The organism is Actinoallomurus sp. NPDC050550 (assembly GCF_040655075.1).
Taxonomy (GTDB): domain Bacteria; phylum Actinomycetota; class Actinomycetes; order Streptosporangiales; family Streptosporangiaceae; genus Actinoallomurus.
Window position 1 is genome coordinate 56,158 of the sequence record NZ_JBFAJC010000013.1, and the last position, 56,928, is coordinate 113,085.

Annotated in this window: 52 protein-coding genes (2 of these 52 cut by a window edge); 17 read left to right on the plus strand and 35 right to left on the minus strand. The window is 71.5% G+C overall.

The window, feature by feature from the left end:
• The 12 genes from ruvC to pgsA form a co-directional block, all read right to left on the minus strand.
• A protein-coding gene (gene ruvC, locus AB0I04_RS19720) for a crossover junction endodeoxyribonuclease RuvC (protein ID WP_360886271.1) crosses the window boundary here: on the minus strand, positions 1-271 show its 5' portion. It extends 254 nt beyond the left edge of the window; the window shows 271 of its 525 coding nt (coding positions 1-271); the start codon lies at positions 269-271; its stop codon lies beyond the left edge, outside the window.
• Between the two features lie 94 nt (positions 272-365).
• Positions 366-1,508 carry a GNAT family N-acetyltransferase gene (locus AB0I04_RS19725; protein WP_360886273.1) on the minus strand — a complete coding sequence of 381 codons (1,143 nt, stop codon included), beginning with the start codon at positions 1,506-1,508 and terminating at the stop codon, positions 366-368.
• A 56-nt stretch (positions 1,509-1,564) separates the two neighbouring features.
• Positions 1,565-2,317, minus strand: coding sequence for a YebC/PmpR family DNA-binding transcriptional regulator (locus AB0I04_RS19730; protein WP_360886275.1), 753 nt, complete (start codon positions 2,315-2,317; stop codon positions 1,565-1,567).
• Positions 2,314-2,919 carry a pyridoxal 5'-phosphate synthase glutaminase subunit PdxT gene (gene pdxT / locus AB0I04_RS19735; RefSeq protein WP_360886277.1) on the minus strand — a complete coding sequence of 202 codons (606 nt, stop codon included), beginning with the start codon at positions 2,917-2,919 and terminating at the stop codon, positions 2,314-2,316. The genes AB0I04_RS19730 and pdxT overlap by 4 nt, the downstream gene beginning before the upstream one ends.
• Positions 2,920-3,058: 139 nt before the next feature.
• Entirely contained in the window at positions 3,059-4,237 is a 1,179-nt protein-coding gene (locus tag AB0I04_RS19740; RefSeq protein WP_360886279.1) for a helix-turn-helix domain-containing protein, read from the minus strand.
• A 129-nt stretch (positions 4,238-4,366) separates the two neighbouring features.
• Positions 4,367-5,011, minus strand: coding sequence for a hypothetical protein (locus AB0I04_RS19745; protein ID WP_360886281.1), 645 nt, complete (start codon positions 5,009-5,011; stop codon positions 4,367-4,369).
• A 167-nt stretch (positions 5,012-5,178) separates the two neighbouring features.
• The gene (gene pdxS / locus AB0I04_RS19750; protein ID WP_360886283.1) at positions 5,179-6,096 is read right to left on the minus strand and encodes a pyridoxal 5'-phosphate synthase lyase subunit PdxS; all 918 of its coding nucleotides are present in this window, start codon (positions 6,094-6,096) and stop codon (positions 5,179-5,181) included.
• Positions 6,097-6,196: 100 nt separating this feature from the next.
• Entirely contained in the window at positions 6,197-7,234 is a 1,038-nt protein-coding gene (locus tag AB0I04_RS19755) for a DUF3048 domain-containing protein (RefSeq protein ID WP_360886285.1), read from the minus strand.
• A gap of 55 nt (positions 7,235-7,289) precedes the next feature.
• Positions 7,290-7,847, minus strand: coding sequence for a hypothetical protein (locus AB0I04_RS19760; protein ID WP_360886287.1), 558 nt, complete (start codon positions 7,845-7,847; stop codon positions 7,290-7,292).
• A 2-nt stretch (positions 7,848-7,849) separates the two neighbouring features.
• Positions 7,850-8,980: a glycosyltransferase family 4 protein gene (locus AB0I04_RS19765; protein ID WP_360886289.1), complete on the minus strand. Its 1,131-nt coding sequence runs from the start codon at positions 8,978-8,980 to the stop codon at positions 7,850-7,852.
• 47 nt (positions 8,981-9,027) lie between these two features.
• Positions 9,028-9,915 (minus strand): phosphatidylinositol mannoside acyltransferase, encoded by an 888-nt coding sequence (locus AB0I04_RS19770; RefSeq protein ID WP_360886291.1) that lies wholly within the window; start codon positions 9,913-9,915, stop codon positions 9,028-9,030.
• The gene (gene pgsA / locus AB0I04_RS19775; protein ID WP_360886556.1) at positions 9,912-10,526 is read right to left on the minus strand and encodes a phosphatidylinositol phosphate synthase; all 615 of its coding nucleotides are present in this window, start codon (positions 10,524-10,526) and stop codon (positions 9,912-9,914) included. Before pgsA ends, AB0I04_RS19770 begins: the two co-directional genes overlap by 4 nt.
• A gap of 241 nt (positions 10,527-10,767) precedes the next feature.
• Here pgsA and AB0I04_RS19780 point away from each other — a divergent pair, with 241 nt between their 5' ends.
• From AB0I04_RS19780 to AB0I04_RS19805, 6 genes are all read left to right on the plus strand, one after another.
• Complete coding sequence (locus AB0I04_RS19780; RefSeq protein WP_360886294.1) at positions 10,768-12,912, plus strand: elongation factor G-like protein EF-G2; 2,145 nt, start codon at positions 10,768-10,770, stop codon at positions 12,910-12,912.
• Between the two features lie 125 nt (positions 12,913-13,037).
• Positions 13,038-13,862 carry a polysaccharide deacetylase family protein gene (locus AB0I04_RS19785; RefSeq protein ID WP_360886296.1) on the plus strand — a complete coding sequence of 275 codons (825 nt, stop codon included), beginning with the start codon at positions 13,038-13,040 and terminating at the stop codon, positions 13,860-13,862.
• Between the two features lie 106 nt (positions 13,863-13,968).
• Positions 13,969-14,421: a hypothetical protein gene (locus tag AB0I04_RS19790; RefSeq protein ID WP_360886298.1), complete on the plus strand. Its 453-nt coding sequence runs from the start codon at positions 13,969-13,971 to the stop codon at positions 14,419-14,421.
• A complete protein-coding gene (locus AB0I04_RS19795; protein WP_360886300.1) occupies positions 14,406-15,317 on the plus strand; it encodes an HTTM domain-containing protein in 912 nt (303 codons plus the stop codon). Before AB0I04_RS19790 ends, AB0I04_RS19795 begins: the two co-directional genes overlap by 16 nt.
• 3 nt (positions 15,318-15,320) lie before the next feature.
• Positions 15,321-15,794, plus strand: a complete 474-nt coding sequence (locus tag AB0I04_RS19800) for a hypothetical protein (RefSeq protein WP_360886302.1) — start codon at positions 15,321-15,323, stop codon at positions 15,792-15,794.
• On the plus strand, positions 15,779-16,696 hold the full coding sequence (locus AB0I04_RS19805; RefSeq protein ID WP_360886304.1) for a hypothetical protein: 918 nt from the start codon (positions 15,779-15,781) through the stop codon (positions 16,694-16,696). The genes AB0I04_RS19800 and AB0I04_RS19805 overlap by 16 nt, the downstream gene beginning before the upstream one ends.
• Positions 16,697-16,728: 32 nt before the next feature.
• Here AB0I04_RS19805 and AB0I04_RS19810 read toward each other — a convergent pair whose 3' ends face one another.
• The 3 genes from AB0I04_RS19810 to AB0I04_RS19820 form a co-directional block, all read right to left on the minus strand.
• The gene (locus tag AB0I04_RS19810) at positions 16,729-17,145 is read right to left on the minus strand and encodes a DUF393 domain-containing protein (protein ID WP_360886306.1); all 417 of its coding nucleotides are present in this window, start codon (positions 17,143-17,145) and stop codon (positions 16,729-16,731) included.
• A 78-nt stretch (positions 17,146-17,223) separates the two neighbouring features.
• On the minus strand, positions 17,224-18,438 hold the full coding sequence (locus AB0I04_RS19815) for a hypothetical protein (protein ID WP_360886308.1): 1,215 nt from the start codon (positions 18,436-18,438) through the stop codon (positions 17,224-17,226).
• Positions 18,435-19,055: a SigE family RNA polymerase sigma factor gene (locus tag AB0I04_RS19820; RefSeq protein WP_360886310.1), complete on the minus strand. Its 621-nt coding sequence runs from the start codon at positions 19,053-19,055 to the stop codon at positions 18,435-18,437. The genes AB0I04_RS19815 and AB0I04_RS19820 overlap by 4 nt, the downstream gene beginning before the upstream one ends.
• 128 nt (positions 19,056-19,183) lie before the next feature.
• Here AB0I04_RS19820 and AB0I04_RS19825 point away from each other — a divergent pair, with 128 nt between their 5' ends.
• Entirely contained in the window at positions 19,184-19,732 is a 549-nt protein-coding gene (locus tag AB0I04_RS19825) for a SigE family RNA polymerase sigma factor (protein ID WP_360886311.1), read from the plus strand.
• Positions 19,729-20,838: a hypothetical protein gene (locus AB0I04_RS19830; protein ID WP_360886313.1), complete on the plus strand. Its 1,110-nt coding sequence runs from the start codon at positions 19,729-19,731 to the stop codon at positions 20,836-20,838. Before AB0I04_RS19825 ends, AB0I04_RS19830 begins: the two co-directional genes overlap by 4 nt.
• A 58-nt stretch (positions 20,839-20,896) precedes the next feature.
• Here the strand turns inward: AB0I04_RS19830 and AB0I04_RS19835 are convergent, their stop codons facing one another.
• Entirely contained in the window at positions 20,897-21,448 is a 552-nt protein-coding gene (locus tag AB0I04_RS19835; RefSeq protein WP_360886315.1) for an HIT domain-containing protein, read from the minus strand.
• A gap of 91 nt (positions 21,449-21,539) precedes the next feature.
• Here AB0I04_RS19835 and AB0I04_RS19840 point away from each other — a divergent pair, with 91 nt between their 5' ends.
• Positions 21,540-22,559 carry an aminotransferase class V-fold PLP-dependent enzyme gene (locus AB0I04_RS19840; protein ID WP_360886317.1) on the plus strand — a complete coding sequence of 340 codons (1,020 nt, stop codon included), beginning with the start codon at positions 21,540-21,542 and terminating at the stop codon, positions 22,557-22,559.
• Positions 22,560-22,631: 72 nt separating this feature from the next.
• Complete coding sequence (locus tag AB0I04_RS19845) at positions 22,632-23,450, plus strand: hypothetical protein (protein ID WP_360886319.1); 819 nt, start codon at positions 22,632-22,634, stop codon at positions 23,448-23,450.
• A gap of 55 nt (positions 23,451-23,505) precedes the next feature.
• Here AB0I04_RS19845 and thrS read toward each other — a convergent pair whose 3' ends face one another.
• Both thrS and AB0I04_RS19855 read right to left on the minus strand, forming a co-directional pair.
• Positions 23,506-25,467 carry a threonine--tRNA ligase gene (thrS, locus tag AB0I04_RS19850; protein WP_360886321.1) on the minus strand — a complete coding sequence of 654 codons (1,962 nt, stop codon included), beginning with the start codon at positions 25,465-25,467 and terminating at the stop codon, positions 23,506-23,508.
• A gap of 232 nt (positions 25,468-25,699) precedes the next feature.
• Positions 25,700-27,598: a PIG-L family deacetylase gene (locus AB0I04_RS19855; RefSeq protein WP_360886323.1), complete on the minus strand. Its 1,899-nt coding sequence runs from the start codon at positions 27,596-27,598 to the stop codon at positions 25,700-25,702.
• Positions 27,599-28,090: 492 nt separating this feature from the next.
• Between AB0I04_RS19855 and AB0I04_RS19860 the strand changes: the two genes are divergently transcribed.
• The gene (locus AB0I04_RS19860) at positions 28,091-29,155 is read left to right on the plus strand and encodes a sodium:calcium antiporter (RefSeq protein ID WP_360886325.1); all 1,065 of its coding nucleotides are present in this window, start codon (positions 28,091-28,093) and stop codon (positions 29,153-29,155) included.
• 68 nt (positions 29,156-29,223) lie between these two features.
• Here the strand turns inward: AB0I04_RS19860 and trxA are convergent, their stop codons facing one another.
• Positions 29,224-29,583, minus strand: coding sequence for a thioredoxin (gene trxA / locus AB0I04_RS19865; RefSeq protein WP_360886327.1), 360 nt, complete (start codon positions 29,581-29,583; stop codon positions 29,224-29,226).
• Between the two features lie 444 nt (positions 29,584-30,027).
• On the opposite strand from trxA, the gene AB0I04_RS19870 reads away from it, so the two are divergent.
• The 3 genes from AB0I04_RS19870 (at position 30,028) to AB0I04_RS19880 (ending at position 33,022) form a co-directional block, all read left to right on the plus strand.
• Positions 30,028-31,326, plus strand: coding sequence for a helix-turn-helix transcriptional regulator (locus AB0I04_RS19870; protein WP_360886329.1), 1,299 nt, complete (start codon positions 30,028-30,030; stop codon positions 31,324-31,326).
• A gap of 116 nt (positions 31,327-31,442) precedes the next feature.
• Entirely contained in the window at positions 31,443-31,589 is a 147-nt protein-coding gene (locus AB0I04_RS19875; protein WP_360886332.1) for a hypothetical protein, read from the plus strand.
• Positions 31,590-31,768: 179 nt separating this feature from the next.
• Entirely contained in the window at positions 31,769-33,022 is a 1,254-nt protein-coding gene (locus AB0I04_RS19880) for a glycosyl hydrolase family 8 (protein ID WP_360886334.1), read from the plus strand.
• A gap of 10 nt (positions 33,023-33,032) precedes the next feature.
• On the opposite strand, the gene AB0I04_RS19885 is transcribed toward AB0I04_RS19880, so the two are convergent.
• The 3 genes from AB0I04_RS19885 to AB0I04_RS19895 all read right to left on the minus strand — a co-directional run bounded on the left by AB0I04_RS19885 (position 33,033) and on the right by AB0I04_RS19895 (position 40,039).
• Positions 33,033-37,274, minus strand: coding sequence for a serine protease (locus tag AB0I04_RS19885; RefSeq protein WP_360886336.1), 4,242 nt, complete (start codon positions 37,272-37,274; stop codon positions 33,033-33,035).
• Entirely contained in the window at positions 37,271-37,636 is a 366-nt protein-coding gene (locus tag AB0I04_RS19890) for a CU044_2847 family protein (protein WP_360886338.1), read from the minus strand. Before AB0I04_RS19890 ends, AB0I04_RS19885 begins: the two co-directional genes overlap by 4 nt.
• 315 nt (positions 37,637-37,951) lie before the next feature.
• Positions 37,952-40,039: a glycoside hydrolase family 31 protein gene (locus tag AB0I04_RS19895; protein WP_360886340.1), complete on the minus strand. Its 2,088-nt coding sequence runs from the start codon at positions 40,037-40,039 to the stop codon at positions 37,952-37,954.
• 333 nt (positions 40,040-40,372) lie between these two features.
• Between AB0I04_RS19895 and AB0I04_RS19900 the strand changes: the two genes are divergently transcribed.
• The gene (locus tag AB0I04_RS19900; protein ID WP_360886342.1) at positions 40,373-42,619 is read left to right on the plus strand and encodes an alpha-N-acetylglucosaminidase; all 2,247 of its coding nucleotides are present in this window, start codon (positions 40,373-40,375) and stop codon (positions 42,617-42,619) included.
• A 42-nt stretch (positions 42,620-42,661) separates the two neighbouring features.
• Here AB0I04_RS19900 and AB0I04_RS19905 read toward each other — a convergent pair whose 3' ends face one another.
• Positions 42,662-42,799 (minus strand): hypothetical protein, encoded by a 138-nt coding sequence (locus tag AB0I04_RS19905; protein WP_360886344.1) that lies wholly within the window; start codon positions 42,797-42,799, stop codon positions 42,662-42,664.
• 19 nt (positions 42,800-42,818) lie between these two features.
• Here AB0I04_RS19905 and AB0I04_RS19910 point away from each other — a divergent pair, with 19 nt between their 5' ends.
• Positions 42,819-43,046, plus strand: coding sequence for a hypothetical protein (locus AB0I04_RS19910; protein WP_360886346.1), 228 nt, complete (start codon positions 42,819-42,821; stop codon positions 43,044-43,046).
• 117 nt (positions 43,047-43,163) lie between these two features.
• On the opposite strand, the gene AB0I04_RS19915 is transcribed toward AB0I04_RS19910, so the two are convergent.
• Positions 43,164-43,895 carry a hypothetical protein gene (locus AB0I04_RS19915; RefSeq protein WP_360886348.1) on the minus strand — a complete coding sequence of 244 codons (732 nt, stop codon included), beginning with the start codon at positions 43,893-43,895 and terminating at the stop codon, positions 43,164-43,166.
• A 112-nt stretch (positions 43,896-44,007) separates the two neighbouring features.
• On the opposite strand from AB0I04_RS19915, the gene AB0I04_RS19920 reads away from it, so the two are divergent.
• Complete coding sequence (locus AB0I04_RS19920) at positions 44,008-45,669, plus strand: ABC-F family ATP-binding cassette domain-containing protein (protein WP_360886350.1); 1,662 nt, start codon at positions 44,008-44,010, stop codon at positions 45,667-45,669.
• Between the two features lie 18 nt (positions 45,670-45,687).
• Here AB0I04_RS19920 and AB0I04_RS19925 read toward each other — a convergent pair whose 3' ends face one another.
• The 11 genes from AB0I04_RS19925 to AB0I04_RS19975 all read right to left on the minus strand — a co-directional run.
• Complete coding sequence (locus tag AB0I04_RS19925; RefSeq protein ID WP_360886352.1) at positions 45,688-46,623, minus strand: Ppx/GppA phosphatase family protein; 936 nt, start codon at positions 46,621-46,623, stop codon at positions 45,688-45,690.
• Between the two features lie 10 nt (positions 46,624-46,633).
• Positions 46,634-47,485, minus strand: a complete 852-nt coding sequence (locus AB0I04_RS19930; RefSeq protein WP_360886354.1) for a CoA ester lyase — start codon at positions 47,483-47,485, stop codon at positions 46,634-46,636.
• Positions 47,486-47,585: 100 nt separating this feature from the next.
• Positions 47,586-48,773: a CoA transferase gene (locus AB0I04_RS19935; RefSeq protein WP_360886356.1), complete on the minus strand. Its 1,188-nt coding sequence runs from the start codon at positions 48,771-48,773 to the stop codon at positions 47,586-47,588.
• Positions 48,770-50,161, minus strand: a complete 1,392-nt coding sequence (locus AB0I04_RS19940) for an ADP-ribosylglycohydrolase family protein (RefSeq protein ID WP_360886358.1) — start codon at positions 50,159-50,161, stop codon at positions 48,770-48,772. Before AB0I04_RS19940 ends, AB0I04_RS19935 begins: the two co-directional genes overlap by 4 nt.
• A 174-nt stretch (positions 50,162-50,335) precedes the next feature.
• Positions 50,336-51,472, minus strand: a complete 1,137-nt coding sequence (locus AB0I04_RS19945; RefSeq protein ID WP_360886360.1) for an ADP-ribosylglycohydrolase family protein — start codon at positions 51,470-51,472, stop codon at positions 50,336-50,338.
• On the minus strand, positions 51,469-52,494 hold the full coding sequence (locus AB0I04_RS19950; protein WP_360886362.1) for an ADP-ribosylglycohydrolase family protein: 1,026 nt from the start codon (positions 52,492-52,494) through the stop codon (positions 51,469-51,471). The genes AB0I04_RS19945 and AB0I04_RS19950 overlap by 4 nt, the downstream gene beginning before the upstream one ends.
• 15 nt (positions 52,495-52,509) lie before the next feature.
• Complete coding sequence (locus AB0I04_RS19955) at positions 52,510-53,619, minus strand: ADP-ribosylglycohydrolase family protein (RefSeq protein WP_360886364.1); 1,110 nt, start codon at positions 53,617-53,619, stop codon at positions 52,510-52,512.
• The gene (locus AB0I04_RS19960; RefSeq protein WP_360886366.1) at positions 53,616-54,914 is read right to left on the minus strand and encodes a sugar ABC transporter substrate-binding protein; all 1,299 of its coding nucleotides are present in this window, start codon (positions 54,912-54,914) and stop codon (positions 53,616-53,618) included. Before AB0I04_RS19960 ends, AB0I04_RS19955 begins: the two co-directional genes overlap by 4 nt.
• Before the next feature lie 13 nt (positions 54,915-54,927).
• On the minus strand, positions 54,928-55,746 hold the full coding sequence (locus AB0I04_RS19965; RefSeq protein ID WP_360886368.1) for a carbohydrate ABC transporter permease: 819 nt from the start codon (positions 55,744-55,746) through the stop codon (positions 54,928-54,930).
• Positions 55,743-56,684, minus strand: a complete 942-nt coding sequence (locus tag AB0I04_RS19970; protein WP_360886370.1) for a sugar ABC transporter permease — start codon at positions 56,682-56,684, stop codon at positions 55,743-55,745. The genes AB0I04_RS19965 and AB0I04_RS19970 overlap by 4 nt, the downstream gene beginning before the upstream one ends.
• Positions 56,681-56,928: the end of a LacI family DNA-binding transcriptional regulator gene (locus tag AB0I04_RS19975; protein WP_360886372.1), read on the minus strand. The gene runs 802 nt beyond the window's last position; only the last 248 of its 1,050 coding nucleotides appear in the window; its start codon lies beyond the right edge, outside the window — the gene reads right to left on this strand; it ends in the stop codon at positions 56,681-56,683. Before AB0I04_RS19975 ends, AB0I04_RS19970 begins: the two co-directional genes overlap by 4 nt.

Below are 56,928 nucleotides of genomic sequence, written 5' to 3' on the forward strand. Positions count from 1 at the left end.
CGATGGCGATGGCCCCGGCCTGCGCCGTCCCCATGACGGTGGAGACGTTGTGCTGGCTGAACACGCGCTCGACGGCCACCGCGTCAGGCCGGTAGGCGTCCAGTAGCTTCTCCAGGCCGCGCTCGAGGCCGATCAGCCGGGTCCCGATGTCGTCGTCGGGGCTGGTGCGGATGACGTCGACGGTCACGAGCCGCAGCTGCGTGCCCGGCGCGCCGTCCACCACGCCCACCCCGCACCGGGTCAGGCCGGGGTCGACGCCGAGTACCCGCACGGCGACTCCTCTCCGTTCCGAACATCAGTTCGCAGCGAGGCTACTCGCCGCGTACGACTTCGGGCCGCTCAGGCCCCGGCGTGTCGCACGGTAATCAGAAGTAGTCGAGCATGTACGGCGCCCCGCCGAAAGCCGCGTCGAGGATCGCGTCGGTGGACGCGTCGCCCTCGGCCAGGCCGGAGCGGCGCAGCCGGGTCAGTGGAACGCCCGCGTAGAGGGCCGCCAGCGACCGGGCGGACAGCCTGAGGGCGTCCGGTGCGCCGTCCGTACGCGTGAGGGTCCCGCGACCGCCGTCGACGCTCAGCCGCCAGGCCCCGGTATTGCCCGGCCGCGCCTCGTCTGTGATCGTCAAGGGAACCTCCGCCGACAGGCCGGCGGGGAAGCCGCGGGCGGCGACGGCCGCCGGCGCGTCGAGCACCCGCAGCATCCACGAGACGCGGTGGACGTCCTCCGTCGAGCGGTCGCGCAGGAGCCAGAACATGGGGTCGTCCGGGGCGACGCAGGCGCGGACCGACCGGGCGATCGACGAGCCGGATCCGACCAGCGCCCACAGGGCCCGGGCGGTCTCGGGGGACCCGGCCGCGCAGCGCTGCACGCTGAGCTCCTGGCCGTCCGCGCTCCAGCCGTAGATGAGGAGGCCGTCCTCGGCCAGGTAGCCGAAGATGTCGTCCCGGTCGAGGAGATCATGGAAGAAGTCCTCGCCCCGGTCGATGGGCCCGCGGTCGCGCGCATCGGCGTGCAGCCGGCGCAGCATCGCGGCGACGTCGGCGGCATCGTCGGGTCCGACACGCCGTACCTTCACCGGACCGGCGTCGAGCGTGCGCAGCGCCTCGGCCGGGACGGTGACGAAGTGCTGCGCGCCCGCGTGCTCGTACCCGACGGAGCGGTACACCGGCGCGGTGGCCGGGTACAGCGCCGAGATCGGCAGGCCGTCCATGAAGTCCAGGAGGGCATACGCGAGGCGGCGCCCGACGCCGCGGCCGCGTTCCTCAGGCGCCACGGCCACGCCCGCGACGCCGCCCATCGGAACCGCGCGGCCGTGCCACCACTGGTCGAACAGGTGGTAGCGGGCCGAGGCGACGAGCCGGTCGCCGTCGTAGATCCCGAGGACACGGCCCTGCCGCACGGCGGGGCGCGAGCGACGGAGGAACTCGGCCTGGTCACGCGGCCCGAAGGCACGCACCATCAGGTCGTAGTCGGCACCCAGGTCCTCGGGTGCGAGTGCGCGGATGTCCACGTGGGTACGCTACGGCACCCGCGCTGTCGCCGGTCGCTTCCCCCCGTCGCGCGGGATCAGGCCTCGATCTTCTCCATGATCTCGTCGGAGACGTCGAAGTTGGCGAAGACGTTCTGGACGTCGTCGCTGTCCTCCAGCGCCTCGAGGAGGCGGAAGACCTTCTTGGCGGCGTCCTCGTCGACGGGGACGCTGACGCTGGGCAGGAAGTTGGCCTCCGCGGACTCGTAGTCGACGCCGGCGTCCTGCAGGGCCTTGCGGACCCCGACGAGGTCACCGGCCTCGCTGATCACCTCGAACGACTCGCCGAGATCGTTGACCTCCTCGGCGCCCGCGTCGAGGACGGCCAGCATGACGTCGTCCTCGGAGGTGCCCTCCTTGGGGACGATGATGACGCCCTTGCGGTTGAAGAGGTAGGACACCGAGCCCGGGTCGGCGAGCGAGCCGCCGTTGCGGGTCAGGGCGGTCCGCACGTCCGAGGCGGCGCGGTTGCGGTTGTCGGTGAGGCACTCGATCAGGACGGCCACGCCGCCGGGGGCATAGCCCTCGTACATGATCGTCTGCCAGTCGGCGCCGCCGGCCTCCTCCCCCGCGCCACGCTTGCGGGCCCGCTCGATGTTGTCGATCGGCACGGAGTTCTTCCGGGCCTTCTGGATCGCGTCGTAGAGCGTCGGGTTGCCGTCCGGGTCGCCTCCGCCGGTCCGGGCGGCCACCTCGATGTTCTTGATGAGCTTGGCGAAGAGCTTGCCCCGCTTGGCGTCGAGGGCAGCCTTCTTATGCTTCGTCGTCGCCCACTTGGAGTGGCCGCTCATTGCGTTCCCTTCACCATGTCGAGGAAGAGCCGGTGGATCCGCGCGTCGCCGGTGAGCTCCGGATGGAATGACGTCGCGAGCAAGTGACCCTGCCGGACCGCCACGATCCTACCGGCGGCGTCGCCGGACTCGGCACGCCCGAGGACCTCGGCGTCGCCGCCGACCGATTCGACCCACGGCGCCCGGATGAACACGGCGTGGAACGGCGTGTCGAGACCGGCGACGTGGACGTCGCCCTCAAAGGAGTCGACCTGACGGCCGAACGCGTTGCGGCGGACGAGCATGTCGATGCCGCCGATCGTCTCCTGCCCCTTGGCACCGTCGGCGATCCGGTCGGCCAGCATGATCATGCCGGCGCACGAGCCGTAGGCCGGCATGCCCTGTTCGATCCGCTTGCGCAGCGGCTCCAGCAGCTCGAACGAGCGCGCGAGCCGCCACATCGTGGTGGACTCCCCGCCGGGGATCACGAGCGCGTCGACCCGCTCGAGCTCCTCCGGGCGCCGCACGGCCTCCGTCGACGCTCCGCAGGACTCCAGCGCGCGCCGGTGCTCACGGACGTCTCCCTGCAGTGCGAGCACGCCGATCGTCGGGACAGCAGCCACGAATCAGCCCTTCAGAAATGAGATGTACGGACAATGAGCCTAGTGCCTGTCATAACACCGGCAGCAGGCAGTGATCTTCCCCCGCACGTACATCCCGCTCCCGGCCCCGGCCGGAGCGCGGCTCCTGAGCCCGCCGTTTCTACGCCTCGACCGCGACGGCACGCGCCATGTGCCGTAGCTCTGGTGTCAGGTTCCCGACGTCGATCACCACGTCGGTGACGACGGAACACGCGGGCCCACCGGGCCGGAACGACCGCGCGCACAGGCTCTCGGCCGCGCGGAGGGTCTCCTCCGCGGCCCGCAGGTCCCGGATCTCCGCCTGCGCCCGTGCCACGTCGATCAGGTGGCGGCCGTACGCCGTCCGCGACAGCTCGTCGGCATGCACCTCACCGGCCGACCGCAGCGCCAGATCCGGCTCGTGCAGCGCCGCGTACGCGCGCGTCGCCTCGGTCGCGACCCGGGACGGGCCGAACCCCACGTGGTGATCGACCTGGTCGTGCTCGAACCGGCGCGCGGCCGATCCGGCGAGTCCGAGGTACTCGGTCGCGGGAGCGCAGCGGTCCGCCGCGCAGGCCGCCGCCATGGCGGCCATCATCAGGTCGCCCCACACCGTCAGGTCGCGCAGGGTGGCCTCGCCCATCGACGGTTCGGTCCGCTCGGCGATCCACACCGCGTGGTCCTCCGACGCGCGGACGTGACCCTCGCGGAGCAGGGTCCACGAGTAGGTGGCGTGCAGCATCTCCCACTCCAGCTCGTCGCCGCCGCCCTCCGCCGCTTGGATCGCGCGTTCGGCGGCGATCTCCGCGAGGTTGTACCTGCCGTAGTGCACGAACAGGCGGGCGGCGAGCTGATGGGCTTCGGCGAGGGGCCCGGCGGCCATGACCCCGATCTCGCCGGCCGCGAGGCGGGCCTCGCCGATCAGACCTGGGAGGTTCCCGGCGAGATGCGACATATCGCCGGACCGGTAGTCGCGCCAGGCGGCGTCGACGGCAGCGTCCAGCTCGGCGAGATCGGGTGTCTCGCCGGCGTCATCGGCGTCCACGCCGGGCATCGAGCCGGCCGACATGACAGCGTCGCGGACATCGTCGCGAGCAGTCTGGTCGTCGGGCCGGCCGCCGATCAACCGCGAGACGCGGACGCCCAGCGCGCCGGCCAACCTCGTGAGCGAGGTGAGGCGCGCGGTCTGGCGCCGGCCGTGCTCGAGCTTCTCGATCAGGTCGACGTCCACTCCAGAGTCATCGGCCAGCTCATGGCGGGTCATGGAACGCTCATCGCGAAGCGACCTGAGCCGGTCGCCAATGTTGTCAGGCTCGGTCACTGTTCCGCACCCCCTGGTGCCGCGGCGCCTACGAAGCCGATTTCAGCCTAAGACCGAATTTCCGCGCCGAACATCCTTAAACCCGGTATGGCGTGCTCGATGGACACGGTCCGGGGGGCTGCGCGCCGGTCAGTGCGGATTTCCGCCCATCCGGGTCAGTGAACGGATCTTGAACCGCCGGAGCGACAGCTCGAGAGGCAGGAACCCGTCCCGGCCGCGCTCGCTGAGGCCCCGGCCGAACAGCTGCTCACGGGCCAGCGCCAGGCCGTACTCCTCGTAGTCGAACGGCAGCGGCACGTCGGACGCGCCCTCGTCGATCGCCTTCCAGAAGGGCTGCTCCGCCGGAAGCCGCTCGCCGAGGTCGACGACGACGCCGTCCTCGGCGGTGACGAAGACGTCCCGCTTGGGCTGGTTGCGTTCGTACCACCGGAACCAGCATCCGGACACCACGCTGTGCAGGACCAGCACGCCGCAGTGGGCGCCGGGCAGCGCCGCCGCGATCTGGTCGGCGAGGGTGCGGGCGGCGTCGTCGACGTCGTACAGCCGGCGGTCGCAGACGATCAGCGCGTCGCCGTACGCTCCGACGAACAGCTCGTCCTCGTAGGGCCAGAGCGCGAAGTCCAGGACCGTGTCGCCGCTCTCGACGACGGCCGAGTCCGGGTAGAGACGCCGCGCCAGGTCGGCGGCGGCGTCCGGATCCGGGATCAAGCCCTGCCGAAAGGCGTTGACCGGATCGTCAACGCTGGCGCACGCCAGCGCGATAGACCACGCCATGGGCTTCGTCCCCTCCTGCGGCCACTGCACCGGTCCGCCCGCGGTAGCGCCACGCCGCCGGGCCCCCGACAGGGTAGCCCGCCCACGCCGGGCTGGGGAGGCCCGAGGCGACCCGGATCCTCCGCCGGCCGCCCGGCGGACGGGCGGCGCGGCGTGCTCCTGGATCCCTACCAGCCGCGCCCGGCAAGACGGTCCGACTCCGACAGCGTCGAGACGTTGATGCCCACCATCGCCTCACCGAGTCCCCGGGAGACCTTGGCGATGACATCGGGGTCGTCGTAGAAGGTGGTGGCCTTGACGATCGCCTCAGCGCGCTTGGCCGGGTCACCGGACTTGAAGATGCCCGAGCCGACGAACACGCCCTCGGCGCCGAGCTGCATCATCATCGCGGCGTCCGCCGGGGTGGCGATGCCGCCCGCGGTGAACAGCACGACGGGCAGCTTGCCGGCCGTGGCGACCTCCTTGACCAGTTCGTACGGCGCCTGCAGCTCCTTGGCCGCGACGAAGAGCTCGTCCTCGGGCAGAGAGCCGAGCCGCCGGATGTCCTGACGCAGCCGGCGCATGTGCGTCGTGGCGTTGGAGACGTCACCGGTGCCCGCCTCGCCCTTGGAGCGGATCATGGCCGCGCCCTCGGTGATGCGGCGGAGCGCCTCGCCGAGGTTGGTGGCGCCGCAGACGAACGGGACGGTGAACGCCCACTTGTCGATGTGGTTCTCATAGTCGGCCGGGGTCAGGACCTCGGACTCGTCGATGTAGTCGACGCCGAGCGCCTGCAGGACCTGGGCCTCGACGAAGTGCCCGATGCGCGCCTTGGCCATGACGGGGATCGACACCGCGCCGATGATGCCCTCGATCATGTCCGGGTCGCTCATCCGCGAGACGCCGCCCTCGGCCCGGATGTCGGCGGGCACGCGCTCCAGGGCCATGACCGCGACCGCGCCGGCGTCTTCGGCGATCTTGGCCTGTTCCGGAGTGACGACATCCATGATCACGCCGCCCTTGAGCATCTCCGCCATTCCTCGCTTGACGCGGGCGGTGCCGGTCTCCGGGGTGACGGTCGGCTGGGCGGGAGTGGCAGTGGACACGGGCTACCTCTTCGGAGAATCGATCACGCTTGTCGCTCTCCATGGTAGTTCGAGGTAGGACGGGTTTGGCCCCTCCTGTCCGCTCCTTCAGCGGGTCCGCTCACGGGACCATGGGACGGCCCGCGTTGACGATGACGATCCACACCTGGCCGGGCGCGAACGTCATCGGCTGCCCCGACGGGGTGGTGAAGGTGGTGCCCTTGGTCTCGGAGGGGCGGGACCAGCGGGCGTCGTACGCCTTCCCGTCGCGCAGCACCGTCGCGGTACCGGTGCCGACCGTCTGGATCAGCGGGGTGTAGTTGCCGAGGAAGTCGTGGAACGGCGACCTCGTGGTGCGGGCCCGCTGGACGACGATCGTCTGACCGCCCAACTGCCCGCCCTCGGCCGCGCGGTCCGGGCGGCCGTCCTGAGACGCGAGCCAGCGCCGTTCCTTCGCCGACCAGCGGAAGACGAACGACGTCGAGGGAAAGCGCGCGGTGAAGGACGTCGTCGGGGTGCCGCCGGACGGGGCGGGGCCGAAGCGGAAGCCGATGTCGCGGGCCCTGGTGGCCGACGTCGCCTTGGCGAGCAGCTGCTTCGGCGCCGCGTACAGGTTGTACGGCGCCGGGTTGGGCCCGCGCCGGGTGTAGGCGCCGCCCGTGGTGTCCGGGGAGACGTCGATCAGAGGCGCCCGGGCGAGGTAGGGCTTCATCTTGCCCTGGACGCCGGAGTACGCGAAGGCGGGACGGCCGAACTGCGGCAGGATGTGCAGGTCGGAGATCCGGGCGCTGCGGACCGGCCCGACCAGCGGCGGGAGGGTCGAGGAGAAGACCGCCATGACGCGGGACAGGCCGCCTTCGACCTGCTCGACGTAGACGATGTCGGCCGACCGCAGGCCGCGCTGCGGCTTCGCCGACCGCGTGTTGTCGATCTTCACGGCCAGGACCGGCCCGTTCTGGGCCCCGGGGCGCCCGGTGAAGGGGTGGCCCGTCGTCGGGCTCGGGGAGGACGTCGCCGACGCCACCGGAGTGTCCGCGGTCCTCGGCGGGGCCGCGGCGTCGTTCTTCTCACCCGAGCACGCCGAAAGCGCGAGGGCGCCGAGCGCGGCGGCGCTCAGAACGGCGGCGTACGGCCTGCTATGCAACTGGAGATCGGACATAAGGCGTCCTCTCCCACCAAATCGGAAGGTGTTCCTAACTGGCGAGCGTAGCGGGTCAGCCGGACCGGACGGTGTCGGCGGACGTCTCGGGCGGGGCGTCGTCGATCTCGAAGAACTCCGGGAGCGGTGCCCGGCCCGCCAGGTGCAACGCGCGGGGCAGGAGCTTGCGCCGAGCGGCGCGGGTCGCGGTCACCGCGTTGTTGTAGAAGCTGCGCGCGTACGCCACCTTCCGTACGGCGGCGTCGAGCTCCTCCAGCAGCGCCGCGCCGTCCCCGCGGCCGACGAGGGTGTCGCGGAAGCCCGGCTGCCCGACGACGGCCCGCAGGGCGCGGGACAGGTCGCTCTCGGCGAACTCCCGGTTGTCGGCGTCGGCGATGCGGGCCTCGTGGGCGGCGGCGGCCAGCAGCAGGCTGGTCGCCGGGTCGAGCAGGCGGGACGCGGCGAGCTCGAGGGCGACCGCGGCGCGCCGGACCAGCGCGACGTCGAGCCCGGCCCGTGCGGTCTCCAGGCGAACGTGCAGCCGGTCGATGCGGGTGGCACGCCACGAGACGTACACGCCGAGCAGGACGACGAGCGCGGAGACGAGCGCGATGTTCAGCAGCGTCTGGTACATCGTCAGATCACGGACGTCTCGACGACGGTGGCGTCCCCGGCCACGGTCTCGTACACGCGCACGACGTCGCGGGCGACCGTCGACCAGTCGTAGGCGCGCACGGCGGCCTTGGCCTCCGCGGAGAGCTGCTTGCGGCGGGGCGCGTCGTCCAGCAGCTCGCCCGCCGCGGCGGCCAGCGCCTCGGCGTCGCCGACGGGGAACAGCGCCCCGGCCCGGCCGTCGAGCAGCACGCGCCGGAAGGCCTCGATGTCGCTGGCGAGGATCGGCGCGCCGGCCGACATCGCCTCGGCGAGCACGATCCCGAAGCTCTCCCCGCCGGTGTTCGGCGCGACGAACACGTCCACGGAGTGCAACGCCCGTACCTTCTCGGCCTCGCTGACCATGCCGAGGAGGACGACCCGGTCGCGCAGCTCCGGCGACACCCGGGCCAGGATCTCCTCGGTGTCGCCGGGACCGGCGAGCAGCAGCCGCAGGCGAGGACGCCGCCGCCCCAGGATCTCGAAGGCGGACAGCAGGATCGGCAGACCCTTGCGCTGCTCGTCCATGCGGCCGAGGAAGCCGAGCGCGCCGTCGTCTCCGGGCCAGCCGGGCAGCGGCTCGGCCATGGCGTAGCGCTCGGTGGTCACGCCGTTCGGGATGAGCACGGCGTCGCCGCCGAGGTACTCGACGAGTGTCTTGCGCGCCTTCTCCGACACCGCGATCCGCGCGGTGATCTTCTCCATGGCGCTCTGCAGGATCGGGCCGGCCGCCGACAGCGCCCGGGACCGCTCGAACGACGCGTGGAAGGTGCCGACGATGGGCCCGTCAGCGGCCCAGCAGGCCAGCAGCCCGAGCGACGGCGCGGCCGGCTCGTGGACGTGGAGCACGTCGAACCCGCCCTCCCGGATCCAGCGGCGTACGCGGCTCGCGGACAGGAACCCGAAGGCCAGCCGCGCCACCGAGCCGTTGAAGGGCACCGGGACGGCGCGCCCGGCGGGGACGACGTACCAGGGCAGCGGGGTGTCGTCGTCGGCGGGCGCGATCACCGACACCTCATGGCCGAGGGCGAACAGCGCCTCGGCGAGGTCACGGACGTGCTGCTGCACGCCGCCGGGAACGTCCCAGGTGTACGGGCAGACGATGCCGACCTTCACCGATCGCCCGTCCTTTCCGCCGCCTCGGCCGTCGTGCTCACCTCAGGTCACCCGAGGTCCTCGACCCAGACGCGCTGGAGCATGTGCCAGTCCTCGGGGTGGGCGGCGATACCGTCGGCGAACACGTGCGCGAGGGACTGCGTCATCGCCTGGACCTTGTCCAGCCGCTCCCCCTCGTCGGGCACGCGGATCTCCTCGTGGACGCGAACACCCCACTCGCGTCCTTCGTACCACAGGGTGACCGGCCGGAGCGCGGCGCCCGTCTCGATCGCCAGCGCGGCGGGCCCGGCGGGCATCTTCGCGGTACGGCCGAAGAACTCGACCTCGACGCCGCTCGCGGTGAGGTCGCGGTCGGCGACCAGGCAGACCAGCCGGGCGTCGCGGAGCCGAGCGGCGAGGGTGCGGAAGACGTCACCGTCGCCGCCGGTGGCGGGCAGCACCTCCATCCCGAGGCCCGCCCGGTAGGCGACGAACCGGTCGTACAGCGACTCGGGCCGCAGTCGCTCCATCACCGTCGTGAACGGCACCCCGGACAGCGCGATCCAGGCGCCCGCGTGGTCGTAGTTGCCCATGTGCGGGAGCGCCACGACGACGCCGCGCCCCTCGTCGAGATCGGCCCGCAGGTCCTCGATCCCGGTGATGCGCATGCCCGAGTCGATGCGCTCGCGACTCATCGCGGGCAGCCGGAACGCCTCCAGCCAGTAGCGCATGTACGAGCGCATGCCCTGGCGGCTCAGGTCGCGCAGGGCCTGCTCGGAGACCTCCGGGCCGACGACGCGGCGGAGGTTCTTCTCCAACTGCCGTACGCCGCGGCCGTGCTTGCGCCACGTGCGCTCGGCGATCAGCATGAAGATCTCGTGCGCGACCGCCTCGGGCATGCGCCGGACGGCCGCCCAGCCCAGCGCGTACGCGGCGTCCGCCGCCTCGTCCCTCACGGCTGCTCGCTGACCTCGAGTTGCTTGCGCACCGCGACGAAGCGCTGGACGACCGTGATCGCGCTGGCCAGCGCCAGCAGCCACAGTCCGATCACCAGGACGTACGGGACGCCGAGCCCGTCGAGGCCGATCGCGACCAGGCTGACGATCAGCCGCTCGCCGCGCTCGGCGATGCCGACGGTGGCGCCGACGCCGATCCCCTCGGCGCGCGCCCGCGCGTACGACACGAGCGCGCCGGACACCAGGCAGAACAGGGCGAGGCCGACGATCAGCAGGTCCTGGTGGTCCTGCCGCGCGAACCGGAGGATCAGCCCCGAGAAGATCGCCGCGTCGGACAGCCGGTCCATGTTGGAGTCGAGGAAGGCCCCGAACCGGCTCGTCTTCCCAGTGACCCGGGCCACGGCGCCGTCGAACATGTCGAAGAACACGAAGATCGTGATCACGACCGTTCCCCAGAAGAACTCGCCGCGCGGGTAGAAACCGAGCGCCCCGCCGACGACCCCGAGCGTGCCGATGATGGTGATCGTGTTCGGGGTGAGACCCGTACGGGCCAGCGCCCGGCCCACCGGCGTGATCACACGCGAGAGCGCCGGCCGCAACTGGTTGAGCATTGCCATCCTCTGATCATGTTTGGCCGCGATTTCATCGCCCCGTGGCCCTAAGCGTGCGAAGCCGCGCCATCCCCCAGGCGGGCCAATCGTAGTGCGTGACGTCGGCGCAGGTGGGAACGGCTGATATCAGACAGGCCTCAACCCGTTGCCGGTCACCCCTTGTGATATGAGGCCGTGTTGGTAATGGTGGTGACCACGGGTGTGGCACCCGTCACACCCATTGTCCTTTGGAGGTGGGCACGTGGCGGACAAGTCAGCTCCCCAAGCCGCCGGCAGGGCACCGGCGGTCGACCAGCCCCAGAGCGTTCGCAACATCGCGCTGGTCGGCCACTCCGGAGCGGGCAAGACGACGCTCGTCGAGGCGCTGCTCGCTGCGACCGGTACGATTCAGCGCCCCGGTCGCGTCGAGGACGGCTCGACGGTCAGTGACCACGACGAGGTGGAGATTCGCCAGCAGCGCTCGGTGAACCTCTCGCTCGCCTCGTTCCTCCACGCCGGGATCAAGGTCAACCTGCTCGACACCCCGGGTTACGCCGACTTCGTCGGCGACCTGCGGGCGGGCCTGCGGGCCGCCGACGCGGCCCTGTTCGTCGTCTCGGCCGTGGACGGCGTCGACGGCCTCACCCGGATGCTCTGGGAGGAGTGCGCGCTGGTCGGCATGCCGCGCGCCGTCGTCATCACCAAGATCGACCAGCAGCGCGGCGACTTCGACGAGGTGCTCACCGCCTGCCAGGACGCCTTCGGCGAGGCCGTCCTGCCCTGCTACTTCCCATGCGAGTCCGGCCTGATCGGCCTGCTCACGCGCAAGTGCTTCGACTACTCCTCCGGCGAGCGGGTCGAGCGCGACCCGGACCGGGAGTTCCTGGACCGCCTCGCGGAACAGCGCGGCGCCCTCATCGAGGGGATCATCCAGGAGAGCGAGGACGAGACGCTCATGGAGCGCTACCTCTCCGGCGAGCAGATCGACGTGAAGGTCCTGATCGAGGACCTGGAGAAGGCGGTGGCGCGCGGCAGCTTCTACCCGGTCCTGGCCACGTCGGTCCCGCACGGGGACCATCCCGGGCCGGTGATCGGCATGCGGGAGCTGCTGGAGGTGATGACCCAGGCGTTCCCGTCGCCGCTCGAGCACGGCATCCCGGCGGTCACGAAGGTCGACGGCTCCCCGGCGGGCGACCTGGCCTGCGACCCGGGCGGGCCGCTGGTGGCCGAGGTCGTCAAGACCACGTCCGATCCGTACGTCGGCCGGATCTCACTCGTCCGGGTGTTCAGCGGCACGCTCCAGCCGGACGACACCGTGCACGTCTCCGGGCACGGCCTGGAGGATCGCGGCCACGAGGACCACGACGTCGACGAGCGGGTCGGCGCGATCACCGCTCCGCTGGGCAAGGCCCAGCGCACGATGTCGTCCTGCATCGCCGGGGACATCTGCGCGGTCGCCAAGCTGACCCACGCCGAGACCGGTGACACGATCTCCGCGAAGGAGGCCCCGCTGCTGATGGCGCCCTGGTCGATGCCGGATCCGCTGCTGCCGGCGGCGATCCGCGCCAAGTCGAAGGCCGACGAGGACAAGCTGTCCCAGGCGCTGGCCCGGCTCGTGGCCGAGGACCCGACGCTGCGGCTGGAGAACAACTCCGAGACCCGCCAGCTGGTGCTGTGGAACATGGGCGAGGCCCACGCCGACGTGCTGCTGGACCGGCTGCACAGCCGGTACGGCGTCGAGGTGGAGACCGTGCCGCTGCGGGTCCCGCTGCGCGAGACGTTCGGCGGTCCCGCGCCGGGCCTCGGCCGGCACGTCAAGCAGAGCGGCGGGCACGGGCAGTACGGCATCTGCCACGTCGACGTCGAGCCGCTGCCGTCGGGCGGGGGCTTCGAGTTCGTCGACAAGATCGTCGGTGGCGTGGTCCCCCGGCAGTTCATCCCGTCGGTGGAGAAGGGCCTGCGGCAGCAGATGGAGCGGGGGGTCCTGGCCGGCTACCCGCTCGTCGACATCCGGGTCACCCTCCGTGACGGCAAGGCGCACTCGGTGGACTCCTCCGACATGGCCTTCCAGACGGCCGGGCAGCTGGCGCTCAAGGACGCCGCGGCCAAGACGCAGGTCCTGCTGCTCGAACCCGTCGACGAGGTGTCGGTGCTCGTGGCCGACGACTACGTCGGCGCCGTGATGTCGGACCTGTCGTCGCGGCGCGGGCGGGTCCTGGGCACCGAGACCGTCGCGGGCGGCCGCTCGCTGATCAAGGCGGAGGTCCCGCAGCTGGAGATCACGCGGTACGCGATCGACCTGCGGTCGATGTCGCACGGCACCGGGACGTTCAGCCGCTCGTTCCTGCGCTACGAGCCGCTGCCGTCGCACCTGGCCGAGAAGGTCGTAGCCGAGACGAAGGAGTAGCGGTCCGCGCCGTGTCATCCGGACGCCGGGCGTCCGGGTGACACGGCCTGCTCGGACCGCAGGCGGAGAGGCGATCATCCCGCGGGATGACGCTTCGTTAACCCGCTGTTTGGGATGATCTCCTTATGGATGAACCGGGGGCGGATGGTAAGGGAAGACGGGCGCTTCTACGCGCGCTGACGGTCGGCGGGGCGAGTGCCGTGGCCGGCGTCGCCATGGGCGCGGCCATCGACGACGCGGACGCGTCCACGCGCATTCCGGCGTCGGCGCCGGGCACTCCGCCCGGGGCCCACTGGCGGCCTCCGGCGGGCCACGTGGACGTCTTCTGGGCGGTCAACACGCAGCAGAAGGTCGTCGCGCTGACGTTCGACGACGGGCCGCTGCCGAACTACACCCCGCTCGTGCACGACGCCCTCGACGAGGCGAAGATCCCCGCGACGTTCTTCCTGGTGGGCAAGCGCGTCGAGCAGCACGCCCGTCTCCTGCACGGGCGGATGGACCGGCACGAGGTCGGCAACCACACGTGGGCGCACACCAACCTGTCCCCGCTGAGCCTCAACACGGCCTATCGGTCGGTCAAACGCGCCCATGAAATGATCGTGCGCGTGACCGGCAAGGAACCCCGCCTTCTGCGACCGCCGTGGGGCCAGTTGGGGGGCACCACCCTCCAGGTGGCCGGGCGGCTGGGGTACGACGTGGCGCTGTGGTCCCTGCTGATCACCGACCGCTCCCATCCGCACGACCCGAAAGGCCTCATCGACTTCGTCGTGGATTCCGCGCTGCCCGGCTCGATCGTCCTCGGCCATGACGCCGGAGGCGGCCGATCGCGGTTGACCCTCGCCCGTGCGCTCCCGGAGATGATCAAGCGCCTGAAGACCAAGGGCTTCGAGTTCGTCACGGTCTCGGATCTCATCGCCGCCAAGGCCGCGCCGGCATCGCGAGGGACCTGACGAACGGGTAGGGCGGCCCGCGGCGGCCCCGCCGGCGAACCCATAACACAACAGGAAAATGGCGACGATCAGAACGAACACGTCACCTGGGCCAGGAGGGCGCACCATGTCCGCCCAGGCGACCCGGCTTTCCCGGCCCGGCCGGTTCTGGCGGTCCCTCAGCGCGGCGGGTGTCATCGCGCTGCTGCTGATCGCCAGCGCGTACGGGAACGACGACGACTTCCCGGTCGGGCCCATGGTGCAGTTCGCCTTCTCCGTCCCGCCTGCGGGTGAGATCCGCTCGCACTGGCTGGAGGCCGACACGACGACCGGTGCGCACATCAAGCTGTCGATGTCCGCACTCGGCGCCGGTCTCAAGCGCGCGGAGGTCGAAGGGCAGATGGGCCGGTTCGTCCGCGACCCGTCGCTGCTTCAGGGCATCGCGGACGCCCAGCGGCGGCTGCATCCGGGGCAACCGGCGTTCTCGAGGCTCTACGTGATCATGAAGGTGACCAAATTGGACCACGGCCGGCCGGCGGGCGACACCGTACAGACGGTCGTCACGTGGAACGTCCGGTGAGCGAGATCGCCGGGACGGCGGCCACCCCGTGGGGACGCTGGTGGTACGCCCCCATGCCGACGGCTCGCATCGCCGTGATGCGGGCGATCGTCTACCTGTTCGTGCCGATCGACGTGCTGTTCCTCACCAACAGCGCCGTCGTCCACGCGTACCTGCCCGCGGACCTCTACCGGCCGGTCCTCATGGCCAGGCTGCTGCACATTCCGGCGCCGGTGCCGTGGGCCATGGAGACGCTGCGTGTCGTCCTCATCGTCGGCAGCCTGATCGCGGCCACCGGCCGCCTTCGGCGGCTCGCCGGGGGCGTCGTCGCCGTGGGCTACCTGCCCTGGGTGCTGATCAGCATGTCCTACGGCAAGGTCGACCACGATCATCTCGCTCTGGTGGTGGCACTCATCGTCCTGCCCACGGCCGGCCGGGCGCGGTTCCGCGACCCCGACGGGTCCGAGGCCGCCGGATGGACGATCCAGTCGATCCGGATCGCGGTCGTCTCGGCGTACTTCCTGTCCGCGTGGGCCAAGATGCGATGGGGCGGCTGGGGCTGGGCCAACGGCGAGACCCTCGAATGGGCGCTGGTCCGGCGCGGCACGCTGATCGGCCGGGACATCGCCGACCAGCGGTGGCTGCTGCACGCGAGCCAGTGGGTGACGCTGGTCGCCGAGACCGCCTCGCCGCTGCTGCTGTTCACGCGAGGCCGGCTGCAACTGGCCGGGATCGTGTTCTTCCTGGGGTTCCACCTGACGACCGAGATCCTGATGTCGATCCACTTCATGCCCCAGGTGATCTGCCTCGTGGCGGCGTTCACGCCGTGGGAACGACTGATCGAATCGGCGCGGAGCCGTAAGGTGTCCGCTGAGCCGGCCGCACCGGCCGCCCCCTCAACCGATTCGGCGACCTGACCCATGAACACACCCCCGGACCCGCCGGTCGCATGGCACGAACGCCTGCGCCCCGGCTCACGCGCCGCCCGCCTCCTGGTCACCGCGGCCGCCGTGACGCTGCTGCTGACCGGCACCGCGTTCGGCGACGATGACGCCTTCCCCTTCGGGCCGTTCCGGATGTACTCGACGAGCACCCCCATCAACGGCGACGTCCACGTCCTCGCACTCGCCGCCCGGCTGCCGGACGGCACGTGGAAACCGGCGACGCTGGACGCCCCGGTCGTCGGCATCACCCGCGCCGAGGCCGAGGGGCAGGCGCCGAGGTTCCAGGCCCATCCGGAGCTGCTGAAGCAGTTGCTCGATGCGCACGACCGCCTGCGGCCCCGCGAACCGCGCTGGACCGGCGTCCGGCTGATCCAGCAGTACTACATGCTCCGGCACCGCCTGTACGTCGGCAAGCGGGAGGTCACGATCGCCGAATGGACCCGCTCATGACCGTCCGGCAGGGCGCCGGCAAGGTGGCGGCGAACGCCTTCCTGCGCTGGTGGTTCAGTCCCGTCCCGAAGGCCCGTATCGCGGTCTTCCGCACGGCGGCCTACCTGTTCATCCCGCTCGACGTGCTCGTTCTGCGCCCGGTCAGCAGCGCGCACGCCTCGGCCACGTCGCTGTACCAGCCGCTGATCGTGGGCAGGCTGCTGCACCTGCCGCACCCGACGGCGGCGCTCATCGAGGTGCTCCGGTGGGCGCTGCTGATCCTGTCGGTGGCGGCGGCGACCGGCCGGCTGCCCCGGCTGCTCGGCACGACCGTGGCGCTGCTGTACTTCGAGTGGATCATCATCGCCTTCTCCTTCGGGAAGGTGGACCACGACCGGTTCGCCTATCTGGTCGCGCTCGCGGTGCTGCCCACGGTCGGCAAGGCCGCGTTCCGGGACCGCACGCCGTCGGAGGCGGCAGGCTGGGCGATGCGCTGCGTGCAGATCGGGGTGGTGGTCACCTACTTCCTCGCCGCGTGGGCCAAGGTACGGTTCGGCGGCTGGGGGTGGGTGAACAGCGCGACGCTCGTCCGCGCCGTGCTGCGGCGCGGGACGTTCATCGCCGATCCGCTCCTGCACCACGCCGAGCTGCTGCACTGGGCGCAGTGGGGCATCATGGCGTTCGAGTTCGCCTCACCGGTGATCCTCTTCGTCAGGCCCCGGTATCAGTACCCGATGGTCGTGGGCTTCGTGCTGTTCCACCTGTCGGTGCTCGCCACCATCACGATCATGTTCTGGCCGCACGTACTCTGCCTGATCTTCTGCTTCCTGCCCACCGAGCGACTGGTGCGCGGCGGTGGACACGACGCGGAGCCCGACGGGCGGACGCCGTCGCCCGACGCCGCCGCCGTCTCATCCGGCTAGGCCCGCGCACGGGGGGTGCTCCGCGGCCGGGATCAGCCGGACGCGGCCTGCGCGCCGGGCCGCTCGGCCGCGGGCAACGCGCAGGCCGGGGTGCCGCCGGGCAGCCGGTGCCGGTTGTTGGCGATGAGGCGGTACATCCCGTGCGCGATCCACCGGAACGGCGGGACCCTCGTGATGAGGCCCAGCGGCCGCCAGAACCCGCCGGCGTCGATCAGCAGCTTGGCCACCGCCTGCGCCCCGCCGTAGACCCGCCCGTCCTCGACCCACAGCAGTTCGTATTCCGCGCGTTCGGCGGTGGTGCCGAGCGCCGCCAGGTCCGCGAACTGGAACTCGACCACCTCGGCGTCCGTGGGGACCCACGGCCGGCCCTCGGCCTTGTCCCCTATGAGCCGTACGGCCTTCGTGCAGATCCCGCAGTCCCCGTCGTACACCAGAGTCGGTCGCTTCATGATCCCATCCTCCCGCATGGCACAACCACGCCCGCGCCCGCGCGCTTCCCGTATGCGGCGAAGATCACGTGCGAACCGTCACCAGGCGAGGTCGTAGGTGTCCTCGCCCCTGCGGGGAACGGGGATCGCGTGGAAGCGCCCGTCGTCGATACGCCCGTATCCGCCCAGGTCAGGTGACGCGTCGGCGAGGCTCGCGTCGTGGTAGAGCAGGTGACGCCCTGAGTCGTCGCTTCGCAGGGCGACGCCGGGGCCCAGGCCGGGCACGGCGGAGATCGCCTCGCTGTCGGACCCCTCCCGGTGCAGCATCCGCAGCACGCGCCCGTCGGCGAGGGAGACCTGACAGACCGCCAGCGCACCGCCCACCCGGGAGTACTCCGCCACCACGGCCACTCGTGTCCCGTCTCCGTTGATCACGGCCGCCCAGAGGTTCGTGAGCTCCCGAGACTGGCGCAGCAGGACCTTGCCGGCGCTCAGGTCCGTGGGCCGCTTCGATCCGATGTTCAGGAGCCGGACGACGCCGTTCTTCGACGGCAGGGCCGGACCGTCCGCCGGTGTGTGGACCGGCTCGCGGAGCAGGAAGGCGACCTGGCGGGCGTCGGACGTCCACGAGAGGCTGGAGACGATGCTCTCCCGCGGGTCCGTCCACTCGCGCTGCGCGCCCGTCACCGTGTCGACCACGCCGAGCTTGTAGTATGTCCGGTCCACGGGACCACCGCAGCGGCGCAGCGCGTACGCGACCTTGGTGCCGTCCGGTGCGGCCGCCAGCCCCCCGGGCGCCCCCTCTTTGCCCGCCGTCGCACCATGGATGCGCGCGCCGAGCGCGGAGAAGGCCGTGATCCTCCCCTTGCCGGACACCTTCATGCGGTAGATCCGAAGGGTGTCGCAGGCCGTCCGGTGGGCCGGCGCCGCCATGACGAAGAACATCCCGTCCGCGGCGGCGGCGACGTACTGGAAGGCCAGACCGTGTGACGCGGCTCTCGTGTCGTACACCCGGCCGGTCTTCGGGTCGCGGACCTCCACCCGGGACTCGCCCGCCGAAGACGTTCCGAATCCCGTCGTCGCCACGACGAACGCCGGGGCTCCCCCCCTGGTCGGCGGCCCCGAAGGCGGGGGCCCGCCGACCAACGCCGTCAGGGTGACCGAGACGGCCACCGCGGCCGCGGCGATCATCGGCAGCAGCCAGCGCACTCGCCTGCCGCGCGCAGGAAGGGTCAGCGGGCGCACCGACTCGGGCCGTACCGTGCGGGCCCCTTGGGCGAACGCGTCCCGGAGACGCCGTTCGGTCCCGGTCATGAGTCCTCACCCAGTCTGCCGGCGAGCGCCGCGAGCGCCCGGGAGGTGGTCGACTTGACGGTGCCGCGGCTGACGCCCATCGCCTCGGCGATCTCGGCCTCGGACAGGTCGAGGTAGTAGCGCAGCACCAGAGCCTCGCGCTGTCGTCGCGGCAGCGACCGAAGGGCGAGAAAGACCTCACGGCGGTCCTCGCCGAGGAGCGCCGCCGATTCCGCGGACCAGATGGGCGGCTCGTACGCGCCGCCGAAGCGCCGCGCGATCGCGCGCCTGCGCAGCACGCCCCGGCAACCATTGATCACCGCGGCGCGGATGTACGGCAGCGCGTTGCGGGGATCGTGGAGCCGGTCGAACCGGCGGTGCACCGCCGCGAAGGCATCCTGGACGACGTCCTCGGCGGTGGGCTGGTCACCGACGATGAACAACGCCATCCGGATGAGCTCGAGGTGATGCTCGCGGAAGATCGTGGTCAAGATCACGGCCGAGCCGTGGTCCGCGGCCTCCACGGTGCCCCCTGAGTCAGTGGCCGGCACGACGTCCTCCGCCATGCCGCCGGAACCGCCGGGCGGCGCGTACCAGGCCGGCGAGACGCCGCACTCCTCCGCGATCTTTGATCCCATATCTTTTACATGTCATGGGCGCCGTTTTGGTTGCCCACCACCCGAGAACTTATCCGGTACCGGGGGCCTCAGGGACCATCGGACGGGCCGACGAGGCAACCGATCGGCCGCTCGCGCATTCAAAGAACGTGGAAACCAACATCGTGAGCGTCCTGACCGGCCGGTCGGCCGACCCTCCGGACCCCGCCCATCCGCCGGCGGACCTCACCACGCTCTTCCGGGAACACCACGCGGGGTTGGTGCGTCTCGCCCTGCTCATGGTCGGCGACCAGCCCACGGCCGAGGACGTCGTCCAGGACGCCTTCGCGGCCCTGCACCGCCGGTTGCCCCGGCTCGGCGCGGACGTCCGTCTCCTGCCCTATGTCCGCGCGTCCGTGCTGAACGGCTGCCGGATGGTGCTCCGGCGGCGGAAACTGGCGAGCCGGTTCCGCCCCGAGCCGGAACCCGCGGTCTGGTCCGCGGAGGCCGCCGTACTGCTCAGCGAGGACCGGCGTGAGGTGTTCGCCGCGCTGCGCACACTGCCGCGCCGCCAGCGGGAGGCCCTCGCGCTGCGCTACTTCCTCGACCTGAGCGAGGCCGAGACCGCCGAGGTGATGGGCGTCAGCCGCGGCACCGTCAAGTCGACCACCTCGCGGGCGCTCACCGCGCTCGCCGGGAAACTCGGAGGCACCCCATGACGGAGATCGAGAACCGACTCGTCGACGCGTACGAGGCCGCGACGAGCACCGTCCGGCCCGAGGCCCTCCGCGCGCTCACCGCTCCCCCGGCCCGGCGCCGGAGGCGGACCTGGGCGGCCCCGCTGGCCGTGGCCGCCGCCCTCATCCTCATCAGCGTCGGTGTGGTCGCCCTCACCGGGGGAACGGACTCTTCTCGCCCGGACCCGGCATTGATCGCCCAAGGACCCAAGTACCTCGTCGCCGTGCGGGAAGGCGGACGCGCCGAGATCGTCGACGCCGCGACCGGCCGGAAGACCGCGGACATCCCCACGGTCGACGGGAAGAAGTACGTGGCGGTCGCCGCCGGTCGGGACGAGGAGAGCTTCTTCCTCGGCGCCGACACGACGGAGGAGGAGGGCTGCGCCGGGCAGGTCTACCGCGTCTCCGTGCGGGCGAACGGGACGACGACGTCACCAGTCCTGGTCCCCGGAGGACCGTACCGGGGAGTCCGCGAACTCGCCGTGAGCCCGCACGGAACGCGGCTGGCCGTAGCGCAAGAGTGCAACACCTACACCGGCAGCGTGGCCACGCTCACCGTCATCGACCTGAACGCGGGCACGAAGAAAACCTGGAACAGGGGTTCGGGGGGAGTCGAGAATCCGACGTGGGCGCCGGACGATCGCACGCTCGGCTACCTCGGGAGTCCACCTCGCATTCGGCCGAAGATCACTCTGCTCGATACCGGGTCAGGGGGCGGCGACGTTTGGAAGGAGCGGCAGGTGCGCAGCCCGGACATCGACCACGGCAAGTTCAAGGACGGCCAGATCAACGCGTTCGTCATCGATCCGGACGGCAGGACGATGACGGCGGCCGTCCAGGGCGTCAAGCACGGGCCGGACGACCACGCCGAGTACGTCCTGGCCAAGCTCTCCGTCGAGACCGGCGAGTTCACCGGCAGCCGTACCCAGGCCCTGCCGACGGACGTCTTCCGGTTCACGACCGACGTGTCCGGCCGGCACGTCCTCGTGCTGATCGACGGACGGCCGGGCCGACTCGACGACGGTCGCTTCTCCTGGATCCCCAAGACCAGCTTCGACTGGAGCGATGACCGAGATCTCGCCTGGTAGCACCCGACGTCGCGGCGGGTCGTTCCACGTGGCCGGTGGCCCGCCGCGACCGGGCCGCTCAGTCCTGAGGCCAGGCGTCCGCGATGATCTGGCGGGTCTCGCGCAGGAGCTGGGGCAGCACCTTGGTCTGACCGATGACCGGCATGAAGTTCGTGTCCCCGCCCCAGCGGGGGACGACGTGCTGATGGAGGTGCGCGGCGATGCCCGCGCCGGCGACCGTGCCGAGGTTCATGCCGACGTTGAACCCGTGGGCGCCGCTCGCCTTGCGCAGCGCGGTGATGGCGCACTGGGTGAGCCGGGCCAGCTCGGCGGTCTCCGCCTCGTCCAGTTCGGTGTAGTCCGCGACGTGCCGGTAGGGGCACACCATGAGGTGACCGGAGTTGTACGGGTAGAGATTCAGGACGACGAAGACGCTCTCCCCGCGCCGGACGATCAGGCCGTCCTCATCGCTCATCTTCGGAATCTCGCAGAACGGGCACCCGTCCTCCGCTCCGGCGCCGGTGGGCTTGCTCTCACCCTTGATGTAGGCCATCCGGTGAGGCGTCCACAGTCGCTGGAACTGGTCGGGATCCCCGACTCCGTACTGTTCCTCATGGTCGGACTCGGTCATGCCAGCAGCATAGGGCCGAGTCCCCCGCAGGACCGCGTGCGGGGCTCGAACGAGCGCTCGGTTGCCGAGAGCCGCCATTAGGGTCACCAGGATGAATCTTGATGAGGCGGTACGGCTCTGGGACCCGGAGCCTGGGTGGCTGAACACCGCGAGCTACGGCATACCGCCGGGGCCGGCCTTCGAGGCGCTGCAGAGCGCACTGGCCGAGTGGCGTCGTGGGGCCAACGGCTGGGACAAGTGGGACCGGTCCACCGATCGCGCGCGCGGCGCGTTCGCGCGTCTGGTCGGCGTCGCGGCCGACGACGTGGCCGTGGGCGCCTCCGCCTCGCAGGTGCTGGCGCCGGTCGCGGCCTCGCTGCCGCCCGGCTCGCGCGTCGTCGTCCCCGACATCGAGCAGACGTCGAACCTGTTCCCCTGGCTCGTGCACGATCTCGACGTGCGCACGGTACCGCCCGCCGACCTGCCCGGCGCGATCGACGAGCGCACGGACGCGGTCGCCTTCAGCCTGGTCCAGTCCGCGACGGGTGAGGTCGCCGCCGCGGACGAGGTCGTCGCGGCGGCGCGGGCGCACGGCGCGCTCGTCGTCGCCGACGCCACCCAGGCGGTCGGCTGGCTACCGGTCGACGCGACGTCCTTCGACGTCCTCGCCGTCTCCGCGTACAAGTGGCTGATGTGCCCGCGCGGCACCGCCTTCTGCTACGTGAGCCCGTCCGTGCGCGACCGCATCCGGCCGATCGCCGCCAACTGGTACGCCGGTGACGGCGACGCCTCGTACGGCCCGCCGCTGCGGCTGGCGAAGGACGCCCGGCGATTCGACATCGCCGCCCCCTGGTTCTCCTATGTCGCGGCCGCCCCCACGCTGGAGCTTCTCCTGGAGATCGGCATCGGTCCGATCCACGACCATGACGTGCGGCTGGCCAACCGGTTCCGGACCGGCCTCGGCATGCCGCCCGGCGACAGCGCGATCGTGAGCGTCACCCGCCCCGGCGCGGCCGAGCGGCTCGCGGCGGCCGGCATCCGCGCGTCCGTCCGCAACGGCGCGGCACGCCTCGCCTTCCACCTCTACACGACGGAAGCCGACGTCGACATCGCCGTCGCGGCGCTGATCTGAAGAATGATCATCTGTCGGCGGACGCTGTTACCCTCCCCGGCAGCTCATTCGATCATGCGGTGGAGGCGGTTCATGGACGTGGAGTCGGCCGGATCGGTTTCGGCGGATGCCGCCCCGGAGGGCGAGGACGTCACCGAGGCGAGCTGCTACCTGTTGGAGTTCTCGGTGGGTTCGGGCGGCTCACGCCTGGCAGATGTCTTCGTCGCCGCCGGCGTCGCGGGGGTGCGGGAGATCTTCGAGCGGCGCTATAAAGGCGCCACCGACCTGATCCCCTACCACGTGATGTGGTACGGAGCGGTCCTTCACCTCTGGGTGGTCCAAGGCGGCTCGATCGTAGAGGGCCTCGACCTGCGGACGCATCTGCGCAGTGGCGACCCCGCATGCGACCGGACGCTGGCCCGGGTCATCGCCCTCCAGGAACGCGACGATGACGACGAGCGCGCCGAGGAGATCTGGGAGGACGTGGACGCCGTCATCGAGGCGAACGACTGGGACGCGGCCCCGACTCTGCCACTGCTGGGCCGGGTATTCGAGCTGCACGACCGGATCGACGAGGATCCAGATGGCGCGGAGGCGGCAGAGGCCGAGCTCGATGCCCTCAGAGAGGCGATCGACGAAGGCGCCCTGCCTCGTCCCGACGAATCCGCGCCCCGGACGCTGACGCTGGACTGGGACGCCCTGGCGGCGTCGGCTCCCGCACTGGCGGATCCGCTGCTGGCCTCTTCATGGGTGAGCGTGGCGTGGACGGGCGATCCGATCTCGGTCAAGGACAGCTATGTCGGTCATCACCTTCGCTGGAGCAACGACGGCCGCATCGCCCTCCACGTCGGCTGCAACGACCTGGAGGGCGGCGAGGACGAGTGGCCGCAGGACGGCCGACCGCAGACGTGATCCCCGGCATGTGCTGCGCACTCAGGCACAGCACGCGCCGGGGATCATGGACGGCTCAGACCTGGATGCGGCTCTCCACGGCTTTGGCGATCTCCTCGACGGCCTCGTCGATGGGGATGCCGTTCTTCTGCTCGCCGTTGCGGTAGCGGAACGAGACGGCGTCCTTGGCGACGTCGTCGTCGCCGGCCAGCAGCATGTAGGGCACCTTCTGCTTCTGCGCGTTGCGGATCTTCTTCTGCATCCGGTCGCCGGAGGTGTCGACCTCCACCCGGATGCCCCGGTCGCGCAGCCTGGAAGCGATCTTCTGCAGGTGCGGGACGTGGTCGTCGGAGATGGGGATGCCGACCGCCTGCACCGGGGCCAGCCACGGCGGGAGCGCGCCCGCGTAGTGCTCGAGGAGCACGCCGAAGAACCGCTCGATCGACCCGAACAGCGCGCGGTGGATCATCACTGGGGTCTGTCGGGTGCCGTCGGCCGCCTGGTACTCCAGGCCGAAGCGCTTGGGCTGGTTGAAGTCGAGCTGGATGGTCGACAGCTGCCAGGTCCGGCCGATGGCGTCCTTGGCCTGCACGGAGATCTTCGGGCCGTAGAACGCGGCCCCGCCCGGGTCGTCCACCAGCTCCAGCCCGGACTCCTCAGCCGCCTGGCGCAGCGCCTCGGTCGCCTCCGCCCAGTCCGCGTCGTCGCCGATGAACTTGTCGGAGTCGTCCTTGGTGGACAGCTCCAGGAAGAACTCGGAGAGACCGAAGTCGCGCAGCACACTGAGCACGAAGCCCAGCAGCGACTTGATCTCGTCGCCCATCTGCTCCTTGGTGGTGTAGATGTGCGAGTCGTCCTGGGTCATGCCGCGCACGCGGGTGAGGCCGTGCACCACGCCCGACTTCTCGTACCGGTACACCGAGCCGAACTCGCACATCCGCAGCGGAAGCTCGCGGTAGGACCGCCCGCGCGCCCGGAAGATCAGGTTGTGCATCGGGCAGTTCATCGGCTTGACCCGGTAGTCGACCTCGTCCACCTCGAAGGGCGAGAACATGTCGTCGCCGTAGTACGGCAGGTGGCCGGAGATCTCGAAGAGTGACGACTTGGTGATGTGCGGGGTGTTGACGAACTCGTAGCCCGCCTCCTGCTGCCGCCGCCGCATGTAGTCCTCCATCTCCTTCCGGACGATGCCGCCCTTGGGGTGGAAGACGGGCAGCCCGCTGCCCAGCTCGGGCGGGAAGGAGAACAGGTCCAGCTCGGCGCCGAGCTTGCGGTGGTCGCGCTTCTCGGCCTCTTCCAGGAAGCTCAGGTACTCGTCCTGCTTCTCCCGGGACTCCCACGCGGTGCCGTAGATGCGCTGGAGCTGCGGGTTCTTCTCGCTGCCCCGCCAGTACGCGCCGCCGGACCGCATCAGCTTGAACGCGGGGATGACGCGGGTGGACGGCAGGTGCGGACCGCGGCACAGGTCCTTCCAGCGCAGGTCGCCGCTCTTGGCGTCGAGGTTGTCGTAGATGGTCAGCTCTCCGCCGCCGACCTCCACGCTCTCCTCGTCCGCGGCGGCGCCCTTGAGGCCGATGAGCTCCAGCTTGTACGGCTCGGCGGCGAGCTCCTCGCGGGCGTCGTCGTCGGCGACGACCCGGCGCGAGAACCGCTGCCCCTGCTTGACGATCTCCCGCATCTTCTTCTCGATGCGCTTGAGGTCGTCGGGCTGGAAGGGGTGCTCGACGTCGAAGTCGTAGTAGAAGCCGTTCTCGACGGGCGGGCCGATGCCGAGCTTGGCGTCGGGGAACAGCTCCTGCACCGCCTGCGCCATGACGTGCGCGGCGGAGTGACGCATGATGGCAAGGCCCTCGGACGAGTCGATCTGGATCGGCTCGACGACGTCGCCGTCACGCAGGGCGTACGCCAGGTCGCGGGCCTGGCCTCCGACGCGGGCGGCGATCACGGTGCGGCCGTCGGCGCCGAGCGCTTCTCCGGCGGTGGTGCCGGCCGCCACCACACGCTCGCTTCCGCCGAGGGTGATGCGCAGCTCAGACACGGAAACTCCTTGATGGTCAGGGATATCAGGTTCGAATGCTATCGACTGTGCGGGTCCGGCGGACGCCATCGGCTCCATGATCGCTCCTCTCGTGGCGGGAGCGAGCCGGGAAGCAGCGAGGCCCCGGGATCGCTCCCGGGGCCTCGGCCGTCAAGTCAGTGCAGGCAGCCGTCGCGCCGGGGCTCGCCCGGCGTCGTCGTCTCGAATATCGCCGCCATGCGCTCAGGGTATATCAGCGGCCGATGGCCCGCCACGCGGCTTTCTCGCCGTGAGCGCGCGCGGCGACGTGCAGCCGCCCGTCGGCGCCCAGAGCGCACAGCTCCCCGCTGACCGGCAGTGGGGCGGGAACCCCGACCAGCTGCATCCGGGGCGGTTTCCCGGTGACGGGTGGCTCGCCGTCGAGGCCCCGCGCGGCGTTGACCACCGCCGGGCTGTCCCAGAGCTTCGCCGCGACCTGACGGGAGATCGTCAGTGTCCGCGCGGTCCACGGCTCGCGGAACAGCACCCTGATCCGGCCGCCGGCCAGCTCGGCGGCGAGCGGCGCGATCGCCCCGGCCACCGGGAGGGTGCCCGCGAAGACGAGGGGCTTGCCCTGCGCGTGCTGGCGCCACCACAGGATCTGCGAGCGGGTCGCGGCGAACAGCTCGATCAGCCCGCCGTCGGTGACGACCGCCGCCAGGCCGTCCTGGACGTCGCCGTACCGCAGGTGCTTCTTCTTCGACTGGGGGGAGGCGACCTGCCGCATGTCGATGCCCGGCAGGTCCGTCCACTTGTGGCTCCAGCCGCCCGCGCCGAGGAACCGCGCGCTGACGCCCCCGCGCCCGTTGCGGACGAACACCGCGACCATCCCCGAGCCGTCGGCCACGGCCACCGGGGCGCCGGCCTGGTTGTGGATCTTCGCCGGGTCCGGGCGGCCGAGGGACCGCCAGCCCCCCTGGTCGAACGCGACGACCTCCCCGGTGTCGGAGCGCAGGCCGAGCACCACCGGCCCGGCGGCGGCCACCGCGGGCGCCAGCGGGCCGCCCGGATCGCCGAGGAACCGGGGGGCCGACCAGCGGCCGCCCGTGCGCCGCCAGGCGACCAGGCGGCCTCCGCCCACCGCGTACACGGTGTCCATCGCGGTGAAGCCGGTGCCGCGCGGCCACCGGTAGACCATCCGCGCCTCGTAGGCGTCCCAGTGGGGGTTCTCGGCGTTGATGCGGTAGTCGTGCGCGGAGTACGCCGCGAACACGCGCTGCTTGAATTTGTTGTCGGCCTCGCTGAGGTTCACCGCCAGGTTGCGGATGTTGTAGTCGCGGTAGTTGACCTGCAGCACGAGCCGGTCGGGGTGGCGTGCGGCGTAGCGGCGCACGGCCTCGCCGGCGAAGTGGGCGGCGGCGATGTGATCGGGATGGTCCGCGCTGTACCGCTCGTCGGGCGCGGTGTCCTGGGAGCGTACGACGGTCGGCCGGAAGCTCTGCATCAGGCCGGTGAGCGCGGTGAGGACGTCTTCCCGGGTCAGGCACCGCCGGTACGGCGAGCCCTCGGGCGCCTGGGTCCAGCCGCACAGCTCCGGATGATGGTCGGCGCCCCACAACTTGCCCAGGGTGTGCCAGCTCAGGCTGGCGCGCGGGTCGCGCCCGTCCGGCACGAGCATGAACACCAGCCGGATGTCGGGCCGGTCGACCAGGGTGTACGACTGCAGCCGCAGCGAGCCGGCCGTGAGGGTCTCCGGCCGCCACCGGTCGCGGACGCCGAGCATGAGGGCGTACGCCGTCCGCAGGCCGGTCTCGCGTTCGGCCACGTAGGCGTTCACGTCATGGGTGTCGGGCGGGGCTCCGGCCTTGCTCTCCCCCGCGCTGAGATAGACGGTCAGGTGCGGCGATCCGGCGCGCAGCGACTCCGACAGGTCCGGCGTCATGAACAGCAGGTCGTCGTCCTCGTGGGCGACGATCTGCAGGTAGCGGGAGCGGGCCGCGGGCGTTCCCGGCACCGCCGCGCCGTGGCGGTTCACCGACGCGCGCGTGTTGCTCTCGGAGAGCAGGCCGATGCCCGTGCCCAGCCCGGCTGCGGCGACCGCACCGACCAGGAAGAACCGTCGCCGATCGGGTCCGAATAGCGGAGCTCCGGATGCGGACGGTTCGTTGGACATGCGGCGGACACTCCCGTGATCGGCGCGGATGAGTGGGAACCAAACGAGTATCGCGGAACGCCAGACCTGTCCGTGCCCGGAAGCTCGACGCCGACCTGTCCGCGTCCAGAAACGGGGCGCCCGACCTGTCCGTGCGCGGAAGCTCGACGCCGACCTGTGCGTGGAAGCTCGACGCCGACCTGTCCGCGTCCAGAAACGGGGCTCTGGACCTGTCCGTGCACGGGAACGGGACGCCGGACCCGTCCAGGTGCGGAAACGGGACGCCGGACCCGTCCGGGTGCGGAAACGGGACGCCGGGCCGTCGAGTAAGCTGGGCGCGGCGAAGGGGAGTAGTCCCGCCGGCCGGTCGTCGACATGCTGGAGCGCTCAGCGCTCCCGGTGCCCGGGCCCCACGACAGGGGTGGACGAGACCTTCGGCTGTCGGTGACCGCTGATCACCGTGAGCCGAGGTCTCTTTTCTTGTCTCACGGTGTCCCGATCGATGAGGAATTCATGCTGCACGTCGTGATCCTGCTGGCATGCGCCGTAGCGATCTACTTGTCCTGCGAGTGGTTCGTCAACGCCGTGGAATGGCTGGGCGTCCGGTTGAAGGTCGGCCCGCTCGCCGTCGGGACCCTGCTCGCCGCGTTCGGCACGGCTCTTCCGGAGAGTGTTGTGACGTTCGTCGCCGTGGTGTTCGGCTCCGGCGAGGCGCAGAAGGACATCGGTGTCGGAGCCGCGATGGGCGGCCCCCTCGCCCTGGCCACCGTCGCGTACGGCGTGACCGGCTTCATGATGCTGACCAGCCGCCGGAAGGTCCAGGCCGCCGCCCGTACGGCCGCCCCCGTCGGCGGCGGAACCGGCGCCGCCGCCGAGGACACGACGGGCGGCTCACCGAGTGACGACCTGGGCGACACCGGCAAACTCGCGCGCGACCAGCGGTGGTTCCTCGCCATCTTCGTCGTGAAGGTGGCGCTGGGCCTGGTGGCCTTCGCGTACAAGCCCTGGCTCGGCCTGCTCTTCTTTGCCGCGTACGCGGTCTACTTCTGGCGGGAGCTGCGCGATGGCGGGGAGCACGGCGACGGCGCGGACCTGGAGCCGCTGCTCCTGCAGCGCCGCCGCGAGACGCCGGCGACGTGGGCCGTCGTCACGCAGAGCGTCGTCACCCTTGTGATCATCTTCTTCGCGTCGCAGCTGTTCGTGCACCAGCTCGACGCGATCGGCCCGATGATCGGCCTGCCCGCGGCGGTCACCGCGCTGCTGCTCTCCCCCATCGCCACCGAGCTGCCCGAGATCATGAACGCCGTGATCTGGGTCCGCCAGGGCAAGACTCCGCTTGCCCTGGCCAACATCAGCGGCGCGATGATGATCCAGGCGACCGTGCCGTCCGGGCTGGGCATCCTGTTCACGCCGTGGCGATTCGACGGCGCCCTGCTCCTGTCCGGAGTGGTCACGATGGCGGCCATGGTGTTCCTGCTGGCGATGCTCAGGACGGGCCGCTTCAACGCCCGGACCCTGACCCTGGCGGCCGGCTTCTACGCCGTCTTCGGGCTCTGCCTGATCCCGATCCTGTCCTGATCACGACGGACCGGCGGTGACGCCGGTCCGCGGTCGGCGGCGGTGCCGGGCGGGACCGGCGGGGGCGGTCAGGCCTTCTTGGCCAGGCGGCTGCGCACGTCGTCCATGTCGAGGGCGCGGACCTGCTCGATGAGGCTCTCGAGGGACTCGGCGGGGAGCGCGCCGGGCTGGGAGAACACGATCACGCCGTCGCGGACCGCCATGATCGTCGGGATGGACCGGATGTCGAAGCGCATCGCCAGGTCCTGTTCGGCCTCGGTGTCGACCTTGCCGAAGACGATGTCCTCGTGCTTGGCGGACGCCTCGTCGTAGATGGGCGCGAACATCTTGCACGGCCCGCACCAGCTGGCCCAGAAGTCGACCAGCACGATGCCGTCGCCGCTCGCGGCCTTGTCGAAATTCTCGGAGGTCAGCGTCGTCGTCGCCATGTCACAGCTCCTCGGTGTCGGGGTCAACGGGTCCTATCAGGCCACCCGCCCCCAGCACAACAGAGGAGGCACGCCGGTAATTCCGGTGGCGCGCCGGCACGAACGGTCCGGCGATGATGGCCACGACTCTCGGCCTCGCAGCCCGGGTCCCCGGTCATACCGGGGGTGCCTGGGATGCGCAGCTCCTCGAGAGTCATCGCCGGACCGGTCGCAGACGCGCTCTTACCGACGCGTCTGCGAAACGGAATGGTCGGTCAGCAGCACCGGCTGAACGCGTCACCCGGCGACACCGTGTCCGCGGACGCGGAGACGGTGCCGACCGCCTGTACACCGACGAGTGAAGTGACTATAGCCAACACGAACAGGGCGATGACCCTGCGAAGGTGTGACATTGTTTTCTATCCTTTCGTGTGGTTCTGTCATTTTCTTGTAGAGGCGGACGGGATGCCAGGTCAAGAATCGCTTGGGGAACGGGTTCGTAACTTGCGGTTGCGCAAGCAGCTTTCGCAGGCCCAGCTGGCCTGGCCGGAACTCTCCGACAGCTACGTGTCACTCATCGAAAGCGGCAAGCGCAGCCCCGCGCCGAGCATGGTGGCACTCCTGGCCCGCAAGCTCGGCTGCTCCGAGTCGTACCTGCTCACCGGGGTCACGGAAGAGACCATCAGCGGGCTCCGGGAGACGCTGGGGTACGCGCAGATCGCTCTGCAGAACGGCGCCGCCGCCGAGGCCCGCATCCGCTTCTCCGAGGTCCTCGCCGACCCCGCCCTGGCCGACCTGCCCGCGCTCGCGCACGATGCCCGCTGGGGTCACGCGCTGGCCCTCGAGGCGACCGGCGCGCTCGAGGAGGCGATCACCGACCTCGAACTCGCGGCCGAGACGCTCTCCCCGCTGTCGGAACCCGAGCGATGGGCCGAGGTCCACACCGCGCTGAGCCGCTGCCACCGCGAGCGCGGGGATCTGGCCCTCAGCATCCAGGTCGGCGAGGACGCCCTCGAACGGTTGACCGCCGCCGGCGGGCCGTGGACCGACACGATGGTGATGCTCGGCTCCACCATCCTGGCCGGCTACGAGATGCGCGGCGATCTGGCGTACGCGCGGCAGCTCGCGGAGATCCTCATCGAGCGCGCGGAGGCCATCGGCAGCCCGCGCGCGCTGATGGCCGCGTACTGGAACGCCGCATGGGTGGCGGATCTGCGCAGCGACGCCCAGGAGGCGCTCAAGCTGTCCGAACGCGCGATCGCCCTGCTCGGTGAGGAGAACGATCCGCGCAACCTGCCCCGGCTGCGGATGGCGTACGCCTACTTCATGCTGCGCGCCCACCCCGAACAGGCCGAGCACGCCCGGGAGCTGCTGGACCAGGCCGAGGGTGAGATGGTCTCCGGTTCGGCCAGCACGGTCGACATCGCGTGGTGCCTCATGTATCAGGCGCGGGCCGAGATCGTGCTCGGGCGGCCGATCGAGGCCGCGGCGCTGGCGCGGCGGGCGACCGACATGCTCACCGACACGGCCGGAATGGCCATCGCTGAGGCCTACACCGTCCTGGGCGACGCGCAGGTCCGCCTCGGGCTCCGCGAGGAAGGGGTCGCCGCGTTCTCCCAGGCGGTGGAGTACCTGGAGAAGATGGAGGCGCACCGGCCCGCCGCCCGCGCGTGGTTCGACCTGGCGGAACTGCTCGGGGCCGCGGGGCAGGCCGACGGGCAGAAGGCCGCCTTCCAGCGGGCTCTGGCCTGCATGGGACTCTGAGTTCGGGTTCGGGGGAACCGATCCACTCCGGCTCGCGTCTACCTTGTCGTTCATGGAAGGCTTCATCCGGAAAAGCTGGATAGAGCCTGAAGTACGACCCTCGGAGGAATGACGTGATGGTTCGGCGGATCCGACTGGCAGCGGTGGCGGCCGTGGCACTCACTCCCGCGTTGCTGACGCTGTCGGCCTGCGGTCACTCTCATCACCACGTGGTGCATCACCACGTCGTCCACCACGTCGTGGTGCACCACCGCCACCGCTGACCGGGTGCCGCCGGCCGGAGACCCCGGCCGGCCCCTTCCTCCTGTCGACCGATTCGCCGACTCCTCTTGACGCGCGCGCGAAGCGGACTCATTCTCGGAGCTTGTTAGGAAACCTTCCTAACACCCGTCGGGTGTCGGCGCGCCGCCCCGGCGGTGCAGTCCCCGCCGAGGAGGCCCGCATGTCCCACAGAAGGGGCCGGTCGACTGCCCTCGCGACCGCGGTCGCCGTCGTCTCACTCCCGCTTGTCGCCGTGACCGGTCAGGCCGGTGCCGCTCCGGCGGCCATGGCCCGGCAGGCCGGTGCGGCCGCGACCCCCGCCCACCCGTTCCCGACGCATGTGACGTACAAGACGGGCGTCATGCCGTCCGCGAGCCAGTCCGCGCGCGACGCCGCCGTCACGAAGCAGTACGGCTCCTGGAAGAGCAAGTACCTGCGCGCCGCCTGCGGCGGCTACCTCGTCTACGCCACCGGGGACGCCCCGAACAAGGGCACCGTCTCCGAGGCGCAGGGCTACGGCATGAACATCGTGCCGCTCATGGCCGGCTACGACGCCGACGCCAAGACGGAGTTCGACGGGCTGTGGCACGTGGTGTCCACCCATCGCGACTCCCAGGGCATGATGGAATGGAAGATCGACGGCAGTTCCTGCAAGTACGCCGACTCCGGGACGCCCGACGCCGCCACGGACGGCGACCTGGACGTCGGGTACGGCCTGATCCTCGCCGACAGGCAGTGGGGCGGCTACACCAGCGCGGCCAAGGACTGGCTGGCCAAGCTCTACGCCGCCGACGTCGCCTCCGACGGGCACCTCAAGTGCGAGGACGACGGGCCGAACACCGACACCCGCCCGTCCGACCACATGCTCGACCACCTGCGCGCCTTCGCCGCCTACGACACCGCCCACGACTGGAACAAGGTCGTCACGCGCACCGAGGCGGTCATCAAGGCGTTCACCGCGAAGTACTCCCCCACCGCGAACCTCCTGTCGGACTTCGTGGTGAAGGCCAACACCAGCAGCCCGCAGCCGGCGCCCGCCGACTACCAGGAGAGCCAGCCGGACAACATCGTCGGCTACAACTCCGTGCGCGTGCCGTGGCACATGGGAACCGACGCCCTGCTGTACGGGTCGTCGGTGAGCGTCGGCGTCGCCACGAAGGAGTCGGCGAGCTACAAGAGCCACGCGGGCGGCGACCCGGCGAAGATCTACCCGCACACCAAGCTCGACGGCAGCCCCACGCAGACCGACGACCAGTCCGAGGCCGCCAACGACCCGGTCGGCGTGGCCGCCATGGCCGCCGGCGACCAGGCCTGGACGGACAAGCTGTGGAACTTCCTGGCCACCAACCCGTACGGCGACACGTACTACGGCGAGACGATCAAGATGCTCGTCTACATCGTCATGGCGGGTGACTACTGGTCCCCCGCGAGCTGACGTCGGCGGATCAATGACTCGTATCCGAGCACGTGGGCCCGCCGGGCACTCGCACCGGCAGGCCCGCGCGCTCAGCGGGGGTGAAGTCGCGGTAACCGATGATCCGGCACAGCTGCCGGGCCCACGCCCCGGGATCGAGAACGAGCGGTCCGGCGTCGTCGCCGTCGGCGAACACCACCGTCCTGCCGTTCCTCGACGCGTCGAGGAACTGGTAGTGCGTGGCCGAGATGGTGTCCGACGCGTCGCCGAAGTCGTACGACTGCTGGTAGGCGCGGGCTCCGACCCGGTAGACGCGCACGGCCTCGTTGGAGGCCAGCAGGAAGTGGCCGTGCGCGTCGAGGAACTTGGCGACGAAGGTGTCATTGCCCAGGCTGGGCAGTGGACCGAGTTCCCTGCGGAGGGGATGGCGCCGCCACAGTTCGACCACACTGCCGTGGCGGAGCAGAGCGAAGTAGTGTCCGCTGGGGTCGTAGAAGAGCGCGATCGTGTCGGTGCCGGTCGTCATGTCGGGCCTGAGCCGACCGGTCCGCAGGTCAAGGACGCGGACGACCCGGTCACCACCGGCGAGGACGATCACCTCGTCGCCGGTCGTGTACTCGCTGACGTAGAGCTGCGGAACGCCCGCGGCGACCGTCGGGTGCAGTGCCGTGGCATCGAACTCGGCCAGTCGCCGCCCGTCCCGGGGGTCCCACAGCTGGATCCGGGTGCCGGACACGGTGACCAGGTGATCCGCACGGTCGAAGAAGTACGTCAGGATGCTCGAGGACGTGGTGTCGACCGGCGGTGGCGGGACGGTGATCTGCGCCGTCGGCCGCAGCGAGGCGGCGTCGCGTACGGCGATGAGGGATTCACCCTCCCGCTCCGCCAGCAGCCTTCCGGTCCGGTCGAACCTCGGGACGTCGGCCTTGTCGGGGACAAGGTACGGCTTCGGCCGCGCAGCTTCGGCCAGCGGCCTTCCGGTTCCGTCGGTGGTGCGCAGTTGCAGGCGGGACCCGTCCTTGGCGACGTAGACGACGCGGCCGCCGTCGGGCGTGAGCGCGGCGCCGCCGACGTCGATGTTCCCCAGCCCGGAGGACAGGCGCGTGTAGGTGATCTGCGTGTCGGCGGTGCCGATGAGCACGGGCCCGCCGCCGGTCGCCGCCAGGCGCGGGTAGTAGGAGGAGACCACCCCGTCGGGCAGGTGGGTCTGTGAGACCTGCCTGCCCTGGTCCAGGTCGATGAGGCTCATCGAGGATGCCCCGCCGACCGCGACGTGGTGCCCGGTCACGTCGGTGGCGGCCAACTGGCAGACGTTCTCGCCCTTCTGCGTGTACGGCCGGCCCACCGGTGCTCCGTCGGCGACGCGCCGTGCGGCCACCGCCGCCCCGCCGCCCCCGGTCCGGCAGAACGACACCACGTTCCCGTCGCCGGACACCCCGAAGCCGCTGACATCGGTCGCAACGGTGCGCTTCGCGCCTGTCGCCAGGTCGACGGCGACGACGTCCTCGGTGTGCGACGGACCGGAGCGGTACACGCCGGTCAGCACCGTCCGGTCGTCGGGACCGAACCACACCGTGCCGTCGTTGTCCTTCGGGGCGGGCACGCGCCGGGGCGCGCCGCCCGTCCGCAGGTTCCACCAGACGACGTGGACGCTGGACTCCGAGGCGAGCAGCGCGCCGTCCTCTGACATGTCCGCCCGGTTGTCGGCGAACGAGTTCTCGGCGACCTCGGGCGCCGCGGGCAGCCGATGCGGCGCGCCGACCTGGCCGCGGTCGGCGTCGCGCACGTCGTACCACTCCACGGAGCCGTCGATGTTGACGAACGCGACCCGCTCGCCGTCGGGGGCGACCACCGGGAAGTCCACCTGAGTGTCGGAGTCCAGCCGCCGCTGCCGCATGCGGCCGTCGGCGGCGTGGGTGAACAGCGTCGCCGTGCCCTGTACCGTGCGCGCCAGCAGGACGTCGCCGTTGCGGCTCGCCTGGATCCTGGCGACCTGCCCGAGCAGCCCGGAAAGGGTGCGGTCCGACCAGGAATACTTGAGGTACGCCCGCAGCAGCGCGTTGCGCGCCTCCTGCGTGGGAGAGGCGCGGTACGCGGCGAGGGCGAGCATCACCGACTGCGCCGGGTCCAGGTAGGCCTCGTCGGCCGAGGACTGCACCAGCGCCCGCGAGTCGGCCAGCGCGTCGAGTCCGGCGCTGACATGCCGCTGGTAGGCGAACAGTGACCCCAGGACCAGGGCCAGCGCGACCAAGCCTGCCAGCCCGGACAGCAGCACCCGGCGCCGGCGGGCGCGCGCACGCCGATGGAGTCGGCCTTGGCGCAGATAGTCGCGTTCGGCGTCGCTCAGGTAGGTCGAGCGTTCGGCCGGCCAGCGATCGGCGAGCTCGAGAGTGGACGACGTCGGCAGCAGCTCCGGGCTCCGGCCGGCGTCGTTCCAGCGGTCCAGGTCATGCTGGAGCGATCCACGCCAGGCGAGGAACGAGCGGTCGTCGGCGACCCAGGCGCTCAGCCTGTCCCAGCCGCCGATCAGCGCCTCGTGGGCCAGCTCCACGGTCTCGACGCCCTCGCCGTCCCGGTCGGTCACGAGAAGCCGGGTCGCGGCGAGCCGCCGGGCGATGTCCCATTCCTCCGCGCTCATCTCGGAGCGCGGGGCGTTCCTGCGCGTCGCGGTGGTGGAGCCGACCGGAAGGCTGATGAGCCGGGTGAATAAACGCTTGGCGTCGGGTTCCTCCGAGGCGGGAACGCTCTCGGCCCATACCCTCTCGGCGTACGCGCTCAACGCTCCGGGCACTCCGCCGAGCTCCTCGTAGGCGGCGTGGGTGAGCAGGCCACCGCTCTGCTGCCGCCACAGCAGATCCAGCGTGAAGCCGAGCAGGGAGAGGGCTCCGGGTTCGGCGCCGGTGTCGGCGAGGATGCGGTCGACGAGGCGGTCCTCATAGCCGACCCCGGGAATCGCCGCGACCGGTGCGGTGACGACCCGCCGAAGATCCTCCTCGGACATCGCGCCGAGGACGTAGACCGGGCTCCGCACGACGGGGGCGATCCGGGGATGGGCCAGTGCGGTCTCCAGGAAGTCGGCGCGCAGGGTGGTGAGCACGCGGACGGCGTCCGGCAGCGCGTCGGTGAACAGCACGTCGGCCAGCGCGTCCACCGCCTCGGTCTCCTGCGCGAGCAGTTCCTCGAACTGGTCGACCACGATCAGCAGCCGATCCCGCCCCTCGTTCCGCAGCACCTGCGGGACCAGATCACTCAGGCCACCGTCGGCCAGCGCGTCCCTGAGCCCCGGGAGCCGCAGGAGACGTTCGGTGGCGCCCAGGTCGGGCTCCAGCAAGGCCAGGAGCGCGGACGCCAGCGCGGACAACGGACTGCTGCCGGAACTCGGCCGCAGCACGGCCACCGCGAAGCCCTCCGCCCGCACCCGTGGTACGACGCCCGCCAGCGCCAGCGAGGACTTGCCGGAACCGGACGGACCGACCAGGCAGACCCGGCGTTCGGCGCGCACCATGGCCGCGAGTTCGTCGCTCTCCTTCTCCCGGCCGTGGAACACCCCGGCGTCGGCCTCTGTGAACGCCGCCAGGCCCCGGAACGGCGACGAGGGGAGGACGAGCCCGCGAAGCGGCGGCCAGGCCGCCATCAGGGCCTCGGTCGGGATGAGGTAGCTCACCGGCGGATCACCCGCTTCGGCGACCGCCATCATGCCGACCGCGCCGGCGAGGTTCTCGTCCCACACCGGGCCGCCGCTGAAGCCCCCGGAGACCCGGTAGCCGGCCCCGGTGAGGTCGACCTGCACCCAGCCGTCGGCCTGCCGCGACCGCATTACGCCCGAGTGCCACACCCCGCCGGAACGCCCCAGGGGAAAGCCGAAGGCACGTGCCGGATGTCCCCACAGGTCCCGGGCCTCCACCAGGCGGATCGGCCGGGCGCCGGGTGGGGGTTCGTGGAGCCGGAGCACGGCGACGTCTCCCAGGGTCTCCGTGCCCGTCGCCCCTCCCTGCTCGGCCGGCGGCACCCAGTGCTCGACGCTCGCCTCGACCGACGGCGCGGACGGCAGCAGCGGCAGGTCCAGCCGGAGGCGGGAAGACGCGTCGGGTCGCGTCCCACGGTCGGCGCCGAGGGCGGCCAAGACGACATGGGCGCAGGTCAGCGCGAGCTCGGGGGTGACCAGGAAGCCGCCTCCGACCGGCTCACCGCTCGCGTCGTGGATCCGGAGCATCGCCGCGTCCAGGGCCGCAGGCCCCAGCCCGGCCGACGCCTCCGGCCCCGCGGAGGTCATGAAGAGAGCGCGGCCGGGTCACCAGAGTCGGAGGCTGCGGGTCTCCACTTCAGCGATACCGAGAAGGCGGCCTCCGCCGCCGTACTGGTGATCACCACGTCGGCCTCCGCGGACAGGGAGATGCCGAACTCGACGCCGATCTCATCCGGGGCGTCGACCATCTCCCGGAAGTTGCTGACGAAGTCCTCCGCGACGGGCCGGATGCCGGCGAGCATCTCGCCGAGCGAGCGCGTGGCCCGCGCGACGACCTGACCCGGCCGGGCGGCCTTGACCAGCCCGTCGGCGGACTCGGCGATCTGAACCTTGACCACTTCCGCCGATTCGCCGTTCACCGTCACGGGCAACTCGACCAGATACGCCATGTTCCTCTTCCGCTCGTCACCGCTCTTCGCGGCATCCCTGCGCTTTCAGCGACATCCGCCCCGAACCGCCGTGTACACACGGCGCGCGATGCCGAACGTACAACAGGAGTCGCCGATCCAGAAGGTGATCGCGGGATCACGGTTCCATCCCCGACATGACCGCTGGTCGCCGCGAGCCGGGCTCCGCGAAGGCCACCCGGCCGGTGACCGAGGTCACCGGCCGGGCGCGTCGGTCTAGGGCCTGTCTCGGAGTCCCCGTCCGTAGCGAGCCGCCTGGGCGCCGCGCAGTAGTACAGCGGGACTTCGAGACAGGTCTCAGTCCGCCGCCGGTGCCGCGCCCGTGCGTTTGAGGGCGCGGATCGCCTTTGCCGCCCCCTCTGCCTTCAGGTCGACGAACGCCGGGGTGACGTCCAGCGGCGTGCGGTAGGCGCGGAGGGTCTTCGGGCCCTGAATGACGGTGCCGTGGTTGACGTCGAACCACTTTCCGGACGGCAGGAACACGTCCCGGGTCGTACCGCTGGTCAGCTGGGGCGCCGCCAGCACCGCCGGGCCGAGCATCCACTCGTCGTTCACCGTGTAGGTCCGGGCGTCCTTCGGGAAGTCGAAGAACAGCGGGCGCATGATCGGGTCGCCGGTGGCGACGCTGTGCTTCACCTGGTCCCAGATGTAGGGGGCGAGCCGGCCATGTGCCTGGACGGCGTCGCGGTAGCGGTCGATCGTCTCCTGGTCGTACGAGACGGGTTTGCCGGTCTTCACGTCGTTGGTGCCGGCCGGCGACGCGGAGGAGTACATCAGCGGCATCAGCGCGGCCGACTGCGCCCAGCGGATGAGGACGTCCTTCTTCGGCGCGGGCTGGCCACCGGAACCACCGATCATGTCGGTCTCGACGAACGGGTAGCCGATCGTGGAGATGGCGAGGTTCTGGGTGACGGAGGCGGCGAGGGAGTCCCAGCCCGTCCCCTTGTCGATCTGGCGGATGACGAAGCCGGTCTTCTGCGACCCGCTCCAGTGCGTCCGGATGCCCGCGCCCTGCAGGTCGAACCCGTCGGCCAGTTCGGCCCCGAGCCGCTGGTAGTCGGCGCGCTTGTAGCCCGGGTCGGGCGCGCAGCTGTCGTCGAAGAAGCGGGTGTCGAACTTGAAACCGTCCACCCGGTAGGTGCTCATCAACTTCTTGAGGTTCGCGACGTACCACGCCTTGGCGTCGGGGTTGGCCAGGTCGACGATGCCGGCCGTGCCGTTCCACCAGGTCACCTTGCAGGGCTTCGTGCCGTCGGTCTTGTCCTTCAGCAGGTAGCCGTGGTCGGCGGCGTACTGGTAGTTCGTGGAGTCCAGGTTGATCCAGAGCGTGACCCAGATGCCGAAGTCGTAGCCCATCGCATGGATCTTGTCCGACATCGCCCGAGCGTCGGGGAACGTCTTCGGGTCGAAGGTCAGGTTGCCGTAGTTGGACTCCCACTTGTCGTCGAGCTGGATGGTGTGCCCGGGGATGCGGTTGTCGTGCAGCTTCTGGGCCCAGTCCAGGATCTTGTTCTGGTCGACCTTCGTGTAGAACTGCGCCCAGGAGTTCCACAGCGGCTTGACGTACTGCTCGTAGGGGGCATCGCTCTTCGCGGGCTTGCCGACGACGCCGGTGTGGTCGCGGTACACGTCGCGGGCGTTCGCCTCGACGAACACCGTCGCGTTGTACGTGCCGCCCGAGTCGATCGTGAAGCGGCCGAGGCCGTCGCTGCCGTCGTTGATGGCCACGTCCATGACCTCGCCGGTGTCGACGAGCAGGCCCGTGGCGCTCGAGGTGTACCAGAACGGATCGACCATCTCGTACGAGGCGGGGCCGAACGCGTTGTCGTGCACGTGCCCGGTCTCCAGCGGCCAGGGCTGGTCGGTGCCGGGTCCGCCCTGCGGGGTGGCCGTCTCGCCGTGGCCGTACCAGTGCCCGCCCGACTTCAGGTCGTACGCCAATCCGAGCTGATCGGGACTGCCGCCCTTGACGCTCCAGGACAGGGCGTACCGGTCGGCCTTCGGGGTGAGCAGCGCCTCGACCGTGACGCCGTTCTGCGTGGTGGCCGCGTGGAGGCGCAGGACGCCCTTCTTCCAGGTCCAGCCGGTGACCTTGGTCGCCCGCTGCCAGGCGCCGCTCGCGTGGAAGCGGAGGCCGCCGGTGTCGCCGCCGGCCGTGGCGAGCACCGTACGCCCGCGGCGCGCGGTCGTGATGGTCAGGGACGCGGTGGCGATGCCGACCGAGTAGCCCGGTGCCCCGGACGACGCGGGCACGGTCACGGTCACGGAGTGGGAGTCGTGGGTGACGCGCGGGCCGCCGGCCGATCCGGCCGCGGCCTGCGCGGGTGATACGGCGACGAGCGCGCCGAGCGCCGGCGCCGTGAGGGCGAGGCCGAACCTCACCATTCGATCATGCCATGACAGCACCCGATGCCTCCTCGTGAGGGTTCAGCAGGGCTGGCACCCCGAAACCCGGCCCGTGCAAGGTCATGATTTTTTCTGCTCATACTTGGATCCAAGCGAGCACATGTCAACACCCATCACGGAGCGATTGCCTCCGTCAGCGGCTCGTTTATGCCGTTCACCTCCCAAAAAGCGCCCAATATGCCGATTCAAGGTTCTTCACAGTTGACGGCATGACTGCTCTGCAGCGTACGATCGTGCGCGATACGTCGCTCTATCAATCACATATGAGCACGGCGACGGGGGGCCGGGCCCTGAGACTCCACAGGAGCTTCGATGCGTGCCTCACCGTCCCCGTCGCCGACCGCCGTCGTCCTCACCGCCCTGCTCGCGCTGCTCCTCGGAGTCTCGTCTCCCGTCGCGCGCGCCGCACCGCCGCCCGGACCCACGTCCGCGACGCCCGCCGGCGGCTCGTTCGACGTCGGCCCCGCACGCGCCGCGCTGGCCCGCCTCATCCCCGGGCGCGACCGGCAGGTCGACCTCGTCCCCATGGCTCGCGGCGCCGAGGACGCCTTCCGCGTCTCCGGCCGGGCCGGGCACATCGTGATCGAGGGCACCGGTTCCGCCGTCCTGCTCACCGGCTTCGGCTGGTACCTCAAGAACGTCGCCCACGCCGACATCTCCTGGAACGGCGAGCAGCTCACCCTGCCACGCCTGCTGCCCGCGCCGTCCGCACCGGTCACCCGCGCGGCGAACGTCCCGCACCGGTTCGCGCTCAACGACACCGACGACGGCTACACCGGGCCGTACCGGACCTGGGCGGACTGGCAGCGCGAGATCGACGTGCTGGCCCTGCACGGCATCAACGAGGTGCTCGTCTACACCGGCGCCGACGCGACGTACTACGACACCCTCCGCGACTTCGGCTACTCCGACGCCGAGATCCGCGCGTGGATCCCGGCCCCGGCGCACCAGCCGTGGTGGCTGCTGCAGAACATGTCCGGCTTCGGCGGCCCCATCTCCAAGAGCCTGATCGAGCGGCGCGCCGCCCTCGCCAAGAAGATCATCGGACGACTGCGCGAGCTCGGCATGACGCCGGTGCTTCCCGGCTACTACGGCACCGTGCCGCCGGGCTTCGTCGCCAAGAACCCCGGCGCACGGGTCGTCCCCCAGGGCACCTGGGGCGCCTTCACCCGTCCCGACTGGCTCGACCCGCGCAACCCGTTGTTCGCCCAGGTCGCCGCGGACTTCTACCGGCACCAGAGCGAGCGGTACGGCGACAGCACGATGTACAAGATGGACCTCCTGCACGAGGGCGGGCGGCCCGGTGACGTCCCGGTCGGGGACGCCGCGCGGGCCGTGCAGGCGGCGCTGGAGAAGGCGCACCCCGGAGCGATCTGGACCCTGCTCGGCTGGCAGTCCAACCCGCGTCCCGACATCCTGTCCGCGATCGACCGGAGCAAGGTGTTCATCGTCGACGGACTGTCGGACCGGTTCCCGTCCGTCACCGACCGGGAGAAGGACTGGCAGGGCACGCCGTACGCCTTCGGCAGCATCTGGAACTTCGGCGGCCACACCACCCTCGGCGCGAACACCCCCGACTGGGTGAGCCTGTACCCGCAGTGGCGCGACAGGCCAGGCAGCGAACTGGCGGGGATCGCGATGATGCCGGAGGGCGCCGACAACAACCCCGCGGCGATGGCGCTGTTCACCGAGCTGGCCTGGACGCCCGGCACGATCGGACTGGACGCCTGGTTCGCCGGCTACGCCAGGGCACGGTACGGCGGCGACGACCCGCACGCCGCGGCCGCCTGGCAGGTGCTGCGCCGGACCGCGTACGGCACCACGCGCGCCGACTCCTGGAGCGAGGGCCAGGACGGCCTGTTCGCGGCGCGGCCGAGCCTGAGCGCCACGACCGCCGCCGCGTACTCGCCGCAGCAGATGCGCTATGACCCCACCGCGTTCGACCGGGCGCTCACCGAACTGCTGCAGGTCGCGCCCGCGCTGCGGAACAGCTCGGCCTACCGGTACGACCTCATGGACGTCACGCGGCAGGTGCTGTCGAACCACAGCCGCCTGCTGCTGCCGCAGATCAAGGCCGCGTACGACGCGGGGGATCGCACGCGGTTCGAGGAGCTGACCTCGGTCTGGCAGCGCTGGATGACGCTGTTGGACCAGGTGGTCGCGACGGACGGGCAGCACCTGCTGGGCCGCTGGCTCGCCGCCGCCCGCGCGGCCGGATCGACCACCGCGGAGAAGGACCGGCTGGAGTACGACGCCCGCTCGATCATCACGACCTGGGGCGGCCGCGACAGCAGCGAGCAGGGCCTGCACGAGTACGCCAACCGTGAGTGGGCAGGCCTGGTCGGCGGGCTGTACCGGCAGCGATGGAAGACCTACTTCGGCGAACTCGACGCCGCCCTTGGCGCCGGACGTCCCCCGAAGTCCATCGACTGGTTCGCGATCGACGACGCCTGGGCCCACGGGCACCAGCGGTACGCCACCCGGACGACCGGCGACATCGGCCGCGTCGCGCGGACCGTGGCGGCGACGCTCGCCCAGACCCGCACCGGACGGCGCTGACCGCGTCCGCCGGCCGGACCGCCGTCGCCGTCGGACAGCCGGTCACGGCATGGCGATGTTCCATGGCCTGAGCGTCACCAGAAACCGAACCCGGCCCTGGTATTGCAGCACGGAGATGGGGCCGACCTGGGAGTTGGTGCCGATGAGGTGGGCGAAAGCGCGGCCATCGTCGGCGAACATGGCGCATACTGGTGAGTAAATGAGAAGCTCCCACTCCGCCAGCCGGCGCCACCTGCCCACCAGTCCCTTCAAAGCCCCGGTCGCCCCGCCGCCTGTTGAGCAGTTCGCCTTGCAGGACAAGGTGAGCCATGACAGGTACGGCCTCGGTGTGGTCATCGATGTCGAGGAAGGCATCGCCGTGACCGTGGATTTCGGTTCTCAGACGGAACGAATCCCGACGCCCTACGCCAAGCTCGTCAAGTTGTGAGATGGCCGGCGCTACGAGAGTCGTAGCGCTGTGCCGACGCTCCTGCTGCCGCCGCGGGCATGCCCGCGGCGGTTGTCGATCTCACGCGTACCGGGTGGGCGTCCGCTCGGGCCGCGATCATTGTGGCGGCGCGTCGGTTCTGCGGCTGTAGGCGGTCATCGCGCTGTGGATATGCCGCCAGGTGATGTGGTGGCTGCTGGAACCGATCGGCGTCCATGCACGGGCAAGAAGCCGGAAGAAGTCGTCATCGGCACAGTGGCCGCCCGCACCTTGCCCGATGTAGATCAGCAGGTCGCCCGTGTAGGCGTGGAGGGCCTGGTTCGCCCACGGGTCGCCGTGAGATGGCCAGCACAGCAGCAGCGCCCGGTCCGGATGGTGCCGGGCGGCGGTCGGGCCGCCTCGCCGGATGACGGAGTATTCGGTGCCGTCGGTGTAGGTGTTGGCGGAGGAGCTGACAGGCTCATAGGCGATGGCGTCGATGCCGGCTTGTATCGCCTGCCACACCCAGTACCCCGAGCCCGCACCGATCTCGACCAAGCCGCGCCCGCGGAGGATCTGGGCGAGCCAGGCGATATCGCCGGGTGAGGGGATCGCCCATGAGTAGCGCTTGGTCAGCAGGTGATGCCCGACGGGAAGTCCGCGGGCGAAACCGTCGGGACAGATCCCCTGCCCGGCTTCACGCACCGACGGCAGCTGCCGGACGATCTCCCAGTACGGGTTGTCGACACCGGCGGGGGTGACCTGATCGTAGGCGCTCCCGGCGATCCGGAAGGCCGCCGCCTCGTCCGTGAGACCGGATCGTCGCGCCCACCACTGGTGGATCTCAGCACGCTCTGCTGACACGGTCACCCTGACCTCCTTGGCGGACCCCTCGGACGATATACACCCAATTGCGGGCGAAGAAGGGACGATGCCCTGTCAGGGCGCCCGGACGCCCGGTGGCGGATAGCGTTGGCGTTCTATGACAGCAACCCTTGTCGCGAAGGATCTCGCCGCCGGGCACGGTGACCGTGCCTTGTTCTCTGGGCTGGACCTGGTCGTCTCCACTGGAGAAGTCATCGGGCTGGTCGGGGTCAACGGCGCGGGGAAGTCCACCCTGCTGCGGACTCTCGGGGGGCTGCTCCCACCCGAGGGCGGTTCCGTGACGCTCAGCCCGTCGTCGGCGGTCGTCGGCTACCTGCCGCAGGAACCGGAGCGGCGCGGCGGCGAGACGGTGATCGGCTTCCTTGCCCGGCGTACCGGGGTGGCGCGGGCTCAGCGGGAGCTGGACGCCGCGACCGAGGGCCTGGTCGGTGGGCGTGAGGGGGCCGAGGACGAATACGCCTCCGCCTTGGAGCGGTGGCTGGCCCTGGGCGGCGCCGATCTTGAGGACCGGGCCGGGGAGGTGGCCGCCGAGCTGGGGCTGGAGGCCGGCCTCGATCAGCGGATGACCTCGTTGTCCGGCGGGCAGGCGGCCCGCGCGGGGATGGCGTCGCTGCTGCTCAGCCGCTATGACATCTTTCTGCTCGACGAGCCCACCAACGACCTGGATCTGGACGGGCTGGAGCGGCTGGAACGGTTCGTCACGAGCCTGCGGGCCGGCACGGTGCTGGTCAGCCATGACCGCGAGTTCCTGGACCGGACGGTCACCCGGGTGGTGGAGCTGGACCTGGCCCAGCAGCAGGTGAACGTCTACGGCGGTGATTACGCCGCGTACCTGGCCGAGCGTGAGGTCGCCCGCAGGCACGCCCGCGCCGACTACGAGGAGTACGCGGGTAGGGTCGCCGCGCTGGAGCAGCGGGGCCGGACGCAACGGGACTGGGCCGCCAAGGGCGTCAGGAACGCCAGGAAGAAGGCCCGGGGCGCCAACGGCGGAGACAACGACAAGGTCGGCCGGAACTTCCGCGCCGACGCGAGTGAGAAGCAGGCCTCCAAGGTCCGCCAGACCGAGCGCGCGCTCGAACGCCTCGACGTGGTCGAGGAGCCCCGCAAGGAGTGGGAGCTGCGGATGGAGATCGCCGTCGCGCCACGCGCCGGTGCCGTAGTGGCGACCCTGAACTCCGCGGTGCTGCGGCTCGGAGACTTCACGCTGGGCCCCGTCGACCTGCAGATCGGCTGGGCCGAACGGGTCGCGATCACCGGAGCCAACGGGGCGGGCAAGTCGACGCTCCTGTCGGCGCTGCTGGGCCGGGCCGTTCTCACCGAAGGTCACGCCGCGCTCGGCCCGGGCGTGGTCATCGGCGAGGTCGACCAGGCGCGAGCGCTGTTCATCGGGGAGAGTTCCCTTCTTGATGCCTTCGGCGCGGAGGTTCCCGAGTTGCCGCCGGCGGAGATCCGTACCCTGCTGGCGAAGTTCGGCCTGCGCGCCGCGCACGTGACCCGCCCCGCGGCGACGTTGTCCCCTGGTGAGCGCACTCGGGCGGCCCTGGCGCTGCTTCAGGCGCGGGGCGTGAACCTCCTCGTTCTGGACGAGCCGACCAACCATCTCGATCTGCCGGCGATCGAACAGCTGGAGTCCGCGCTCGACTCCTATCCCGGAACCCTGCTGCTGGTAACCCACGATCGCCGGATGATCAACGCGGTGCACACCACCCGCCGTCTACACCTCACCAACGGCCGTGTCGCCGAGATGGACCCGGCCTGAACCACGACGGCGGCCGGGTCAGGCCGGCTCGGGGAGGGTGCTCAGGTGGCGCAGGATCACACCCTCCCGCAGCGCCCACGGGCAGATGACGACCTCCGGCAGGTCGAACAGGTCCATCGCGGCGTCCGCGACGATCGCGCCCGCCGAGAGCTGCGGCGCCCGCCCCTCCGACACCCCTGGCAGCTGCGCACGCTCCTCAACGGTCATCTCGGTCAGCCGTCGGGCCCACTGCGTCATGTCGCGGTGACTGAGCACCCGCCGGACCAAGGGGCCCTGGCTGGTCGGGGCGGCGCCGGCGATCCGCGCGAGTTGCTTGAACGTCTTGGAGGTCGCCACCGCGTGGTCCGGCGTGCCACGCCGGGTCACCCCGGACACCTGGCGGGCGATCGTGGCGCGGACGTACTTGCGCAGGGCGCGGACCTCGTCGGGCGGCGGCGGGTCGGCGGTGAACCAGTCCCGGGTCAGCCGCCCCGCGCCCAGCGGCACCGAGGTGGAGAAGTCCGGGTCCTCATCGGCACCCGCGGCGATCTCCAGGGAGCCGCCCCCGATGTCCAGGACGAGCAGGCGCCCGGCCGACCAGCCGAACCACCGCCGGGCCGCCAGGAAGGTCAGCCGCGCCTCCTCCTCCCCGGACAGCACCTGAAGGTCGACGCCGCTGTCGGCGCGTACCTTGGCGAGGACCTCCTCGCCGTTGGCCGCCTCGCGCACGGCCGAGGTGGCGAACCCGATGAGACGCTCGACGCCCTTGTCCTCGGCGATCCGTACGGCCTCGTCGACGAAGCGCCCCAGCAGCGCCGCCCCCTGCTCGGACAGCCGGTCGCCGTCCTCCAGATGCGCGGCGAGCCGCATCTCCTCCTTGTGGGAGGAGGCCGGCAGCGGCGCGGCTCCGTGGTGCGCGTCGACCACCAGCAGATGGACCGTATTCGATCCGACGTCCAAGACACCCAGTCTCATGGTCCGCACGCTATCCAACCGTCGAGGCGGTGTGTCGCCCGCCGTTCACAAAGCGGTCATCTTCGGCCAGCACGGCCCGCGCCTGGCGGACGACGGCGACGTCGACGAAACCGCCGTCGGGGAGGGCGACGGCACCGATCCCCGTCGCCTCGCCCTCCTCGTAGGCGGCGACGATCCGCCGGGCGGCGGCCACCTCCTCCGGGGTCGGGCGGTACGCCTCGGCGATCATCGGCAGCTGGGCGGGGTGGATCGCGGCCCGGCCGCGGAAGCCCAGGGCACGGCCGAGCCGGCAGGAGGCCTCGAGCCCGTCGAGGTCCCGCACGTCGGGATGGACGGACTGGACCGGGGCCGGCAGGCCGGCCGCCCGTGCGGCGACGACGATCCGCGACCGCGCCCAGGCCAGGCCTCCCTCGTCGGTCACGCCGAGGTCCGCCTTCAGGTCCGCCTCGCCGAGCCCGACGCTCGCCACCGCCGGATCGGCGGTCGCCAGCTCGTGGGCCCGCTCGACCCCCAGCGCGGACTCCAGCAGCAGGTGGAGGGCGGTGCCGGGGACGAGGGCCGCGATCTCCCGTACCTGCTCCACGGATTCGATCTTCGGTAGGCGGACGCCTTCCGTCGCCGGGAGCAGCTCACGCAGGACCGCCAGGTCGGCGCGGCCCCACGGGGTCCGGACGTCGTTGACGCGCACCTGGACCGGGCGCGGCGGGTCCGCCAGCAGCCCGGCGACGTGCTCCCGAGCCTGGTCCTTGTGCGCGGGCGCGACGGCGTCCTCCAGGTCGAGGATCACCACGTCGGCATCGGTTGCGAGCGCCTTGGCCACCCGGTCGGGCCGGTCCGCCGGGACGTACAGCAGGGTCGGCATCTCAGCTCACCCCCGGTCCCGCAGCACGGGGTCGGCCCCTCGATGACACTGCAGGGTCGGCATCTCGGCTCACTCCCGATCCCACGGCAGAAGCGGCACCTCAGATCACCCCGCGGGCGCGCAGCGCGTCGATCTCGGCGGTGGTCAGGCCGGTCTCGGCGAGGACGCGGTCGGTGTCGGCGCCGTGCGCGCGCCCGGTCCACCGCAGCGCCCCCGGCGTGGCCGACAGGCGGAACAGGACGTTCTGCATGCGCAGCGGCCCGAGGTCCGGGTCGTCCACGGTCGTGATCGCCTCCAGCGCGGCGAGCTGCGGGTCGGCCATGATGTCGCGCACGTCGTAGATGGGCGCGACCGCCGCCTCGGCCTTCTCGAACTCGGCGAGGACCTCCTCCCGGGTCCGCTCGCCCACCCACGCGGCGACCGCCGCGTCCAGCTCGTCGGCGTGCCGCGCCCGGCCGGCGCCGGTGGCGAACCACGGCTCGTCGACGAGCTCGGGCCGGCCGACGAGCCGCATGACGCGCTCGGCGATGCTCTGCGCGGAGGTGGAGACGGCGACCCAGGAGCCGTCCGCGCACCGGTAGGTGTTGCGCGGCGCGTTGTTGACCGAGCGGTTCCCGGTGCGCGGCGGGACGAGGCCGAGCTGGTCGTACCCGGTCGGCTGGCCGCCGAGCACCGTCAGGATCGGCTCGAGGATGGACAGGTCGACGACCTGGCCGTTACCGGTGAGATCGCGGGCCCGCAGCGCCGTCATCACCGCGTACGCCGTGGCGAGCGCCGCGATGCCGTCGGCCAGCCCGAACGGCGGCAGCGTCGGCGGCCCGTCCGGCTCGCCCGTCATCGCGGCGAACCCGCTCATCGCCTCGGCGAGCGTTCCGAACCCGGGGCGCCGGGCGTACGGGCCGAACTGGCCGAACCCGGTGACCCGGGCCAGGACGAGACCCGGGTTGGCCTCCTGGAGCCGCTCGTACGGCAGATTCCAGCGTTCGAGGGTGCCGGGCCGGAAGTTCTCGATCACGACGTCGGCGTCGCGGACCAGGCGGAGCAGGACCTCCTGGCCCTCGGGCGCGGACAGGTCGAGGGTGATCGTCTGCTTGTTGCGGCCGAGCATCTTCCACCACAGGCCGATGCCGTCCTTGGCCGCGCCGTGCCCGCGCGCGGGGTCGGGCCTGCGGGGGTGCTCGACCTTGACGACCTCGGCGCCGAAGTCACCGAGGAACATCGCGGCCATCGGCCCGGCGAACAGCGTCGCCAGATCCAGCACGCGGACTCCGTCCAGCGGGCGGGTCATCGTCGCGGCTCCGCGAGCGCGGCCGTACGGGCGGCGAGGTCGCTGAGGCGCACGCCGTCGAAGCCGGTCAGGCTGCTGGCCACACGGTCGCGCAGCGGCCGGGTCCACTGATCGGGCAGGCGTCCCGCGCCGAGCAGGGCCCCGGCGACCGACCCGACGGTCGCGCCGTCGGAGTCGGTGTCCCAGCCGCCCGCCACCGCCGCCGCGATCGACCGGGTGAAGTCCCCCTCGCCGTGCACGAGGGCCGCGGCGACCAGGGCGGCGTTGTTGATCGAGTGCACCCAGTGCAGGTCACCATGGCGTTCGTGCAGCCCGTCGGCGACCCGCTCGAAGTCGGCTTCCTTACGGGCGGACGCGACGGCCTCCCGTACGGCCCGGGCCAGGCGGGAGCCGGGCGGCACCACCGCCAGACCCGCCTCGATCACCTCGTCGACGGCGCCGGCGACGAGGGCGGTCGCGCACATCGCGGCGGCGAACATCGCGCCGTACACGCCGTTGGCGGTGTGGCTGAGCCGCGCGTCCCGGTGCGCCATCGACGCGGCTGCCGCCGGGTCGCCGGGGTTCACCCAGCCGTACACGTCCGCGCGGATCTGCGCGCCGATCCACTCCCGGAAGGGGTTCCGGTACGACGCGGTCCGGGGCGGCGCGACACCGAGCAGCAGGTTGCGGTAGGCGACCCGCTCGGCGGTGAACACCCGCCCGCCCGGCAGCTCGTCCAGCCAGGCCTGCGCGACGTCGCCGGTCGTGAACCCGCGCCCGTACCGCTCGAGGACGGCCAGGGCGAGCATCGGGAAGTTGAGGTCGTCGTCCTCCGGGGTCCCGTCGAGGTTCTCGGCGAGGCTGGTGGCCGCGCTGCGGCGGTTCCACGGCCAGCGCTCGGCGGCCTCCGCGGGCAGGCCCTCGGCGGTGAACCAGCCACGGATCGGCCAGTTCCCCGTCGCCTCGGCGATCTCCCGGATGCCCTCGCGCGGGATCTTCTCCACCGGCTTGCCGAGCACGCACCCGGCGGCGCGGCCGAGCCACGCCCCGTGCACCCGGTCGTACGCGGCCGGGCGCGGTTCGCCCGCGGGCCAGTCCGGGCACGCGGCGACGATCTCCGCCAGCTCGGTCGGCTCGTCGCACGGCGACGGCACCGCCGCGAGCTCGTCGAGCAGCTGCTCGGCCAGCGCGCGCAGCTGCGGCGACGCGGGATCCGGCGAGGCGCCGGCGCGCGGCGGCGCGTCGTGACCGCCGGCTGCGTGCCAGCGCGCCGTAATCTCGGCGACGTCCCGGCCGTCCTGCGCGGCCTGGCGGAGCTCGTGCCCGATCAGGTCTTCGGGCTGGACCCAGGTCAGCCTCATCACGTTCGCGGCGCGGAAACTCCGGCCTTGAGGCCGGAGAGGAAGCACCGCTCACTCCTTTCTGCTACGGTGTGTGAGTCTGTGATAGCCAAGCGGATTCGCGGCCGGGCGGGCCGTGACAGCGTGGGGAGCCCTCCAGCCGTTAGGCGGGGCTGTGAACCGCGAACCACTGGCTTCTCCTTCGCGAGAGGCTGGAACCCTCGCCTTCAGGCGGGGCGGACGTCAAGACAGCAGCTCCGCGAACGCCTGCTCGTGCGCGCGCCGCCGGTCTCGGTCGGCCGCGTGCACGCGCTCGGCGACGGCCGCGATCGCCAGACCGGGCGCCTCCAGGTCCAGGCGGCTGGCGGCGGCGACGTCCTTCCGCCAGTCGGCGGGCACGGCGGCGATGCCGCCCAGCGCCCCGGCGATCGCGCCGCCCATGCTGGCGATCGAGTCGGCGTCGCGGCCGTAGTTGACCGCCCCGATCACGGTGTCGCTGTATCCGCCCCCCGCGATGAGCAGGAAGGCGAGGGCCAGCGGCAGCTCCTCGATGCTGTGCGTGCGGCTGGGCCGCCGTGCGCCCAGGCCCTGGTCGCGGTAGGTGTCGGCGACCGTGTCGAACGGCCGGACCGCGTCGCGCAGGCCCTCGAAGGAGCCCTCCCAGTGCGCGAAGCCGCGCGCCCGCTCGCACACGGACTCGATCGCCGCCCTGGTGCCGTCCTTGGCCAGCCGTACAGCCGTCGCGACGACGGAGTCCGGCGTCGCCCCGGGCCGCATCGCCTCCGCCACGGTGGCCGCGAGCACCCCCGCCGCCTCCCGGCCGTAGCTGGACTGGTGCGCCCCGGCCAGGTCGATCGCCTCGGCGTACGCGCCGTCGGGATCGGCCGCGTTCACGATTCCGACCGGGGCCATGTACATCGCCGCCCCGCAGTTGACGATGTTGCCGACGCCCGCCTCACGCGGGTCGACGTGGCCGTAGTGCAGCCGCAGCGCCAGCCACTTCTCGGCGAGGAACACCCGCTGCAGCGGCAGCGCCTCCGCCTCCAGCTCGGGGATCCAGCGCTTCTCCCCCATCATCTCCGGCACGAGGTACTCCGCGGCCGAGTACGCGTCCAGATGGCCGCCCGCCCGCTCGTACACCCGGACCAGGGCGTGCGTCATGAGGGTGTCGTCGGTGACGTGCCCGTCGCCCTTGTGGTACGGCGCGATCGGGCGCGCGTTGCGCCAGTCCGCGAAGTACGGCGGCACGATCCCGGTCACCCAGCCGTCGTAGCGCTCCCGGATCTGCTCGGGGGTCCATCCCTCCGTCGCCCCGCCGAGCGCGTCCCCGACCGCCGCGCCCACGAGCGCGCCGACGGCCCTGTCCTGCAACGGAGTCATTGCGGTCCTTCCTGGTGAGCGGCCCCGAGCGGGCCGCTGAGTCCGTCGGCGATGGCGATGAGGTCGGCGCCCCGCAGCTCCGGCAGGCAGCAGCCCGCCAGGTGCCGGGCGCGCTCCCGCCAGGTCTCCGGCAGGTCGGCCCAGCCGGTGGCCGCTCCCGTCAGCGCGCCGGTCAGCGCGGGCGCCGAGTCGGCGAGCGCGGCGAGGCAGGCGGCGGCCGGCACGGCCTCGGCCAGGTCGCCGCCTGCCGCGCGGGCCAGGGCGAGCGCCACCGGCACGGTCTGCGCGGCCGCGACGCCGTAGCTGTACACATGGTCCTGCAGGGCCGCGTCCAGGCTCGGGACGAGCGCGAACGCGTCACCGGGCAGGTCGAGCGCGAGGGCCGCCGCCCGGTGGATCGCGGTGCGCTCGGGCAGCTCCGCGAGCGCGGCCTCGACGGCGTCGCCTACCGGTGCGCCCGCCACCGCGACGGCGACCGCCGCGGCCATCGCCCCGGCCCCGTGCACCCCGTCCTCGGCGTTGGTGATCTCCGCGTCGGCGCGGGCGACCCGGGCCGCCGCATCCGGATCTCCCGGGTGCGCGGCGCCGAACGCGACCGCCCGCACGGCGGCGGCGTCGTCGAAGAAGTGCGGGTTGTCGTGGCCGCTGGCGGGCGGGCCGACGCCGCGCGCCAGGTTGTCCAGCGCGGTGCGCACCGAGATCCTGGCCCGTACGTCCTCGCCCAGCGCCGCGAACGCCGCGCGCCGGTCGGTGCCCAGCGTGCGCGCGGTCCAGGCTAGCCACTCGGCGTCGTCGGACGGGCCGACCGCGAGGGCGGCGACCGGCTGGTTCAGCGCGAACGGCACCGGCAGCGTCGTGACCCGATGGTCCTCGGCGAAGCCGTCGAGCTCGCGGCCGAGCCGGCGGGTCCACGGCGCCAGCAGCGCCCAGCGGTGGCGTGCGGCGGGCCAGCCGGCGGCGTCGCCGATGGCCAGGCCGGCGAAGGCCCCGCGGATCCGATCGCGTCGGTCCCCCGATGACATCTGTGTCCTCCTCCGCTAGCCGTTCCGCGTGTCGGCATCCGCCGACGCGTCGGCGGCCTGTCGAGTCTCCGGCGATGCGACGGCGGCCTCGCGGGCGTCCGGTGATGCGACGTCCCCGCGAGCGTCCCGTGATGCGGCGGCCCCGCGGGCGTCGGCCAGGGCATCGGCGACCTCGCGGACGTCCCGGCCCGCCACGAACGGCAGGCAGGCGCCCCGGACCGGGCCGATCGCCCGCGCCCAGCGCTCCGGGACTCCGCCTTCGCCCCGGCCCGCGCCCGCCAGCGCCCCGGCGATGGCGGCGGTGGTGTCGGCGTCGCGGCCCAGGCTCACCGCCGTCACCGCGGACTCCTCCACATCGCCGCCGCCCGCGAGGTACGCGGCGAACGCCAGGGCGACCGCCTCGGGGGCCAGGTCGGTCCAGGGGTAGTGGCGCGCGACCACGGCGTCGTGCAGGTCGGCCGCCAGCCGGTGCCGGTCGTGGTCCGCCGCGATTCGCACGGCCGCGCGGACGCTGCGGGCGGTCCAGGAGTCGTCCGGGACCGCGCTCAGACCGCCGGCCACGACCTCGCCGGGCGCGGCGCCGGTCATCGCGACGGCGACCGCCGCCGCGACCGCCCGGCCGCCGTGGACGCCCTCGCCGCTGTGGCTGACCGCGCCGTCGACGGCCACGAGGCGGGCCGCCTCGGCCGGGTCGCCCGCCGCGAAGATCCCGTACGGCGCGGCGCGCATCGCCAGCCCGTCGGACCAGCCGTGCTGATGCCAGCGCCCGGTCAGCGGCGGAAGCAGGCCCTGCCGCAGGGCTTGGGCCGTCCCCAGCTCGGAGAAGCCCGCGCCCTTCATCGGCCCGTCGATCGGCAGGACGTGCTCCCGGTAGGCGGCGACGACGTCCTCGGTGGTGAGGGCCGAGCCGTGCGCCCGCAGCAGCGTCGCCGCGAAGATCGCGTACTCGGTGTCGTCGGTGCCCGCCGGGCCGCCGTCCGGCCCTGGTTCGAGCTCGGTGAGGCGGCCCCAGCGCCGGGTGATCTCCTCGGGCGTGAGGTTCTCGGCGGGCCGCCCGAGGGCGTCGCCGGCCGCCAGGCCGAGCAGGCACCCCCGGGCGCGGTCCCGGAACTCCCCGTCGCTCACTTGTTGTAGCGCTCCAGGACCTTGTTGCCGTCATCGGTCAGCTTCTTCGCCAGCTCGTCGAGGCTGATCTTGTTGGCGAAGTAGGACTGCAGCGCCGGCGTGGCCACCTTGCTCTTGAACTCGTCGAAGCCGTTGACCTTCAGGTACGGGGCCAGGATGAGACTCTTGGCCGAGGCGGTGGCGACGTTCCAGCCGTACTTGTCGCCGGTCAGCGTCGGGTCCTGCGCGGCCGTCTTGCTCGTCGGGATCAGCCAGTCGCCCTTGGCGAGGGCCGCCTGGTGCGACCCGTTCAGGAACCAGGAGATGAACTGCATCGCCTCCTTGGGGTGCTTGCTGTCGGCGGCGACCGAGAGCGTCTGGGAGATCGCGCCCTGCTGCGTCGTCTGACCCTTGAGCGGCGGAATCGTCACCCACTGGAAGCCGCTGGGCGCCTGCTCGACGACCTGCTGGCGCAGGTAGATCCCGGCGGGCACCATCGCGTACTTGCCCGCGTAGAAGCCGGGCAGCGGGTCGGTGGTGCCCATGCCGAGCGTCGACGGGTCGGCCGTCTTGTCCTTGTACAGCTGGTCGTGGATCCGCTGCAGGACCTCCTTCTCCTGCGGGCCGACCTTGACGGTCGTCTTGCCGCCGGAGGTCTGGAAGAAGGTGCCGCCGAAGTTCAGCGAGAGGTTGAGCACCTTGTTCACCGGGGCCTTCAGCGGCCAGGCGATGCCGTACCGCTTGCCGACGGTGAGCTTCTTGGTGATCTGCTGGAACTCGTCCCACGTCCACGGGTTGTCGACGGTGGGGATGCGCACCTTCGCCTCGTCGAGCATCTTCTTGTTGGCGAGGATGACCTGCGACTCCTGCAGGAACGGCACGCCGTAGACGCCCTGTCCGCTCTTGCCGTCGAAGGTCGCGGTGCCCCAGGCGGCGTCCGGGATGTCGCTCTTCAGCGCCGGGGGGATGAGCTTGGTCAGGTCTGTGAGGTACCCCTGAGACGCGAAGCCCGCCAGCGCGGAGGAGTCGTCGTGGATGACGTCCGGCGGGTCGCCGCCCTCGAAGGCGGTGACCAGCTGGTCGTTGACGGTGTCCCAGCTGCCCGGGGTGTACTGCACCTGGATCTTCGGGTTGGCCGAGTTCCATTCGCTGACGAGCCGCTTGTTGGCGGCGATGGAGTCCTTCTGCCAGGCCAGGCTGAGGAACTTCAGTGTGATCGGCTTCCCGGAGTCGTTGCCGCCCCCGGAACACCCGGCGGCCAGGCCGACGACGGTGGCAGCGGCGACCGCGAGCGCGGAGCGAAGACCGCGACGCATTGGGTACCTCCTGTTATCCCTTGACGGCGCCGGCGGTCAGGCCCGAACGGAGCCGGCGTTGGATGATGGCGAAGAAGACGAGACTGGGAATGGTGGCGAGCACGGACGCGGCGGCGAGGGGGCCGAGCCGGGCGGCCTGCTCCGCGCCGGTGAACCGCACCAGCGTCAGCGGCAGGGTCGCCTGGTCCGGGTCCTTGATGATCACCAGCGCGAAGAAGAACTCGTTCCACGAGGAGATGAAGGAGAACAGCAGGGTGGCGACGACCCCCGGCGCCAGCAGCGGCGCGATCACGCCGGCGAGGGTCTTCCACCGTCCGGCGCCGTCGACCGCGGCGGCCTCCTCCAGCTCGCGTGGCACGTTCCGGACGTAGCCCTGCAGCATCCACAGCGCGAACGGCAGCACGAAGGTGGTGTGCACGAGGATCAGCCCGAGCAGGGTGTTCACCAGATCCAGCCGGCGCAGGATGATGAACAGCGGGATGATGGTCAGCACCACCGGGAAAACCTGGCTGACCAGCACCCAGCCGATCGCGATCCGGTTCAGCACGGAGCGGCGGCGGGCCAGCGCGTACGCCGCCGGGAGCGCGATCACCACGGTGAGCACCGCGACGGAGACGGCGACGACCAGGCTGCGGACGGCGGCGCCGGTCAGGTCCTGCGCGGCGAACGCGTCGCTGAAGTTCCGCAGCGTCGGGTGGTGCGGGATCCAGCGCGGATGCAGGTTCGCCATCTCGCGCGGCGTCTTGAACGCCGTCGACAGCAGCCACAGCAGCGGGAACGCCAGGAAGACGAGGTAGCCGAGCAGCGCGAGGTACTTCAGGGATGTTCTCACCGGGCGCTCTCCCTCATCTGGCGCCAGAGGTAGAAACCGAGGACGACGAGCACGACGAGGGTGATCGCGACGCCGAGCGCGGCCGCGTACCCGAAGAACCCGTAGCGGAACGCCTCCTCGTACGCGAACAGCATCGGCAGGCGCGTACGGCCGCCCGGGCCGCCCTGCGTCAGCGCGTAGACCATCGCGAACTGGTTGATGTTCCAGACGAAGTCCAGCGACGTGATCGAGACGATCACCGGCCGCAGCTGCGGCAGTGTCACGCTCCAGAAGCGCCGCCACACGGTCGCGCCGTCGACGGCGGCCGCCTCGTGCAGTTCCTTGGGCACGCTCTGCAGCCCCGCCAGGAGGACGACGGTGGTCTGCGGCATCCCGGTCCAGACGCCGACCACGATGATCGCCGGCAGGGCGGTACTGAAGTCGTTCAGCCAGTCGACATTGTGGTTCAGCAGGTGCAGGTCTTGCAGTGTGGCGTTGAGGATGCCGGCGTTGGGGTGGTACACCAGCCGCCACATCAGCCCGATCACGATCGGCGGCATCGCCCACGGGGCCATCGCCAGCACCCGGGCGAGCCCGCGGAGTCGGAGGTTCTGGTTCAGCAGCAGCGCCAGGCCGAGGGCGGCGAGGAACTGCAGCACGGTGACGCCGACGGCCCAGATCAGGCCGATCTTGAACGAGGACCAGAAGTCCGTGTCGGCGAGGACGTCACCGAAGTTCTTCAGGCCGACGAAGGAGATGACGGCGTTCCGGCCGCCGCGCGCGTCGGTGAACGACAGGTAGATGCCGTAGAGCAGCGGGCCGACGCTGAACAGCAGGACCGGCACGAGCGCCGGAAGCAGCAGGACCAGTGTCCCCCGGTCTCCGCTGCCGCGCGGCCTCGTCCGGGGCCCCGGGCGACCGGTCCGCGCCGGGCGGACCGCGGTCTGGGTGGCGGTCACGCGGCTCCCTCCGTCGAGGCGCGCACGGCGAGCGTGGGCTCGACCGTGACGATGCGGGGCTCGGCGACGCCGTTGTCCAGCCGGTCGAGCAGCAGCTCGGCGGCCCGCAGGCCGCGCTCGGCCGACCCGAGCCCGACGCTCGTGAGCGTCGGCCACGCGGCGGTCGCGAGCTCGGTGTCGTCCATGCCGACGAGCGCGACGTCCTCCGGCACGCGCAGGCGCTCCGCGCGCAGCACGTCGAGCG

Bases quoted from the DNA above. Each gene is read 5' to 3' on its own strand.
- AB0I04_RS19745 (WP_360886281.1), bottom strand. From the start codon at position 5,011: ATGGCGTGGTCTATCGCGCTGGCGTGCGCCAGCGTTGACGATCCGGTC.
- AB0I04_RS19805 (WP_360886304.1), top strand. From the start codon at position 15,779: ATGGACCCGCTCATGACCGTCCGGCAGGGCGCCGGCAAGGTGGCGGCG.
- AB0I04_RS19870 (WP_360886329.1), top strand. From the start codon at position 30,028: ATGCCAGGTCAAGAATCGCTTGGGGAACGGGTTCGTAACTTGCGGTTG.
- AB0I04_RS19930 (WP_360886354.1), bottom strand. From the start codon at position 47,485: ATGCCGACCCTGCTGTACGTCCCGGCGGACCGGCCCGACCGGGTGGCC.
- AB0I04_RS19910 (WP_360886346.1), top strand. From the start codon at position 42,819: ATGAGAAGCTCCCACTCCGCCAGCCGGCGCCACCTGCCCACCAGTCCC.
- AB0I04_RS19800 (WP_360886302.1), top strand. From the start codon at position 15,321: ATGAACACACCCCCGGACCCGCCGGTCGCATGGCACGAACGCCTGCGC.
- AB0I04_RS19890 (WP_360886338.1), bottom strand. From the start codon at position 37,636: ATGGCGTATCTGGTCGAGTTGCCCGTGACGGTGAACGGCGAATCGGCG.
- AB0I04_RS19755 (WP_360886285.1), bottom strand. From the start codon at position 7,234: ATGTCCGATCTCCAGTTGCATAGCAGGCCGTACGCCGCCGTTCTGAGC.
- AB0I04_RS19860 (WP_360886325.1), top strand. From the start codon at position 28,091: ATGCTGCACGTCGTGATCCTGCTGGCATGCGCCGTAGCGATCTACTTG.
- AB0I04_RS19790 (WP_360886298.1), top strand. From the start codon at position 13,969: ATGTCCGCCCAGGCGACCCGGCTTTCCCGGCCCGGCCGGTTCTGGCGG.
- AB0I04_RS19925 (WP_360886352.1), bottom strand. From the start codon at position 46,623: ATGAGACTGGGTGTCTTGGACGTCGGATCGAATACGGTCCATCTGCTG.
- AB0I04_RS19820 (WP_360886310.1), bottom strand. From the start codon at position 19,055: ATGGGATCAAAGATCGCGGAGGAGTGCGGCGTCTCGCCGGCCTGGTAC.
- AB0I04_RS19785 (WP_360886296.1), top strand. From the start codon at position 13,038: ATGGATGAACCGGGGGCGGATGGTAAGGGAAGACGGGCGCTTCTACGC.
- pgsA (WP_360886556.1), bottom strand. From the start codon at position 10,526: ATGCTCAACCAGTTGCGGCCGGCGCTCTCGCGTGTGATCACGCCGGTG.
- trxA (WP_360886327.1), bottom strand. From the start codon at position 29,583: ATGGCGACGACGACGCTGACCTCCGAGAATTTCGACAAGGCCGCGAGC.
- AB0I04_RS19845 (WP_360886319.1), top strand. From the start codon at position 22,632: ATGGACGTGGAGTCGGCCGGATCGGTTTCGGCGGATGCCGCCCCGGAG.
- AB0I04_RS19830 (WP_360886313.1), top strand. From the start codon at position 19,729: ATGACGGAGATCGAGAACCGACTCGTCGACGCGTACGAGGCCGCGACG.
- AB0I04_RS19815 (WP_360886308.1), bottom strand. From the start codon at position 18,438: ATGACCGGGACCGAACGGCGTCTCCGGGACGCGTTCGCCCAAGGGGCC.
- AB0I04_RS19855 (WP_360886323.1), bottom strand. From the start codon at position 27,598: ATGTCCAACGAACCGTCCGCATCCGGAGCTCCGCTATTCGGACCCGAT.
- AB0I04_RS19760 (WP_360886287.1), bottom strand. From the start codon at position 7,847: ATGTACCAGACGCTGCTGAACATCGCGCTCGTCTCCGCGCTCGTCGTC.
- AB0I04_RS19905 (WP_360886344.1), bottom strand. From the start codon at position 42,799: ATGTTCGCCGACGATGGCCGCGCTTTCGCCCACCTCATCGGCACCAAC.
- AB0I04_RS19920 (WP_360886350.1), top strand. From the start codon at position 44,008: ATGACAGCAACCCTTGTCGCGAAGGATCTCGCCGCCGGGCACGGTGAC.
- AB0I04_RS19835 (WP_360886315.1), bottom strand. From the start codon at position 21,448: ATGACCGAGTCCGACCATGAGGAACAGTACGGAGTCGGGGATCCCGAC.
- AB0I04_RS19730 (WP_360886275.1), bottom strand. From the start codon at position 2,317: ATGAGCGGCCACTCCAAGTGGGCGACGACGAAGCATAAGAAGGCTGCC.
- AB0I04_RS19960 (WP_360886366.1), bottom strand. From the start codon at position 54,914: ATGCGTCGCGGTCTTCGCTCCGCGCTCGCGGTCGCCGCTGCCACCGTC.
- AB0I04_RS19950 (WP_360886362.1), bottom strand. From the start codon at position 52,494: ATGTCATCGGGGGACCGACGCGATCGGATCCGCGGGGCCTTCGCCGGC.
- AB0I04_RS19880 (WP_360886334.1), top strand. From the start codon at position 31,769: ATGTCCCACAGAAGGGGCCGGTCGACTGCCCTCGCGACCGCGGTCGCC.
- AB0I04_RS19840 (WP_360886317.1), top strand. From the start codon at position 21,540: ATGAATCTTGATGAGGCGGTACGGCTCTGGGACCCGGAGCCTGGGTGG.
- AB0I04_RS19885 (WP_360886336.1), bottom strand. From the start codon at position 37,274: ATGACCTCCGCGGGGCCGGAGGCGTCGGCCGGGCTGGGGCCTGCGGCC.
- AB0I04_RS19875 (WP_360886332.1), top strand. From the start codon at position 31,443: ATGGTTCGGCGGATCCGACTGGCAGCGGTGGCGGCCGTGGCACTCACT.
- AB0I04_RS19895 (WP_360886340.1), bottom strand. From the start codon at position 40,039: ATGGTGAGGTTCGGCCTCGCCCTCACGGCGCCGGCGCTCGGCGCGCTC.
- AB0I04_RS19810 (WP_360886306.1), bottom strand. From the start codon at position 17,145: ATGAAGCGACCGACTCTGGTGTACGACGGGGACTGCGGGATCTGCACG.
- AB0I04_RS19945 (WP_360886360.1), bottom strand. From the start codon at position 51,472: ATGACTCCGTTGCAGGACAGGGCCGTCGGCGCGCTCGTGGGCGCGGCG.
- AB0I04_RS19900 (WP_360886342.1), top strand. From the start codon at position 40,373: ATGCGTGCCTCACCGTCCCCGTCGCCGACCGCCGTCGTCCTCACCGCC.
- AB0I04_RS19935 (WP_360886356.1), bottom strand. From the start codon at position 48,773: ATGACCCGCCCGCTGGACGGAGTCCGCGTGCTGGATCTGGCGACGCTG.